This window comes from Senegalimassilia sp. (genome assembly GCF_977052095.1).
The window spans coordinates 41,358-82,127 of sequence record NZ_CDRSTZ010000005.1 but is presented as its reverse complement, the minus strand read 5'-3'; the positions used below and the strand labels follow the sequence as shown (position 1 = coordinate 82,127).

Sequence of the window (40,770 nt, the reverse complement as noted above, 5' to 3'; positions counted from 1 at the left end):
TCGACATCACCTACACCGATTTCGTGCGCACCACCCAGCCGCGCCACACCCGCACCGTGCAGAAGTTCTGGCAGGACCTGTTCGACAAGGGCTGGTGCTACAAGGGCAGCTACGAGGGCTGGTACTGCGTGCACGAGGAAACGTACTACGCCGAGTCTGACCTGGAGAAAAACGAAGACGGCGTGTTTGTGTGCCCCGACTGCAAGCGCCCGGTGCAAAAGGCTGGCGGCGAGGAAAACTGGTTCTTCAAGCTCTCCGAATTCCAAGAGCCGCTGCTGAAGTTCTACGAAGAGCATCCTGATTTCATCCGTCCCGAAACGCGCAAAAACGAAGTGGTCACGTTCGTGAAAAGCGGCCTGAAAGACCTGTCCATCAGCCGTTCCACGTTCGACTGGGGCGTGCCGCTGCCGTTTGACGAGGGCCACGTGGCCTACGTGTGGGCCGATGCACTGCTGGCCTACCTCACGGGCATCGGCTACGGCGACGAGGCGCGCGGCGACGAGTTCGAGCGTCGTTGGCCCATGCAGTACCACTTTGTGGGCAAGGACATCACGCGTTTCCACTGTGTCATTTGGCCGGCCATGCTTATGGCCGCCGGCTTGCCCATCCCGCACACGGTGTTCGGTCACGGCTTCCTGCTTACCAAGGGCGAGAAAATGTCGAAGTCGAAGGGCAACGGCATGAAGCCCGCCGACCTGGTGAAAATCTTCGGCGTGGACGCGTATCGCTACTACTTTATGTCCGACGTGCAGTTCGGCCACGACGGCAACATCTCCATGGAACGCATGGTGCAGGTGTACAACGCCGATTTGGCCAACACCTGGGGAAACCTGTGCAGTCGCGTGTTCAACATGACGAAGAAGTACTTCGACGGCAAGGTGCCTGCCGTGCCGGCCGACGCCGCAGAGCGTGTAGCGAACCCCATGCTGCCTATCGTGGAGCAGCTGTACGCGAAGTATGACCCGTGCATGGCGCAGGTGGACTTCACCGGTGCCGCCGCCGCGGTGCAGGAGCTGGCCAGCCGCGTGAACCTGTACGTGGAGGAAAGCACGCCGTGGAACCTGGCGAAGAACGAGGAAACGCAGGGCGACCTGGCGGCCGTTATCTACAACGCGCTTGAGGCCATCCGCATCATCGCGCTGTACATGGCGCCGTTCATGCCGAACACGTCCAACGAGGTGTTCGATCGCCTCAGCCTGGGCAAGGTTACCGACGTGGTGGACATCGAGGCCGCCACGAAGTGGGGCCAGTTGCCCGCCGGCAACGCCGTCACCGTCGGCGACCCGCTGTTCCCGCGCCTGAACATGGACGAGATCGACGTCAACGCCGAATAACTGGCACGTACGAAGCGGGGCAAAGGGAACTTCCTTTTGCCCCGCTTTTTTGGAACGAGACGCGGTTTGTCCGCGCCGTCTCGGCAAAATGGGACAAGGGGACAGTCCCTTTGTCCCATTTGAGCTTGAATCTGACAAGGGGACAGGTGCCTTGTCAGATTCGTTTTACCAAGGGAATGTGAATGACCGAAGAGCAAGAACAACCCGTATTTCTCGACGCGCTGTTTCGCCAGAAGCGCAAGCACGGCAAGTTTCGCCTGGTAGAGCCGCCGCGGCTTGAGGGCGCGGTGGCCGACACGCACGCGCACGTGCATCTGTTGGCCGATCCGGCGCTTGAGTTCGCGCGTTGCGCGGTGTGGGGCGTCGACTTCGTGTGCGACATCATCGACGTGCAGGAAGATGCGCCCGAGGTGTTCGATCGCTTCGATGGCTGGTATGTCGAAGCGGCCGAGCGTTTGCCGCAGGTAGTCGAATGCACGCGCGAGGTGCTGGCGGCTGGTGGCGATGCGGTAACGCATCTGCCCGATGGCGCGCTGCCGGCGGCGTTCGTGCTGCCCGAGGGGGCTGCCGCGCGTCCGCTGCCGCGGCTGCGCCTGGCGTGCGGCGTGCATCCGCACAACGCGAAGTTCTACGACGACGCCATGGAGGCGCGCCTTGTTACGCGCTTGGCCGATCCGCGCGTGTGCGCCGTGGGCGAGATCGGGCTGGACTACCATTACGATTTGTCGCCGCGCGAAGATCAGCGGCAGGCGTTTCGCCGTCAGATTCGCCTGGCACACGAAACGGGCTTGCCGGTGGCGTTGCATGTGCGCGAGGCGCACGACGAGGCGTTCGCCATATTGCGCGAAGAGGGCTTTCCGGCGGCCGGCACGCTGCTGCACTGCTTCGATTTGGATTGGGGAACGCTGGAACCCTGGGTTGAACAGGGGTGCTACGTTGCGCTGGGCGGCGCGCTCACGTTCAAGCGCTGCCAGGATACGCGCGATGCGGTGGCGCGCACGTCGCGCAACCTGCTGCTTACCGAAACCGATTCCCCGTACATGACGCCTGAGCCCATGCGCGGCGTGCCGTGCGGGCCGGCGCACACGGTGTTCACCGCTGCGTGCATGGCTGAAGTGCTAGGGTGTGAGAGCGCCGCCGCCCGGGCCGAATTGCTGGCGCAGCTGCGCGAAAACGCCCGCACGTTGCTTGACCGTCCGCTCACCGCTTGGCAGCAAGCCCATGCGCCCGCTGCCGTAAACGAAAGGAATTGCGAATGAAACGCCTGATTATTGTCGGGTCGCCTCGCGTCGAGGGCCGCAGCGGCGCGCTGGCGGACCTGCTGTTCGAAAGCTGCATCGAAGAATGTCCGGAAGACGAGGTGTTCCTGGCGCCGGTGTCCACGCTGGAAGTGGCCGGGTGCAATGCTTGCGATTGGTGCAAACGTGGTTCCGCCGTTCTGCCGAACGGCGGAGATGCCGACGTTGCGGCCACCTGTGGCAGCGCATCCCGCGGCGAAGCCGGAGACTTGCGTACCGAAGTACGCGGCGCCTCCGTCTTCCCTACGGGCTGCACCACCACAGGCGCCCTCACTGACTCTCCCAATTCCCTGAGCGATGGGAATCCCAACGACGCCAATCGTCGGTGCGTTATCCGCGACGACATGGATGACATCTATCCGCTGCTTGAGGACGCCGACGAGCTTATTGTGGTGGCGCCCGTGTACTTTGCGGGCCCGTCGTCGCAGCTCAAGGCTGTGCTCGACCGGTTCCAGCCGTATTTCTGGACGCGCCAGCGCGCGCGGCGGCGCCCCTGTACGCTGCACGTGGTGGGCGAGGGCGGCGATCCGCACGGCTTCGACCCGCTAGTGGGCACAGTTCGCTCGGCAGCTGCTGTGGCGGGCTTCCGTCTGGAGCGCGTGCTTGACTGGGTAGGCAAGATCGACGAGTCGGGCGAAATCGTAGCCGAAGCGGACGAATATCCCATCAGCGGCCCTGTTGTGCGCGCGTTCGCCGGCGGCGCATCTGCGGCGGCGGTCGAGCCTGCGGAAGCGTCGGCCGAGCAGCCGGCTGCGCCCGCCGAAAGCGTGCCTGAAGCGTTCGCGGAAAACGACTTCGCCGCCCAACTTGCTTCCCAGGCTGCGCGCAGACAGCAACGTGCACGTCTTGACCTGGGAGAAAACGGTTCCGAGCGCCAGGTTATCAAGCTTGACGAAGAAGGCCGTCGCGTTGATGCGGCTCAGCACGGGCGCAAGCGCTTCGCGCAAAAGAAGCACGCGAACGCTAAGCGCGGCACAAACGGCGTGCAGCAGGCCAAACACGACAACCCGCACGCGCAAAAGGGCAAAGGCGGCGGCAAGGCTGGCGGCGCGAAAGGCGGCAATGCTAACCGCGGCGGAAAGCAGGGGAAGCGCCGTGGGTAACCTGTCGACGCTTGCGAGTCTTGCCGCCACGCGCGAGGTGCTGGCCGACCACGGCCTGACGGCAAAGTATTCGCTGGGGCAAAACTTCCTGGTCAACGATGCCATTGTGCAGAAAATCGTCGCGCTTGCCGAGCTTGACGGCGCCGATCGCGTGTTGGAAATCGGTCCGGGCATCGGCACGCTTACCATGGCGCTGCTGAAAGGCGCCGCGCATGTCACGTCCATCGAGCGCGATGCCGATTTGCCGGCCGTGCTCGAAGAAACGCTGGCGCCGTGGTGGGACAAGTTCACGCTTATCCAGAAAGACGCACTTGACCTGCAGCTTTCCGACCTGAATGCGCAGGCTATGCCAACGAAGCTTGTGGCGAACCTGCCGTATGCCGTGGCAGCCACAGTGGTGCTCGACTACTTCCAACGCATTGATTCGCTTCAATCTGCAACGGTGATGGTGCAAAAAGAGGTGGCGGACCGCATGGCGGCCGATCCCGGCACGAAGAACTACGGGGCGTACACGGTGAAGCTGCGCCTGTACGCGCAGCCCGCTGGCCGTTTTCCCGTCAGTCCGAACAACTTCTTTCCGCCGCCGCGCGTGGACAGCGCCGTTATCCGCCTGAATCGTCGTCCCGTGACGGATGCTTCCGGAGCGCCGCTTGATGCAAATGTGGTGCGCGCGGCATGCACCATGGCCGATGCGGCATTCGCCAGCCGCCGCAAAACGCTTTCGAACTCTTGCAAAACGTACTTTGCCGGCCGCGGCGCGCAAGGCGGGGCGGTGGCGCAGCATTTGCCGGTGCTGTTCGAGCGCGCGTCAATCGACCCGAAGCGGCGCGGCGAAACGCTGTCGCTTGCGGAGTTCGTGCAGCTGGGGCAGGAGTTGCTTGCGGTGCAGGCACAGCTTGGCCAATAACGTTTTCATGCACCGATAAGGCCGGCGCTTGTTGGCCAAATATCACAGAACGGCCCAGCGGATGTGGCCGTTCTGTGATAACTGCTATAAAAATGGGTGCAAAAGATGGAGAAGTAAGCTTGCATTGACCCGCATGATACAATTGTGAACTGTTATCTGTGTGTTATGCGGGAAAGAGCTACTATGGATTTAGCGAAGCAAGCAAAAATCGTCGACTCCATTCATGATACGTTACATGACTTCGTCGGTCAACGCCTGAAGGTTCGCGCGAACATGGGTCGTTCTAAGATCGTCGAAAGCGAAGGCATTTTGATGCAGGTGCATCCGCAGCTGTTCATCATGGAAGTCGACCGCAAGCGCGGCCGCACGGCGCGTCAGTCCTACCAGTACGTCGACGTTTTGACGGGTATGGTGGAGCTGTCGCAGAACGGCGAGCCGCTGTTCGAGCCGTTCATCCCCGAGGGGGACGAGCCAGGCGTGGACATGTCCATGCTTGAGGAAAAGGTGCTTTCCTAGGCGCTTTCGAAATTGCAAGAAACGGGGGCCGGTGCGGCCCCTGTTTTGCGTATGGGCGCGCTGTGGCATGAAACATGGACATTTTGCGAATGCTGCGCAAGAACTGTTTGACAAAGCAAAGGTGAACGAGGAAAATGCTTTCTCGCGCAAAGCGCAATACCCATGGGGATGTAGCTCAGCTGGGAGAGCATCACGTTCGCAACGTGGGGGTCGTGGGTTCGAATCCCATCATCTCCACCATGGAAACTTCGGAGCCGTCAGTTTTCTGGCGGCTCTTTTTTATGTCGGAGGCCAAAAGGGTTCACGCCGGAAGGCGGGAGCTCGTCGGAAGCGCGGGGACCGTCGATTTGCCGGGCTTTTCGCAAAGGCCGCTCATTATCGAAGGAGAAACATGGCAGGCCTGAAAGCAGTGCTGTTCGACAACGATGGAACGTTGGTCGATTCGCATGATCTTATCCTTGCGAGTTTTCGCTATGCGGGGCCGGCGGTGCTTGGTCGGCAGCTCAGCGATGAAGAGTACCTGCAAAAGGTTGGGCAGCCGCTTTCGGTACAGGTGCGTGATTTCACCGATGACCCGCAGCTGCGGGAGCGGTTCTGCGAGGCGTACCGCGCGCATAACAAAACGGTGCACGACCAGATGATCAAGGCGTTTCCCGGCACCGTCGAAGCGCTGGCGAAGCTGGCGTCGGCGGGCTTGAATCTGGGCGTGGTCACGTCGAAGCGCCATGAGGTAGCGTGGCACGGGCTTGAGGTGGTCGGCGCGGCGCAGTACCTGGATTGCTGCGTGGGGTGGGACGACGTCGAGCGTCCCAAGCCCGATCCGCAGCCGGTGCAGCGCGGCTGCGAAATACTCGGCTTCGCGCCAGCTGAGTGTCTGTACGTGGGCGATGCTCCGTTCGATTTGCAGGCCGGGAATGCGGCCGGCACGAAAGCAGCGGCCGTGACCTGGGGCATGTTCGACGAAGCGCGGCTTGCGGCCGAAAATCCCACGTTCGTGGCGCATACGTGGGACGAACTTGTGAAGGGCGTTTTGGGGCTTCGCTAACGGAATCGATGCGCCGTACGGCCTTTTCGCGAGGCATTTCGGCGGCGGTAAAGACGCTACGGTGGCTCGGGTGAGTCTTGTTTGCAAGCGTTGATGGACCATCGGCGCGCCATGCTGCAGACAGAGCGGTGGTAACGTTTCGCGCTTGCGGTAATCGTGCGAAGGGCGCGCGGCGCCTTTCGCGGCGCGGTATACTTGCTGCACAACGAAATGGACAGTTCGAAAACCTCCTGTCGGTAAACAAAACTAGGTACCTTTGCTTGCTTTCGCAGCGGGAGCTGCCGGTGCTGCGTCTTGTGCGGCTGGGCATGGCTCGCGCGGGCGGACGCGGTTTTGCGGCGCGTCGAATGCGGTGTTGACGCGCATCGTGGTAGGCAACGCGTGTTATAAGGGCCTTTTCCGACGGCGGTTTTCGCTTTACGGGAAAGGCTTTTGCTATGTATGGCTTGAAAACGGAGAGCAGCTTCGATGCAGCTCATTTTCTGACGGATTATCACGGCAAGTGCGAGAACCTGCACGGCCACCGTTGGCGCGTGGTGGCGTATCTGGAGCAGGCGGAGCTGCAAACCGAGGGTACGCACAAGGACATGGTCATCGATTTCGCCGAGTTCAAGCATGCGCTGCGCGATTTGACCGAGGAGCTTGACCATTCGTTTGTGGTGGAAGAGGGCTCGCTTATGCCCGAAACGCTTGAATGCCTGCATAAAGAGGGCTTCACGCTTTCCATGATGCCGTTCCGCACCACGGCGGAGAATCTGGCGCGCTATTTCTTCGACAAGCTGGCCGAAAAGGGTTTCCCGGTGTCGCAGGTTGATGTGTACGAAACCCCGAACAACTGCGCGATTTACCGTGCCTAGCAGGGAAAACAACGTGCAACCTGCGGTTTGCGAGCCGCGCGGCGGCGCGCGTCAATCTGAACAGGCGGCAGCGCACGCAGGTGCTTCTTCGCCCGATGCGTGCGAAGCGTCTGCACTGCTTGGCGGCAACGGCGCCGAGGCAGGCTGCGCCGCCATGCCGGTGGTGGAGAAGTTCATCAGCATCAACGGCGAAGGGCGCTGCGCGGGCAAGCTGGCGGCGTTCATCCGCTTTGCGGGTTGCAACTTACGCTGCTCGTATTGCGACACGATGTGGGCGAACGAGCCGGGTGTTGCCGTGCAATCGGAAACGGTTGCGGCGCTGGTGGCGTGGGTACGCGAAACGGGCGTGGAGTGCGTGACGCTGACCGGTGGCGAGCCGGTGCTGCAACCGCATCTTGCGCAGCTGGTGCGCGTGCTGTGCGGCGAAGCAGGCCCGATTGGGCGCGGCTTGCGCGTGGAAGTTGAAACGAACGGGGCCGCTGACCTGGCAGAACTTGCCAATTTGCGGCAGCAGCTTCGCGGCGTGGCGCCCGGTGCGCTCACGTTTACCGTGGACTGGAAGTTGCCTTCAAGCGGTATGGAGGCGCACATGCTGCCCACCAATTTCGCGCTGCTTGATGCGCGCGATGCCGTGAAATTCGTGTGCGCCGAAAGCGATCTGCCGCGCGCGCTTGAAGTTGCACGGCAGCTTGACCTCCCCGGGCGCGTTCCGGTGTACCTCAGCCCGTGCTTCGGGCGCATCGAGCCGGCGCGCATCGTCGAGTTCATGCAGGAAAACGGCATGATATGGGCAACGGCTCAGCTGCAGTTGCACAAGATTATCTGGCCTAACGTTGAGAGGGGCGTGTAGCAGGCATGAAAGAATCCAACAAAGTGTTCCCGTCGTTGGCGCAAGCCGCGGCTGCGGTTCGCGAAGGCGCCTTTGGAACGGCAGCTGTCGGCGAAAAGTCGCACAACGCTACGGCCGCGTCCGGCACTGCGGCTAATGAGAGCTCCCGTTCGTTCGGGTCGTTCGCTGCTGCGGCAGCGGCGTACAAGGCGGCCGGCCCGCAGCTGGGAGCGTCGCAAGAGGGGCAAAAGGCGCTGGTGCTATGCAGCGGCGGCGTGGATTCCACCACGCTTCTGGCCATGGCGGTTGAGCGTTATGGCGCCGAAAACGTGTTCGCGCTGAGCATCTCGTATGGCCAACGCCACGAGAAAGAGATTGAAAGCGCGAAGGCTGTTGCGACGTATTACGGCGTTGAGCAGCGGTTTTTGGATCTGTCGGCCATTTTTGCCGACAGCAACTGCAGCCTGCTTGCGCACTCCACCGACCAGGTTCCCGAGGAAAGCTACGCCGAGCAGCTTGACGAAAGCAACGGCGCGCCGGTCAGCACGTACGTGCCGTTCCGCAACGGACTGTTCTTGTCGTCGGCAGCATCCATGGCGCTGTCGCTGGGCGCAAGCGTGCTGTATTACGGCGCGCACCACGACGACTGGGCGGGCAACGCGTACCCCGACTGCTCGCTGGAGTTCGTGTACGCCATGAACCTTGCCATCATGGAGGGCACGGGCGGCGAGCTGCGCATGGAGGCGCCGTTTGTGGAATGGTCGAAGGCCGATATCGTGAAACGCGGCCTTGAGCTGGGCGTTCCCTATGAGCTGACATGGAGCTGCTACGAGGGCGGCAACTACCCGTGCGGCGCATGCGGCACATGCATCGATCGCAATCGCGCGTTCGAGCTGAACGGCGTGCGCGACCCGCTGCTTGATGTGCTTGACGCACAGCGCGCGCAAGCGGGCAAATAGGGCTTGGCGCTGCGGCCTTGCCGAGCAATTAGGCCGCAGTACCTTTGGGTAAATGTAGCTGCAGCAACTGCGGGGCCTCTTGGCGATAGAGGATATCGAAGCTGCCTGTTTCTTCTCAAGGTCATCTCATTTGCAGATAACACGATATGCGCGTAACGTGTCCGCGCTTGAAAGGAATCTTATGACGAACGAAAAACCTACGCGCGAAGGCGCTGACGACCTGTCGCTTTTGGGCAATCAGGGCGTGCAATATCCGCAAACGTACGACCCCAGCGTGCTTGAGACGTTCGAGAACAAGCACCCGGGCAACGATTACTTCGTGAAGTTCAACTGTCCGGAATTCACGGCGTTGTGCCCGATCACCGGCCAGCCCGACTTCGCCACCATCTACATCTCGTACGTGCCGAACATCCGCATGGTGGAAAGCAAAAGCCTGAAGCTGTACCTGTTCAGCTTCCGCAACCATGGGGACTTCCATGAGGATTGCGTCAACGTCATCATGAAGGACCTCATTGCGCTGATGGACCCGAAGTACATCGAGGTGTGGGGCAAGTTCCTGCCGCGTGGCGGCATTTCCATCGACCCGTACTGCAACTACGGCAAGCCCGGCACGCGCTGGGAGCAGGTTGCGTGGGACCGTCTGGCGAACCACGATTTGCACCCGGAAGCGGTGAACAATCGCTAGGGAAGGGCATGAGGAAATCGACGTACATACGTATGACGAATGCGCTGCGGGCGCGGCCGGCTGCGACACGTGCGGTTGTGCTGGCGAACAAGGCCATCACGAATGCCGTGTATGTGGCGTATCCGTGCTTGCTCGCATGGCTTGCTGTGCGGCAGATTGCGTTTGGCTGGCCGGCAAAGCCGCTGCTGTGCGCGCTGCTGGTGCCAGGCGTATCGTTCGTGCTGGTCACCGCCTTGCGTAAAGCTATCAACGCGCCGCGTCCCTACGAAGTGTTCGATGCGGCGCCCGTCATCGCGAAAGATACGCAGGGCAATTCGTTTCCCAGCAGGCACACGTTCAGCATCTTCGTGATAGCCATGACGTTTTGCGTGTGGTGTCCGCTTGCGTGGGCAGGGCCGGCCATGTTGGCGGCGGGCGTTGCGCTTGCCGTCATTCGCGTGGTGTCGGGCGTGCATTTTCCGCGCGATGTGGTTGCCGGCGCCGTGCTGGGCATTGCGCTGGGTGCGGTTGGATTCTTGCTGTAGCAACAATCGCTTTCGCGCTGGTTTTGGAAACGCGACTGCCCGGGTATTGGCTGCGTCTGATTGCCCGCGGCGCCGCGGCTGCTGGCTGCTCCGGTCTTGCTGGATTGCCTGCGGTGTCGCGGGCTCGTTAAGCGGCGTCTCCGGCCTTCGCTATTTTCCTTTTGCAGCCCTGGTCAAACGGCTCGCAAATACAAGAAAGCCCGCTCAATGGGGAGTTGAGCGGGCTTTTGCTTGGCTGCCAAAGGCCAAGCTTGCGCAGCCAAGGAAACATGCAGAGCACGCCAGCGCGGCGATTCGCCTTCGCGCTTGCTGAGGGATAGGCTACTTGATGGCTTCGAAGCCGGCGGCCAGATCGGCGATGATGTCGTCGATGTTCTCGGTGCCGATGGACAGGCGCACGGTGGTGGGCTTGATGCCGGCGGCCAGCAGCTCTTCTTCGGTTAGCTGGGAGTGCGTGGTGGAAGCCGGGTGGATGACCAGGGACTTCACGTCGGCAACGTTGGCCAGCAGGCTGAATAGGCTCAGGCTTTCAGTGAACTTGCGGGCATCGTCGGCCGTGCCCTTCACATCGAACGTGAAGATGGAGCCGGCGCCATTGGGATAGTACTGGTCGTACAGCTCCTTGGCGCGGCCGGTGGCCAGCGACGGGTGGTTCACGGAAGCAACCTGCGGGTGGTTGTTCAGGAACTCGACAACCTTCAGCGCGTTCTCCACGTGGCGATCGACGCGCAGGGACAGCGTCTCAAGGCCGAGCAGCAGCAGCCAGGCGTTGAACGGCGAAAGCGTTGCGCCCTGGTCGCGCAGCAGCGTGGCGCGGGCCTTCGTGATGTAGGCAGCCTCACCGGCGGCCTCGGTGAACACCACGCCGTGATAGCTGGGGTTGGGCTTGGCAACGCCTGGGAATTTATCGGCGTTGGCGGCCCAGTCGAACTTGCCGGCGTCGGTGATCACGCCGCCCATGGCCGTGCCGTGGCCGCCGATGAACTTCGTAGCGGAATGCACGACGACGTCGGCGCCGTGCTCGATGGGGCGCAGCAGGTAGGGCGTGGAGAAGGTGGCGTCAACGATAAGCGGCACGTTGTGACGATGCGCGATGTCGGCCCAAGCCTCAAGGTCAAGCACGTCGGAGTTGGGGTTGCCCAGCGTTTCGGCGTACAACAGCTTCGTGTTGTCCTGGATGGCGGCCTCAACGGCGTTCAGGTCGGCGGGGTTGACGAACGTGGTGGAAAGGCCCTGATCAGCCAGTGTGTGCTCGAACAGGTTCAGCGTGCCGCCGTACAGGTTCGTGGAGGACACGATGTGGTCGCCGGCCGTGGCGATGTTCTGCACGGCGATGGTGATGGCAGCAGAACCGGTGGCAACGCCCAGGGACCCAACGCCGCCTTCAAGCGCGGCAACGCGCTCTTCGAAGATGCTGACGGTGGGGTTGGTCAGGCGGCTGTAGATGTTGCCGGGCTCGGTCAGGCCGAAGCGGCCGGCAGCGGTGGCGGCGTCCTTGAACACGTAGGACGACGTCAGGTAGATCGGCACGGCGCGGGAATCAGTGGCTGGATCGGGCTGCTCCTGGCCGGCGTGGACCTGCAGGGTTTCAAAGGCGTACTTCGCTTTCTCAGACATTTCGTTATCTCCTTAACCGATGACTATTGCTTTCTTGTTTTTGTATAACGTGATGACGGTTGTTAGTTATACCGAAGCAAAGGAAGTGGGTCAATAGGAATATAGGAGATTCCGTGCGCCGAGTATTTCGAATTATCGATACCCGGCGCGCGTGATGAACGATAAGCCTAGCAAAATTGTAGGTGTTACGGGTGAAAAGAGATCTTGAACAGGGAAAACGGTAAATGTCACAATGCGCTCTTTGCGATAGCGTTGTGCTGCGTCCGCACGAAGGAGTTGCTGTGAGGCAATGCGAATGATGCCAAGCGTGGCTGCGTTCTCGGCAGCTAATTTCGGGAAACGCTGCCAAACGTGCGGCGGTGTTGCCGTACTTACGAGAATTTCACCACGCACAGCACCACAAAGCCCACAACAACGATTGCAGCAACCGGGCGCATGACGCGGATGGGCACTTTTGCCAGCGCCTTTTGGCACAGCGGGTAGATGATTCACGTGTACAGCATGGCCAAGACGCCCAGGCCGATGTCGTTCACGATCTACGCCTGGCCCGAAAATGTTGCCAGGCAGTTGCGAGTTGTCCCACAGCGGGTAGTTGCCCGCGGCATCGGGCTGGTTGAGTAGAAAGCCCATGGCAAGCTCCATAGCCATGCACACCAGCACGGTGATGACGAAGTATTCCAGTGCGGCGCCCCACATGGTTTTGCGGCGTTTTACCAGCTGGATGAGCAGCGGCACCAGGGCGATGGCGCACACCAGCACGCCGATGCCGTATACCATGAACGGATACAGGGGGTCGTCCCACACCAGCGAATCGGCGTCCACGATGCCGAAGATGTTCATGAAGCTGCAGTAAAGGATTTCCATCCAATGGCCCGCCACGCTGAAGAAGCAGAAGTAAATGGCCTGGTTGCGCCGAAGTGTTACAATCGGTTAAGTTTCAGAAGTTATAAGGAGGAAACTATGGTCGCAACCGTGATTATCTGCATAGCAATCGTTGTCGCTGGCTTTTTTGCTGGACGGCAGGCTATCCGCACGTTTTCCGGCGATGGGTCGTGCTGCGGCAAGAAAAGCGCGAAGAAGGCCCGCCGCGTGCGCGTGACCGACACCGACGAGGCGAACTATCCGTACACCACCGATGTGCCTGTTGGCGGCATGACCTGCGAAAAGTGCGTGGCTGCTGTGGAAAATGCGCTGAACAGTATCGATGGCGTGTGGGCGCGCGTCAACCTTGCGGAAAAGAACGCCCACGTGCTGTCCAAACAGCCGCTTGACATGGAGCGCGTGAAAGACGTTTTGCGCGATGCCGGCTACTACGTGATGCAGCGATAAGAGACGCGGCGAGAAATCGAAATAGCGGCTAGACCAGCGCTTTGCAAGTGGTCTAGCCGCCGCTGCGTTATGCTAATTGCGCCCCGATGCGCATGCAGTCGGTTGCGGCATCGTCGTCAGGATAGTCTTTCGCGATGACGCTATCCACCACGTTCAAGCCGGCTTCCTCGGCGCGCTGCTCCCACAGCTCCATCCATTCGCCGTCGTTCCAGTCGTAAGAACCGAACAACGCCACCTTCTGGCCGGAAAGCGCCGGCTCAACTTCGTCGTACATAGGCAGGAATTCGCCGTCCTCAAGCTCTTCGTCGCCCATGGCGGGGCAGCCGAACGCGAAGGCGTCGTAGTCGGCAATGCGGTCAGCGCTGAAGTCGCCGCACTGGATGATGTCTGCGGTTGCTCCTGCGGCGCGTGCGCCCTGTGCCACCAGATCGGCCATGGCCTCGGTGTTGCCCGTGCCGCTCCAGAAAACCACTGCTACTTTGCTCATGGGAAAATCCTTTCGTTTGCGTGTGAAATGTCGGTCTGTGCCGAACGACCGGGGCGCTGCTCAAGCGCGCCGGGCGCAAGGCGCAGGGCCTTTGGCCTTCAGCCTGCTGCGGCGAATGCCTCGGCTGCGGGGAAGTTGTCGTCGAGCGTGGCAAGGCAGTCAATGGGCACGCCCTCGTCGTACAGGTCTTCGTAGGCCGAGGTGCACGTTTTGTAGCAGCAGAAGCACGCTTGCGCGTCGCGTTGCCGGCTGTACACCTTCCAGCAGCCGGTGCACAGGCAGTTTTCGCCCTTGTTCTCGATAAAACCGATGACGTCGTCGAAGGGGTAGCCCAAGAAGAAACCGATTTCGTGGGGGAATGCGCAACTTTCCGAAAGCGTGGCGGCAAGGTCGGTGCCGCAGATGCGGCGGTGCAGTTTCAGGATGCAGGCAGAAAGGTCGGCAGGGTTGTAGCCTTCGCTTTGCAGGTACTGGGCAATGTTGGGCTGCGAAAGGCTTGCTTTCAGCATAGTTGGACGGTAGACGTACAACAGCAGCCCAGTTTTGCGGCGCGCCAGCACTTCGATGCGAACGCCGCAAGGCTCAAGCTTTGCGCGGCATGCGGCAAGTTCGCGGGCGAACCGGCACGGCTCGGGTGCGAGCGCGCTGGATCCCGAGTTCAAGCGGCTATTTTGCGTGCGCATTCCGGGATTGTCGTCGTGTTCGATTCCTTCACGGCACACAAAAAGATTCGCCGGCTTCAGCCCTGCAAGCGTGGGGGAGCAGTGGTGGACGAGTTTTCGCTCAAGCAAATTGCTAGCTGCGGTTGTTCTCATGCTGCCTCCTAAAGTACGAAATGGCTAACATAGTAACAATAAGTAATCCGTAGTCAACTTACATTTTGAAAAACATTGCAAATCGACCGCGAAGCAACGTGAGCGGGTGTGATCGGTCGTCCGGTCTGTGGGGAATTGCTTGTTGCGCTGCGCTTGTGAGCGCAAACTCCCATTAGTTTGCGTTTTGCGGCGTTTCCGCTTGGTAGCGCAAGTGCTGGCTTGGCTGTGACATGGGGAAACGTGTAACCGAGATGCTTCGATAATCAACGCAATGATGTTAAAACGCAAACTAGCGGGAGTTCGCGCTCAATGCGACAGCAAAGAGGCTTCAGGGGGCGTTTCGGCACTTGATGGTCGCAAGAATGGCGCGCATGGATGGCTGACGTGCCGGACTTACGCTCCCACAAACACAAGCGTTATGGTTGTTGCCGCGAGTATGCCAAGGGTTCGAGCTTTGCGGCGTTGCTAGTTTCGGATGATCTTTGCCTGCTGACGCCTTTGCCCGTTGCGTTGCCGTAGGTCCAGCGGCGCTGCTCACCCGGCGTGCGCGGGGCTTTTCGGAACCTTGGCGGGCAACAAACAAGCCCCCGACCTGCAGCGTTTTAGAAACGCGAGGTCAGGGGCCTTTGCGGCGTTATGCTGCGCGCGGGTAGACCCGCGGGTGCTTACAGGTGCGCCTGGATAAGCTTCGGGCGGAAGCCTTCGTCCTCAAGTGCCTCGACGATCTGCTTCTTGTGATCGGGACCGAACGCCTCGATGGTGACGCGCAGCTCCACGGCGGCCTGGCGGTTCGTGCTGACGAATTGGTTGTGGTCGAGGCGGATGACGTTGCCTTTGTTGTCAGCGACGACCGACGCCACGCGCACCAGTTCGCCGGGGCGGTCGGGCAGAAGCACGCTGACGGTGAAGATGCGGTCGCGCTGGATGAGGCCGTGCTGCACCACCGACGACATGGTGATGACGTCCATGTTGCCGCCGGACAGGATGGACACAACCTTTTTGCCTTCGAAATCAAGGTGACGCAGGGCGGCCACGGTCAGCAGGCCGGAGTTCTCCACGATCATCTTGTGGTTCTCCACCATGTCCAGGAAGGCCACGATGATCTCTTCGTCGTCAACGGTGATGATGCCGTCGAGGTTTTGCTGGATGTAGGGGAAGATCTTGTCGCCCGGCTCAAGCACGGCGGTGCCGTCGGCGATGGTGTTCGCGCTGGGCAGCTTCACCACGTGGCCGGCTTCAAGCGAGGCTTTCATGCAAGCGGCGCCGGCGGGCTCCACGCCGATGACCTTGATGTGCGGGTTCAGCAGCTTGGCCAGTGTGGACACGCCCGTGGCCAGTCCGCCGCCGCCGATGGGCACCAGGATGTAGTCGACCAGCGGCAGCTCCTGCACGATTTCCATGGCGATGGTGCCCTGGCCCGTGGCAACGCCCAGGTCGTTGAACGGGTGGATGAACGTGTAGCCGTTTTCTTCGGCCAGCTTCAGCGCGTGCTCGTAGGCCTCGTCGTAGACGTTGCCGGCCAACACCACGTCGGCGCCGAGCGCTTTCGTGCGCTCAACCTTGATGAGCGGCGTGGTGGTGGGCATGACGATAGTGGCCTTCACGCCGTAATGGCGTGCGGCGTAGGCGACGCCCTGCGCGTGGTTGCCGGCCGATGCGGTGATGAGGCCGCGATCGCGCTCCTCGTCGGTTAGCGTGCTGATTTTGTAGTAGGCGCCGCGCACCTTGTATGCGCCGGTGCGCTGCATGTTCTCGGGCTTGAAAAATACGCGATTGTGGGAAATCTCGCTGAAGTAGGGGCTTTCAATAAGCTTCGTCTCCTGTGTAACTTCCTTGACTTTGGCGGCTGCTTCTTCGAATGCATCCAGCGTCAGCATAGTTCACCCCTTTGGCTTTGTTCGCGACGGTTTTGTGTTGGGAACCATCATAGCCGTGCACGCGGTAAAATAGGGGATGTTCCATATCAGCGCGACAAAATAGCTGCCGCGGCGCAGTAATTTTTTGCCCGTGGCGCCCGCGCTGGGCAAGACGCGCTTTGCGCAGAGGGGCCATTGCGCCCGGAAGGAAGGTCATCATGAAGGTTATCGCCACCCCGAGCGCTCCGGCGGCAATCGGTCCGTACGTGCAGGGCCGCGTGTCCGGCAACTTGCTGTTCGCCAGCGGTCAGATCGCGCTCGACCCGGCAACCGGCGAGCTGGTGGGCACCACCATCGAGGAGCAGACGGCGCAGGTCATGAAGAATGTGGCGGCAATTCTGGCCGAGGCGGGCACCGATTTCGACCACGTGCTGAAGGCCACGTGCTTCCTTGACGATATCAACGACTTCGCGGCGTTCAACGCCGAGTACGCCAAGTCGTTCGGCGATGCGCGCCCCGCACGTTCGGCTGTGGGCGTGGCGAAGCTGCCGAAGGGCGCCCTGGTGGAGGTCGAGGTTATCGCCGAGGTGTAGCGCGAAGGGCTTGCGGGTTTTGCTTGCGAGCGGTGAGAGGCATGCAAGCCGCGAGGGCCTGCATGGTTTGTTTGCGGACGGGGCGTCGCTTGTGCGGCGCCCCGCTTTTTGCGCGCTTACTACTTTGGTCGCGTCGCTTGCGTCGAAGCTTGCGAGCTGAGCATGGTTTCGCACGCCGCAAACGGCGGCTTGCGCGGGGTAAGCGGCGCTTGCGCTAGAGATTGTGCGCAGGTGCGCGGGCGTGGGTTTTCGCTTGTGTACCATAGGCGGGTACGACAAGCCCGACCATGCGGCCGGCTCGCGTTTGCGCAGGCCGCACGCCATGTTCGGGATGCAATCCTTAACGGCAAAGGAGCGATGCGCATGTGCGGAATCGTTGGTTTCACGGGCACGCGAGCGGCCCAAGGCGTCTTGATCGAGGGCCTGTCGCGGCTTGAATATCGCGGCTACGACAGCGCCGGCGTGGCCATCTATCAGGACGGCAAGCTTGAGGTCGTCCACCGCAAGGGCAAGGTTTCCAGCTTGGCGCACACGTTGGGGCATTTCAACTTTGCGGGCACGTGCGGCATTGGCCACACTCGCTGGGCCACGCACGGCCGTCCGAGCGAGGCGAATGCCCATCCGCACACCAGCTGCGACGGCCGCATCGCGGTGGTGCACAACGGCATCATCGAGAACTTCGCCGATTTACGCGAGGAATTGCAGGCAGCTGGCCATACGTTCACGAGCGACACCGACACCGAGGTGGTTCCGCACCTGGTTGAGCAGGCGCTTTCCGAAGGCGCGCCCGACCTGATGGCGGCCGTGGCCCGAGCGTGCGAGCGCCTGGTGGGCGCCTACGCGCTGGCCGTGACGTCGGCTGACGAGCCGGGCACCATCGTGGCCACGCGCAAGGACTCGCCGCTGGTTGTGGGCCAGGGCGAAGACGGTGCCTACGTTGCCAGCGACATCATCGCCATGATCGACGCCACGCGCGACGTGGTGGTTATGAACGACGGCGAAATGGCGCGCCTGACGCCTGAAGGCGTGACGTACTACACCGCATCTGGCCAGGTCATCGAGCAGCCGAAGGTCACGCACGTGGATTGGGACCTCGACGTGGCCGAAAAGGGCGGCTACCCCGACTTCATGCTGAAGGAGATTCACGAGCAGCCGCGCGTCATCCGCGACACGCTGGCTGGGCGCCTGGTGGGCGGCGCGCTGTCCATCGACGAGCTGGACCTGTCCGTTGAGGAGCTCAACCTCATCGATCGCGTGTACATTATCGCGTGCGGCACCAGCTACCACGCCGGCCTCATCGCGAAGAACCTCATTGAAGGCTGGGCGCGCATCCCTTGTGAATGCGAAGTGGCCAGCGAATTCCGCTATCGCAACCCCATCATCACGCCAACCACGCTGGTGGTGGCGGTGTCGCAGTCCGGCGAGACGGCCGACACGCTGGCTGCCATTCGCGACGCGCGCGTGAAGGGCGCCCGCGTGTTCGGCATCACCAACGTGGTGGGAAGCCCCGTGGCGCGCGAGTCCGACGGCGTCATCTACACGAAGGCCAACAAGGAGATTGCCGTTGCCTCCACGAAGTCCTTCCTGGGCCAGGTGGTGTCGCTGACATTGCTTGCCATGCTGTTGGCGCAGGTCAAGGGCAAGTTGAAGATGAATCAGATCCGTCTGCTGTTCCGCGAGCTGGCCGATACCGCCGATCAGGTCGAGCGCATCTTGGCCGAGTGCAAGCCGGCCATCGAGGAGGCGGCGCTGGCGTGCAAAGACGCCCGCAGCGCGCTGTTCGTGGGCCGCGGCATGGGCGCGGCGGTCAGCCGCGAGGGCGCGCTCAAGCTCAAGGAAATCAGCTACCTGCACGCCGAATCCTATCCGGCCGGCGAGATGAAGCACGGCCCCATCGCGCTGATCGACGAAGGGTTCCCTGTCATTGCCGTTGCCACGAAAAGCCCGGTGTACGACAAGCTGGTGTCGAACCTGCAGGAAAGCAAGGCGCGCGGTGCCATGGTGGTGGCCATTGCCACGGAAGGCGACGAGGAGATTCGCAAGCACGCCGACCACGTCATCTACATCCCGAAGGTGCGCGATGCGTTTTCTGCCATCACGGCCAGCGTGCCGCTGCAGCTGCTGGCGCGCGCCATCGCCGTGGCCCGTGGCTGCGACGTCGACCAGCCGCGCAACCTGGCAAAAAGCGTAACGGTGGAGTAACGCGCAGTTTGACCTGCGAAAATTTGCCGCAAGACAAGGCGACCCAGGTTTACAGCTTGGGTCGCCTTGCGTTTGCGATCGCGGAAGTGCGTTGACCGTTGGAGCCAAGATGGGCAGGCGTTGGCCCCCCCTTCCGCTGCTCGCGCAGCACCTTTCGCATCGTGCTTTCGTGATTGCCGGGCTGAGGCGGTCAAACGCCGCTAAAGCGGACGGGCAGTATCCGTCCCACCCCCCCCTTGCCGTCTCCGGCAACCGGGTTCTGCCGTTCGCATACCGATTTTGGCCTGGCGGAGCTTTCTGGAATGCTGCGTGGTTTTGGTGCGCTGCCGCTTGGGCTGGTCGGCTTTCGGCCTTCGCCTTTGCGTACAATAGCGGTCAAGAAGATAGATGGTGCGCTCACCGTGTTGAACTATGGCGCTGGTGCGCGGCTTCGAAGCGATGTGGGAAAGGCTGTCTGTGGCAGACAAGAGGCAAACTATGGCGAATAGTGAAAACGTTGCTGCACCTTCGCAGGTGGAAGGCTTGTTCGGCGCTGTTGATGGCGCGGTTGGCCTGGGCGTGGACATTGTGGAGATCGAGCGTATGCGCAAGATTCTGAAACGTTCCCCCGCGTTCGCCCGCAAGGTGTTCAGTTGCGAGGAATGCTGCTACTGCGATGCCACCTCGCAGCCCGAGGTGCACTACGCCACGCGCTTTGCCGCGAAGGAAGCCGTGCTCAAGGCGTTGGGCACGGGCTTTTCCGAGGGCATCGGCGTGCGCGACGTCGAGGTTCGCCGCACGTCGAAGGGTCGCCCGTACGCAGTGCTTTCGGGCCGCGCGAAGCAGGTGGCGCAGTCGCTTGGCGTGCGCGAGCTGCCGCTTTCGCTTTCCTTCACGCATACCGATGCCGTGGCCTGTGCCATGGCCATCACAGAGGGCTCGGTGCGCGCGCAACAGCAGCGCCGCGACCCGATGGAAGAGCTTGCGCGCCAGTTCAAGGAAGCGCGCACGCTGCTCGACGACCTTGACGCAGCCGAGCCGGCAACCGTAAAACCCCAGGTCCCCGATGCCCACGCCGCCATGAACATGGTGCGCGACGCACAAAACGCCAAGGAAGCGTAAAGCCCCGCAAGCGCAGTACGGCTTCGCTGCGTTTAGGAACTCGCAATAGTGGCCACTGTTGGCCAATTCTTCGACTTCCTGAATGTTTGGCGGAACGGATGCCCTTCGCTTTGGCGAGTTTGTTGCGGCTTAGCGAAACTGCAACGTTGTGACCAGGGGTTTTACTGGCGGCGAATTTACTGCATGACAACACGGATGCGTGCAGATTCGCAGTCGTTCAGCTTTGTCGTTATATGTCCCCAATTCGTTCAGCTTCTCAAAATAATGGCAAACAATGGCCAATTATTCGGGAAGCTGAACGTGAGTGGGCCCCGGCAAGTTACAACTTGGGTTCAAGCGCGCTTCGCTTTGTTCGCATCACTTTTGGCCGCTGGGGCTTAATGCGAAAGAAGATGATCTCGAAGCGGCTGTGCGTGCCTGCGGTTTTCCCAGGTAGGTTGCGCTGCCAGCGCTTTCCTCAGGTGAATCTGGCGTTGTTCGAAGCGCACGTCCCGTATGCGAATTCGCTTATGAAGGTGCTTTGCGATGATGCGTGCGACGCGGTTGAAATCATCTCGGTTTTGGTACTCGGCGCGCGTGACCGTTATCACGCTGATGTCGAGGTACGACAACGCGTTGCGGCGTGCCGAATCTGCGGCGATGCGCTGTGCGCCGGTGTGTACGGCATCGCTGTCGTATTCGACGGCGACGTTGCAGTCTGGCCAAAACAGGTCGCAGACAAAATAATGCCGGCCAGTCGCTCGCCGTGCGTAGGTGCCCAGCGGCAAACTGTGGTTCAACTGGGCCTTTGGCAGACCAAGCCCTCCTTCCGCCAAGGGAAGCGTAAGCGACATGGCAATCCTCGTCTCGGCCGGTGACGCCGCGTTCTCGGCGATGTAACGCAACGCGCGCCGCGCTTTCGCTGAGCCGCGCAATGACGCGTTGCCGCATGCGAATTGCACGATTCGTTGCGGCGTTGTGAGCGGTTTGCGCTGGAAAAACCCGCCGCTTGCCGTGCGGTCCACGGAATACGCACCGCAAAGCTCGAAGCCCAGGCGCACCTGTTCGGGGAATGGCAGGTGGGTGGCAACTTGAACGAAGGCGAGCTCAACGGGGCACACCAAGACGCCTTCGCATGCGACGGCAAGAGGAAGGCCTTTGGCAAAAAGGCTGCAAGAATGATGGTGAAAGGGGCCATTGCTTGGCCAAGGTGTTTTCGTGAGCGTGTGCACGGGCGTGCCAAGCTGGTTTGCGAAACGTTGCAAAAAACGATTGCGCTCGTGTGAGGAAGGGCCCTTCTCGGGAATGTCTGCGCGCACGATTTTTGGCTGCACCTTGCGCGGGGATAGCCAAAACTCTAGTGCTGATATGTGGGATAGAATGATTGTCATGCGGGTAGCATAGCATTGCAAAATGCCAGGTCACACGACAATTTTTCGCAATCAGATTTCGGCAAGGTTTACTGATGATGCGCGAATGCGCGCGTGTAAGCTTTTGCGTGTTGCCGGCGTGCATTTGTGCAAGGTTGCTCAATAAGCGCGCAAAATCAGGGGACGGGCACCCCGAAAATGCTCATTCGGGGTGAACTGCGCTCCAGGTTTTCCGGCAGGCTTGTTGGAAGAAACCGCAAGGGGCAGGGAATAAAAGCTTGGGAATTGAGTCAAGTTTGGAAAGGCAAGCGGGCGCGGATGGCCTGCGCTTGATTGTGGGACCATGGGCTCGGCCTTATCGGCTAGCATTTGACTTCGTTGTGTTCGTGCTTGATTTTTCCGGACCCTATGTTGGACTTGTCGGGCTGGCTTGTCGGGGCGTTTTCACCCCGGTTGGTTACTTTGGGCCATTGCGGTTATTCAGGAAAGCGGGTATTTGGCCACTGTTGGCCAGCAATTCGAGAATCTGAACACCGGCAGTAGTAAAGTCGGTTGTGCGAGATGGTTATGAGAAAGCTTGTGGTTGTGTGACCAGGTATTTTGTATCGAGTTAGCAATTTTGGAAGCCTGCGGTTCTGCTCGCTCGGAGGGGGGGCGACATTCAGATTCGCTGATCTTTGTCCAAAAAACGTTCAGCTTCTCAAAATATTGGCGAAGAGTGGCCGTTTTCGCGAGAAGCTGAACGCTAGGGGATGGGAATAGGCTAGCTGCTGTCTCGGGTTGCCAGAGAGGGGGATCGTGGCCGCTCTGGTTTGCTGGGGGGGTAAGGAAAGGCCTGCTGTCGTCCTGCGTTGCTGGGGGGTAGGGTGAGGGAAGGCTTGCTCTCTTCCTGGGTTGATGGGGGTAGGGAAAGTTGCTGGGATGGGGATGAGTCTCCCTGGGCTGCTGGAGCAGGGAAAGACCAACTGTTATTCTGGGCTGTCAGGATGGGAAGAGGCCTTCTTTCGCTTTAGGTTCTGGTGCGGGGCGAATGCGCCGTGAACTTAGGTTGCTGGGGCGGGGCGAATGCGTTGTGGGCTTTGGCCGCCGGGGCGGACGGAGCCTGCCGGCCGGATTGCGAGGGTGGGCGAACCTGGCGATTGGGTTGCTGGGTGCGCAGCGGCGGTTGCCGCGGGCTTCTTGAGGGCAAACAAGGCCTGTGCGACTATTATTTACTGAGGGTTTACATGCTTGGGGTACACTTGCGGAAAATGTGGGCGGCCGGTTAGGAGCGAGTGGAAGATGCGGCGGACGAAAAAGTACACGTTGGAGCAGGTGGCGGCGTTGCTTCCTTGGCCCGACGATGCGGCGAACAAATACTCGCGCGGCAAGGTGACGCTTGTTGCAGGTTGCGCGGACTATCCGGGCGCCGCGTGCTTGGCGGCTACGGCCTCGCAGCGCATGGGTGCGGGGTATACCGAGGTTGTTTGCGCGCCGCAGTCCGTGTCGGCGGTTCGCGTGGCAAGCCCGTCGCTGGTGGTGCGCGCGTGGGACGAGCTGGCGGCCTACGCGCAGCTTGATCCCGACGAGCGCGGCGCCGCTATGGCGCCGCTTGTTGCGCCCGCGGCGCCCGGCTTGGCCGCGCCGCATCATCCTGCCAGGTCAGCGCGCCCCTTGTACGCGGTCCCTCGCCCGAAAGCGCTGGGGCCTGCGCGCCCGAAGCACCCGCTGGCGTTTCTTGTGGGCAGCGGCTTTAACGCCGACGACGCGCTTTCGGCGCAGCTGACATGCGCCGTCCTTGACGGCGCGGCGGCTCCGGTGCTCGTTGACGGCGGCGCGCTTGACGCGCTGACCTCTCCCGAGGGCCGCCTGTTGCTGCGCCGTCGCTTCGTGGACGGCCTGCCCACCGTCATCACGCCGCATGCGGGCGAGGCCGCTCGGCTTGCCGCGCCGCTTGAGCTTCCCACCGACGACCCGGCGCAGCTGGCGTTGCTGTTGTCGCAAGCCTACGGCGTCACCGCCATGGTGAAAGGCCCCACTACCTATATATCGGATGGCGAAACCGTTGTGCGCATGTCGGACGGAACGCCCGCGCTTGCGAAGGCGGGCACGGGCGACGTGCTGGCCGGCATGACCGCGGCGTTGCTTGCCCAAAAGCTTGCTCCTGTTGACGCCTGCGTGCTTGCCGCCACGTTGCATGCGCGCGCCGCGCAGGCAGCGGCCAAGCGCCTGACCAGCATCTGCGTGGTTGCCGAAGACGTGGTGGCGGCTATTCCCGAAGCAATTGCCTCGCTGTCGTAGCATTCGCGCGTCGCTTGCCGATCTGTCTCCTCCTAGACCAGGCTTTTGGCAGCAAAGGGAACGCGGGGCTTCTTGGCATGAGCCCTAATGCGAGGCTTGCCCTCGCGTCAAGCGTAAGCTTACGCGGCTTCCCGCTTCGTGTCGCAAACGCCCGTTTTCGTACACCGTTGGCGTTTGCCTTCGCTTATGCTGAGGGTATTCGGTATAGTAAGGGTGAAAAACGCGATGGACGTTTTCGGCGAGCAGATGCGGGGGAAGGCAATGGGTTCGGTTCAACCGAAAGACTATGCAACGCCTGGGCCTGCCTCTTCCGACGAGGCGGAAGGTGCAAGCCCCTGTGCGCCCGAAAATGCTCCGGCGGCGCACGCTCGGCGAACCTGGAAGCACTCGTTGGGCATCGGCGTTGCTTGCTTTATCGTGTATCTGGTAATCCTCGAAGCCTTTCTTGCCGTCCCTCAGTTCAACGACATCGTGCAGGTGCGCCCGGCATCGGCGTTTGGCCCGGTGCTCGGCCTATTCTTCGGCCTGCCGGGCATTCTTGGCTGCGCGGCGGCGAACCTGGTGTCCGACATTCTGCACGAAGGCGCCACGCCCTTCATGCTTGCGGGTTACTTCGTTATACAGATTATGTACAACGGCTTGCCGCGTTGGGTGTGGTACGCCGTCAATCGCAAGAGCGCGCGCCCGTATCCGCGGTTCGATTCGGCGTCGAAAACGGCGCTGTACATGGCACTTGCCCTGGTGGACAGCGCATGCGTCAACATGGCGGTGTATCTGTTCGTGGGCGCCTCGCCCGAGTCGGGCCCTGCGTTCGCCATGCGCGGGCTTAACAACGTGTGGATGCTGCTGTACGTTGGCTTGCCGCTGCTGTACGTGCTTGAGCGCAGTCCACTGACGCCAACCGCGCCGCATTGGATTCATGTCCCGTATCGCAACACCACGGAAGCGAACCTCACGCAGCGTTTCGTTATCACGTTTGTGGTGGCTTCGGCGCTGTTGCTGCTTGGCATCTCGCTGGTCATCATCTTCTTCGCGTCGGACGACGAGGAGAGTTTCCAGACGGTCGTGTACACCATGTACTTCGAGGTTGCGCTGCTGACGCTGCCCATTTTCCTGCCCATGTTCGCGTTCCTGCATTTCCTGGAGCGCCGCTTCACGCGTCCGATCGAGGTGCTTGCCCACGACCAGCAAACATTCATCGAACGCATGGAAACCGACGTTGAGCAGGGGCGTCGCGACACGCTCATCGCGGTGGACGAACGCGGCACGATGCCGCGCTACGAAATCGCGGACCTGTTCGAGTCCACGAACAAGATGCGCCGCGACATGGTGGGGTTTATCGAGCGCCTGTACAACGTCACGGCCGAGCGCCAACGTGCGGCCACCGAGCTTGACGTGGCGAAGCAGATTCAGATGAGCGCCGTGCCGCATGATTTCGATTCGTTCACGGAACGCTTCGCGCTTGATATCGCCGGCTTCATGCGCCCGGCGCGCGAGGTGGGCGGCGACTTCTACGACGTGTTCGAAGTGGGCGAGCACGGTGTGGCGTTCGTCATTGGCGACGTGTCGGGCAAAGGCGTGCCCGCCGCGCTGTTCATGATGCGCGCGCAAAGCCTGCTGCGCCAATACCTGCTGGAAACCGAGGACCTGGGCACGGCATTTACCCTGGCCAACCGCCAGTTGTGCGAGCGCAACGACGCCATGCTGTTCGTGACGGCGTTCGCGTGCGTTGTTGACACGACCACTGGCGAAGTGCGCTATGCGAACGCGGGCCACAATCCGCCCGTGCTCAAGCAAAACGGCCGTCTGAGTTATCTGACGTGCCGCCCGGGGCTGGTGCTTGGCGCCATGGACGTGGTGAAGTATAGCGAGGGAAGCTTCACGTGCAGCCCCGGCGACGGGTTGCTGCTGTACACCGATGGCGTGTCGGAAGCCGCCGATGAGCACGAGCAGCTGTACGGCGAAGAGCGCTTGCTGCAAACGCTTGCCGCCTTGGACGCCGCTGCGCAAACCGGCGCTGCGGCGGCGGGCGGCGCCCCGCGCGGATCGTCTGCCCAGGCGGCAGTGGATGCCCTGGCCGCAAGCGTGGACGCATTTGCAGGCAACGCGCCGCAAGCCGACGACATCACCATGCTGGCGTTCCGCTGGAATCTGCCCATCGCAAGCCTGACGCTGCCGGCGCAAGACGAGCAGCTGGACAACCTGTTCGCATTCCTGGAGCCTTTGTGCGAAGGCGAAGGTCGCACGCCGAAGCTGCTGGCGCAGATGATGCTGGTGTGCGAGGAGATATTCGTCAACATCTGCCATTACGGCTTCCCCGACGGCCAGCCGCGCTTGCCGGTGGACATCGAGGTTGCCGTCGACGAGCGCGCCGGCTGCCTGCACTTGGTGTTCAGCGACCAGGGCATAGCCTACGACCCTCTGTCGCACGATCCGAAGAAGGTAGACCCCACCGATGAGCAGCGCAAAGGCGGCCTGGGCATCTTACTTATGCGCAAATACATGGACGACTTGCGCTACACGCGCGCCGATGGCCGCAACATCTTACGTATGACGAAGCGATTCGTGTAACCATCTACCGTCGAGAAAGGACCCCTATGGAAATCAAGGCAACGAAAAACGGCGAGGCGCTTGAGGTGGCCCTGTCCGGCCGCCTGGATACGAACACGTCCCCCGAGCTTGAGGCGTACCTGAAGGAAAACCTCGCAGGCGTCACCAACTTGGCCATCGACCTGATCGATGTGCAGTACGTCTCGAGCGCCGGTCTGCGCGTGTTCCTGTTCGCGCACAAGGAGCTGGCGAAGGTGGGCAGCGGCCTTACGCTGCGCCATCCCAACGAGTACATCGCCGATGTGCTCGACGCCACCGGCTTCACCGAGATCTTGACGGTCGAACAGTAAGGGGCGGCTATGGCGCATGACGAGAAGATCGCGGAACTGACCAGCAACGATGCGCGTAGCGAGCAGCCTGCGGCGGCAGCGCCCGCGCAGATGCCCGATGTGGCGACGCTGCGCGCCATGATGCACGAGCGCCAATATACGGCGGGCAAGGCCCTTGAGCAGCAGCTTGAGGCCGACGTGCTGCATGCGCGCGAGGTGCAGGAAGAGCTGCTGTTCGAGATGATCGAGGCGAACAAGGACACGCCGTTCGGTCGCGAGCACGACTTCGCGAACATAAAGACGGTCGAAGAATTCAAGGCCCGCGTCCCGTTCACCACGTACGACGACTATGCCGGCTATATCTACGAGGTGATGGAGCACGGAACGCGCGGCGTGGTGACCACCGAGGAGATCGTGCATTTCAACGAGACCTCGGGCACCATGGGCAACCCCAAGGGCATTCCCTATACCAAGCGCATGGCGGAAATCCTCATGGGCTACTCGGGCGCGTACACCTATTACCGCAGCTACGTGGGCGCGGGCGAGGGCCTGGCCGGCGGTCGTATGCTCACGCTCATCGAAAGCCACTACGACACGCTGAAAAGCGGCATCTCGTTCGGGTCTCTGTCGTGCAAGGCCATTGCCGAAGGCCGTCCGTACTTGGCGGCAACCACCACCAGCCCCGACGAGGCCGTGTTCACCAAGCCTGGCACCGACACGCGCTATCTGCACGCGCGTTTCGCCATCGAGGAGCGCGACATCCGCGATATCTCTTCGGTGTTCATCACCGGCGTGCTCGATCTGATGCGCTACATCGAGGACAGCTGGGAGCTGCTCGTGTGCGACATCGAGTGCGGCACCATCGACCCCTCGATTCAGATGCCGGCCGACGTGCGCGCCGCGCTGGAAGCGCGCATCAAGCCGAACCCCGAGCGCGCCGCCGAGCTTCGCGCCATCTTCGAGCGCGGCTTCGACGAACCCATTACGCCCGCCATGTGGCCGAATCTGCTGGTCATCCGCAGTGTCGCTGGCGGCGGCTTCGCGCCCTACACCCAGCGTTTGCGCCGCTTCATCGGCAACGACGTGCACATCCTCTACACCGGTTACAGCGCATCGGAAGGTGCCTTCTCGGTGCCGTTTGAGCTGGATAATCCCGCCAGCGTGCTGCTGCCTCGCAGCGTGTACTTCGAGTTCGTGCCGGTCGACGATCCCGATTACAGCCATACGCTCGGCGTCGAGGACCTGGAAGAAGGCCACGACTACGAGGTCATCATCACGAGCCGTTCGGGCTTCTACCGCTATAAGATGCGCGACGCCATCCGCTGCGTAGGCCACAAGGGCACCATGCCCACGATGGAGTTCCTCTTCCGCCTGGACCAGACGGTGAACATGCATGGCGAGAAGACCACGGAGATGGTGCTGCGCAAGGTGGCCGACAAGGTTGCCGAGCGTGCGGGCCTTGACCTGGTCGATTTCAGCGTGTATCCCAACGTCGATCACCATCCGGCGCGCTACGAGTACCTGTTCGAGTTCTATCACGCTGACCACGCGGCCATCGACCTGGCCGAACTGTCGCGCATCACCGACGAGGAGCTGCGCGCGGGCAACTACGACGTGGACTACATGACCGAAGACGGCACGTTTGCGCCCGCCGTTGCGCGTGTGCTGCAGGACGAGACGAATCAGCTGTGGCGCGACATGCGCGTCATGCACGGCAAGGCCCCGAACCAGATCAAGCCGGTGCACATCATCGACACCGAGCAGAAGCGGCGCTTCTTCTTCGCGCTCATAGACGGGGAAATCGAAGGGTAGGAAACCATGGGGGCGCAAACCGAGAACAGCGAGCTTATCAAGCGGACGTTCGGCAAATACCTTGCCATGTCCATCCTCATCACGTTGTCGGCAACGCTCGGCATGATGATCGACAACGTCATCGCCGGCAACTTGTTGGGGTCGGGCGCGGTGGCCGCCATCGGCATGTCGCTGTCCGTGTTCATGCTGTTCTCGGGGTGCGCCGGCATCCTTGAGACGGGCGCGGTGGCCCTGTGCGCCCGGGCGCTTGGCAACCGCGACGCCGAGCGCGTGAACGTGCTGTTCAGCGTGTCGCTGTTCGCGGCGGTGGTCGTGGGCGTGGCGCTGTCGGTAGGCGGCGTGACCGGTGCCGATGCGCTGGCCACGTTGCTGGGCGCCGCGTCGGGGCAGCTGCGCGCTGACACGGCGGCGTACTTGAGCGGCATCTGCTCCGGCGCGTTCGCCATCGTGCTGCTGCAGCTGCTCATGGGCTTCACGCGCCTGGACAACGCGCCGCAGCTGGGCATCGTGGCCATCGTCGGCATGAGCGTATGCGATGTGGTGTTCAACCTGATAGCGGTTTGCGTGCTTGACCTGGGCCTGCGCGGCATGGGGCTGGCTACGGCGCTGGCGTACTGCGTGGCGGTTGGCGTGTGCTGCACGCATTTCGCCAGCAAGGGCAATACGCTGCGGTGGGTGAACCCCTTGCCGCATGTGCGTCAGCTCGGCGGCGTGCTGAAAACGGGCCTGCCCGATTCGCTCACGCGCGCCACCGTCATGCTGCGCACGTTCGTGTTCAACTGGCTGCTGCTCGTGGTCGCCTCGTCCGCCGCAGTGGCGGCGCTGTCCATGCTGTCGTCGGTGAACTCGTTCGCCTCGTCGGTGACCATCGGCGTGGGTCAGACGGCCACGCTTTTATGCGGCATCTTCTTCGGCGAAGAAGACCGTGCGGCGCTGAAGGGCACGCTGCGCACCGGCATGCGCATGGGGCTGGTGCTCTCGTGCGCGTTGTGCGCGGCGGTATTCGCATTCGCGCCGGAAGTAGTGGGGCTGTTCGGGCTGGAAGGCGACGCCGAGGCGTTCGGCGTGGTGGCCGTCCGCGCGTTCATCCTGTGCGTGCCTATCGACTTGATCAATCAGCTGTTCGTCAACTACTACCAGGGCACGGGCAACGTGCGCGCCGCAAGCGCCATCGCGGTAGGGCAATCGGGCCTGTTCGCGGTGCTGTTCGCGCTCGGCACCGTGTGGTTCTGGGGTGCCACGGCGGTGTGGGCGTCGTTTTTGGTGGGCGAGGCCATCACGCTGGCGTTGCAGCTGATCGTGGCCTGCGTGCTGTGGAGGCGCAGAGGTGGCGCCGCGGGCGCGCCTGGCGAGGCAAGCGAAGACGCGGTGGCGAACGCTTCTGGTAGGGTGACCCTGCTAGACAAGATGATGTACCTGCCGGCGGGGTTTCAGGCGGATTGGCGTGCATCTGCGTCGTTTACGTGCAAACCCACCAACGAAGGCGTGGTTGCCTGCTCGCAGCAGGTGGCGCAATGGTGCGAGCAGCACGAGGTGGACGGGCGACGGTGCTATCTGGTGCCGCTGGCGGTTGAGGAGATGGCCGGCAACGCAGTTGCGCACGGCTTCGCCAAAACGAAGCACCCGGCCATTGACGTGAAGCTTATCCTGAAGCGCGATGGCACGCTTGTGCTGCGCCTGCGCGACAACGGCACGGCGTTCAACCCTATGGACCTGGACCTTTCGGCGGTCGACGAGTGCTCGGCTGTGGGCATTCGCATGCTGCGCCAAGGCGTGCGCGGTGTGGAGTACCAGAATACGGTGGGCCTGAACAACGTGGTGATCACGCTGCCGGGCGCATAGCTGCCTTTTCCGCAACTGTTGAGTGCGGGCGAAAGCAACGCGAAAGGCCGGTGACCTGCTGTGCAGGCGCCGGCCTTTTCGTTTGTTTACCTGCAAGCTTGTATTCATACTAAAATAATTCTCAAAAGGGTATTATTCCCAATTGACGAGCATACCGGTTTGCGAATACTATAGTCATCAACGCATAAAGCGCATCGCCGCTGCGTGCGCATTTAGGGAGCAATCCAACAACAGGTAAGAAAGGGAAGCAATGAAGAAGCAACTTCGCGTTGTGATCGCGTCCGTGTGCGCGTTCGCGATGGTCGGTGCTTTCGCTCTGACCGGCTGCTCGTCTAACAACAGCAGCTCTACGGAGCAGAAGCCCGACACCACGCAGACCGAGCAGGCTGCCGACAACAACAAGGAGCAGGTCGAGCTGCAGGTGTTCGCCGCTAACTCGCTGTCGAAGGCTATGGAAGAGGTTGAGGCCGCCTACATCGCCGACGGTCACACCAACGTGTCTTTCGCCGACACGCAGTACAAGGCTTCCGGCGAGCTCAACGAGATGCTGGGCGCCGGTTCCTACGCTGACCTGCTGATCAGCGCTTCGAAGGGTTCTATGGACACCGCTGCGGAGAAGGGCTACGTTGACAGCTCCACGCGCGTCGACATGTTCAAGAACGACCTCGTGATGGTTTCCAAGGAGGGCACCGACCTCAAGGACGTCACGCTGCAGGACATCGCTGACGGCAAGTACACGTTCTGCGTGGGCGACGAGTCCGTGCCGGCCGGCAACTACGCCTGCCAGTCCCTGTCCACCGTGGGTGTGTACCTGCCGCCGGCGTCCGACGAGGGCAAGACGGGCAAGGACATCTCCGGCAAGGGCGGCACCTTCGCTGACGGCTACGCTCCGGTTCTCGACACCTCCGTGGGCAACGTGTGCAAGCATGCGCAATCCGGCGACGTTGACGTTGCGTTCGTGTACACCTCCGACGTGTACCGCTTCGGCGGTGTGCAGATCGTGGGCACCGTGCCGGCTGACACGCACAAGAACATCGTGTACCCCGGCGCCGTCACCTCGAACTGCAAGAACACCGAGGCCACCCAGGAATTCCTGGATTGGTGCCTGAGCAGCGACAAGGCGCAGGAGATTTGGCAGAAGTGGGGCTTCGAGCTGGCCTAAGCTTTTAAGCTTTGCGGCTTGAGCACGCTGTCTCAACAACAAACGCATGGGAGGGGATGGGCTGATTGCGGCCCATCCTCTTATCGCCTAAGGATGGTTTTATGACCAAAAGGGGAAAACGCGCGAAGCGGTTTATCGCAAGCCTTGCTGTGGCTTGCGCGCTTGCTTTCGCTGCGGCGTTGCCCGCCCTCGCCGACGATGCGCTCGGCGATGTGGATACGCCGGCGGCAGGTGCGAAGGCGCAAACGTCCGCTGCATCCGGCGCGCAGTCGTCGGGCGAGGTGGACACGTCGGCGGTGCAGGTGTCGAAAGACGGGGATGCCGCCGCGCTTGACGGCAGCAGTTTTGCGATAAGCGATTTCTCGCGAGCGCAGAAGGGGTCCAACCGCAGCATAGACGGGGAATATCGCGGCTATGCGTATCTGATCGGCCAGGGCTCGGGTCAGGTGGCGCAGCTTGTTGCCGTTGATGATTACGTGGTGGCCTACATTCCGCAGAAGATGGCGCAGGAGCGCAGCATCGATTTTTCCGATTCGCAAACCGTCGATACGTTGAAAAAGCTGTTCTGCGCGCTTGATGCGGGGCGGTCGTCGGGTTCGGTGCCGCTGACCAGCATTTCCACGTGGTATTTCACCACGCAGCAAACTTACGCGGTGCGTGCGGTTCGCTTCCAGTTCGACCAGGACATATCCGGCAAAACATATGCGCTGGTCATCGGCACCGATGGCAGCGACGTCACCGACAGCGAGAATGCGAACTACGCCAAGCCGTCGTTTGCCGACTTCGGCGCCATCGCGCCTGCCGACTCGGTTACCATCACGGCTGCTCCCACGGGTCTGGCCGCTATGAGCGAGTTTTTGCAGAACCTTGATTGGAGCCCGCTGTGGGTAAGTTTGCGCACCACGGGCATCGCCATCGTGTTCATCGTCATCCTGGGGCTGTTGGCGGCGTACTTCTGCCTGAACCTCAGCTCGCGTGCGAAAAGCATCTTCGACGCTATCTTCACCATCCCCATGGTGCTGCCGCCTACCGTGTGCGGCTTCATCCTGCTGTTCGCGTGCGGCTCGAACACGGCGTTCGGCCGGTTCTGGATAGAGACAGGCTTCCCGCTCATCTTCAGCCCTGCGGCGTGCGTCATCGCCGCGGTGGTGGTGGCGTTCCCCCTTATGTACCGCAACGCGCTCGGCGCGTTCGAAAGCCTTGACCGCAACATGCTCGATGCCGCCCGCACGCTGGGCTGGTCGAACGCGAAGATCTTCGTGCGCCTGATGCTGCCGCTTTCGTGGTCGAGCATTGCTGCCGGCATGGTGCTGGCGTTCGCGCGCGCCCTGGGCGAGTTCGGCGCCACGCTGTTCATGGCGGGCAATTACGTGGGCATCACGCGCACCATCCCCATTGCCATCTACTTCGAGTGGATGAACGGCAACAGCGACGTCGCCTGGTTCTGGACGGCCGTTATCATCGTGTTCTCCCTGGTGGTCATCGTGTTCATCAACCTGTGGAGCGGGCACACCACCAAGTACCGCAAACGTTCGGAGTAAATCATGAGCCTTGAAGTAGACATCGAGAAGAAGTTCAAAGGGTTCCATCTGCAGTCGCAGTTCACCGCGGGCGACGAGACGATGGGGCTTCTGGGCGCATCGGGCTGCGGCAAAAGTCTGACGATGCGCTCTATCGCCGGCATTGAGCGTCCGGACGCGGGCAAGATCGTGGTCAACGGCACGGTGTTCTTCGACCGCGCGCCGGGCAAAAAAGCGCGCGTGGACCTGACACCGCAGCAGCGCAAAACCGCCCTGCTGTTCCAGAATTACATGCTGTTCCCCAACCTGACGGTGGCGCAGAACGTGGCAGCCGGCATTTCGAAGGACGTGTCGCCGGCCGACCGCGACGCCATGGTGCAGGCCGAGCTCAAGCGCTTCGGCCTGTCGGGCTTCGAGAAGCGCTATCCCGTGCAGCTTTCGGGCGGCCAACAGCAGCGCGTGGCGCTTGCCCGCATGCTGGCGGCGCGTCCGGGCATTTTGATGCTTGACGAGCCGTTTTCCGCGCTCGACGCGCACCTGAAAAGCGTGCTCGAGCAGAACCTGGTCAGCCTGTTCGACGCGTTCCGCGGCACTATCTTGTACGTGTCGCACGACATCGACGAGGCGTTGCGCTTCTGCGACCGCATCGCCGTGGTGGAGGCCGGCCACATCATGGAGATGGGCACGGGCGAGGACTTGGTGAACCGCCCGCAAAGTCAGGCGGGCATCAAGCTTTCGGGCTGCAAAAACGCCACGCCGGTCGAGCGCGTGGACGCCCGCCGCGTATGGCTGCCGAAGTGGGGCGTTGAGGTGGAAACGGCCGCTGACGTGCCCGAAGGCGTGAAGTGCCTTGGCGTGCGCGCGTTTTTCCTCGAGCGCGCCGACGGGCCGGGGCGCAACTGCTTCCGCATGCGCGTCGACCGCGTCAGCGACTCGCGTTTCGAGCGCACGGTGCTTTTGGGCTTCTGCGACCGCAGCGAGAAGGCGGCTCCTGCCGTCGAGCGCACGGAAGATGAGATGAAGTACCTGCACCAGCACCTGTTCTGGCGCGTGGACAAGCTGAAGGTGGATGCCGCGCACTTGCCGCACGAGGGCGAGGAAGTGTGGATTCGCATTCCCGACGACAAGCTGTACCTGGTTGAGAAATAGGCAGCGAAGGCTTTGCGTGTAAGCGACGGCCTCCCGTTTCTTGGACACGATTGCGGCGGCCCGAGGCGGGAGGCTTTCGCTTTTCGTGGGCTGCGGGCGTGGATGTGGCTGGCGTTGTCTGGGCGGTGGTTGGCGGTTGAGGGCCTGTTTGCGAGGCGATTCGTGCGCTTCGCCGTTCGCTTCGGTGGGCGGTTGCGTTGATTCGGCGAGCAGCGTGTGGCAACTGTTACCCTCAAGGGCGCATTCGGCGCGCTCGTGGTACACTGAGGGCTCGAAATGAGAGGGGCTTTCATGAAGGACGGACACGGTCGCACCATCGATTACCTGCGCATATCGCTGACGGACCGCTGCAATTACCGCTGCATCTACTGCATGCCCGAGCAGGGCGTGGAATCCATGTGCCATACCGACATCTTGCGCATCGAGGAGATTGCGCAGGTGGTGCGCGCGTTCGCGAAGCTGGGCATCCGCAGCGTGCGCCTGACCGGCGGCGAGCCGCTGGTGCGCAAAGGCGTGGTTGACCTGGTGCGCGACATCAACGAAACGCCGGGCATCAAGAATATCTCGCTGACCACGAACGGCGTGCTGCTGCCGCGCATGGCCGATCAGCTGCGTGAGGCGGGGCTTTCGCGCGTGAACATCTCGCTGGACACGCTTGACGCCGAGCAGTTCCACTTCATCACGCGGCGCGGGCAGCTGCAAGAGGCGCTTGACGGCATCGACGCGGCGCTTGCGGCGGGCTTCAACCCTGTGAAAATCAACGCCGTGGCCGTGCGCCAGCTGAATCAGGACTACTTGGCATTCGCAAAGCTGTCCATCGATCGCCCGCTGCATGTGCGCTTCATCGAGTATATGCCCGTGGGCGAAAGCTCGGGTTCGGACGGTTGCGGTTGGGGCCCCGACGACGTTATCTCGTGCGAAGAGCTGCACGAGCGCATCAACAAGGCCGCCCGTGCCGAAGGGCTGCCCGAGCTGGTGCCGGCCGGGCAGCATCAGCCGCTAGGTTGGGGCCCGGCGCGCTATTTCGAGTTCCCCGGTGCAAAGGGAACGGTTGGGTTTATCAGCCCCATGAGCAGGCATTTCTGCGGGGAATGCAATCGTATGCGCTTAACGGCCGACGGCAAGCTGCGCCCGTGTTTGTTCAGCGATCGCGAATACGACGTGCGCAGCGTGCTGCGCAGCGGAAAGTCGGAAGCGGAAATCGAGCAGGACCTGGCCGACGTGTTCCGCCTGGCGCTAGGCGCAAAGCCCGACGACCACGACGACATCACGGGCACGGAACGCCGCATGAGCCAAATCGGCGGCTAAGCGGTTCCGTTTGCCTGCCGGCAAACGGATTGGCTCGACGCTGCGGCCGCCCGTGGCACGCCGTCTTCGCGCGAACCTGAAGGCTCGCGTGCCAAAGTACGCTTCGCCTTCACGTTCCCACGAATACGACGCACCACAGGCGCCCTCGCTGACTTTGGTGGCGTCCCTGAGGTTTTGATTAGTGGGACAAAGGGACAGTCCCTTTGTCCCACTAGTAGGAGTAAGCTGCGAAGCGATAAGACTTCGATCGGTTTTCGTTTTTAGGAGAACAGCTATGACTGAGCAGCAGCATTTGACGCATATCGACGAGAAGGGCGACGTGCGCATGGTGGACGTGTCCGATAAGGACATCACGAAGCGCGTGGCCGTGGCCGAGGGCTTCATCAGCATGCATCCCGACACGTTGGCGCTGATCGTCGAGGGCAAAGCGGCGAAGGGCGACGTGCTGGCGTGCGCGCGCGTGGCGGGCGTGATGGCCGCAAAGCAAACGAGCACGCTGATTCCCATGTGCCATCCGCTGAACATCACGAAGGCGAAGGTGGAGTGCGAGCCGGTGCACGAAGGCCAGCGCGAGGACGGCCGCGTGGGCATCCATGTGACCACCACCACGGGCGTCACGGGCAAAACGGGCATCGAGATGGAGGCGCTGACCGCGGCAAGCGTGGCGTGCCTGACCATTTACGATATGTGCAAAGCGGTTGACCGCGGCATGGAGATCATGGACGTGCGCCTGCTGCTGAAAGACGGCGGCAAGACGGGCCTGTGGAAGAGGTAGGAGCCTTGTCTTTGCTGGGGCGGGTGTTGTTGATTGCGAATCCGGCTGCGCAAAGCGGGGCGGGGGATGCGGCGGCTGATCGGGCGGCCGAGTTGCTGCGCGCTGCGCTGGGCGCCGATGCGGTAACGGTTGCGCGCACGGCGGGGCCGCGTCATGCGTGCGCGCTTGCGAAGGCGGCTGACGGGGCCGACACCGTGGTGGCGCTTGGCGGCGACGGCGCTATCCACGAGGTGGTGAACGGCCTGATGGCGCTGCCTGTTGCTGCGCGTCCGCGGCTTGGCGTGATTCCCGTGGGCTCCGGCAACGACTATGCGCGTGCTCTGGGCATTCCGGCGCAGGTTGACAAAGCTTGCGCGCGTCTGCTGCACGCGAAGGCGCGCCCTGTTGATATCGGCTGCGTCAACGGTGAGTTCTTCGCCGAAACGCTGTCGTTTGGGCTTGACGCCGCTATTGCGCTTGACACCATGGAGCGTCGCAAGCGCACGGGCAAAAGCGGCACGGCGCTGTATATGGCAAGCGGGTTTGACCAGCTGTTCCATCACCTTGATGAGCGCGCTTACCGCTTGCAGCTTGACGATGGCCCGGTTATGCAGGGCGCGTCCATCACGTTCGCCGTGCAGATGGGGCCGTACTACGGCGGAGGCTTCCGCATTTGCCCCGATGCACGTTTGGACGACGGGCTGTTCGACTTGTGCATCAGCAATCCGCCTATCGGGCCAGTGGGTGCTGCGGCTATTTTCCTTCGCGCGAAAAACGGCAACCACGTTTCGTCGCCGCGTATGGAGTTTCACCAGGCGCGCAAGATGCGCGTCGAGTTCGACGAAACGCCGCCCGCGCAGGTGGACGGCGAACGCATCGAGGCAAGCGTGTTCGAGGCCGAAGTGATGCCCGCCGCGCTGCGTGTGCTGCAATAAGCTGCGGTGCGCTAGGCGGGGGCGGGGCAAGCGCCATCAACGATGGAGCTAACGAATCGCCAGCGTTCCATTTTGGTTGCTTCCGCTTCGTTGCTCTGCTCTCGCTTCTGAGAGAAAAAGAGAAGGACCCCGTGGGGTCCTTCGTTTATTTTCGGAGCTTTTTCAGCACGAAGTAGCAGATGAGGGCACCGATAGTAGCGGCTATGGTGTCGACAAGCCAGTCCATGGGGTCGCAGCTGCGTCCGGGGGTGAATATCTGATGGAACTCGTCGGTGACGCCGTACACGCTTGAAAGCGCTGCGGCAATGGCGGGAGCCCATTTCGACAGCGCATCGATGGGCCGGGCCACCAGCAGCGCGCCGGCCGCACCTTCGGGTTTCAGATGGAACCGCAGCGCGTTGGCAAGCGCGGTGCCTAGGGCCAGGTATTCGCAGAAGTGCCCGACGGGGCTCACGTCAACTTCGCGGCCGAAAAGCGCAAGCGCTTGGACGGACAGCCATTCCTTGATTGCCGAGAAAATGCCCGTGTTGTGATCGATGTCGTTGCCGCTGCGGCTGGACATGTAGAAGATGAACGCTAGCATGAAGGCCACGACAATCCAGGAGATGATCGCGGCGGTTTTGCAGGAGAGGTGCCCGGTTTGGGACGACTGCTGGGCCGAGGAGGCAGGTGATGCGTCTTCGGGGTTTTGGGGTTTGATTTTGTCTTTCATCATGCCGATGAGTCTAGCAAAGCGCTTCGGTTGCGGCGGCGCTAACCGAAGCGCTTCACGAAAGGCGCGAATTGCGAAAGTCCCCTTGCCCACAACGAGGCCGGGTGGTGCGGACGGCTGCTGCTTGCCGGACAATCAGTGGCCGCTAGGCTGCGACGTGATTGACGAGCCGCCGAATCGTAAGCTGCGCCGCCCACAACCCTGCGCGCCGCTTGAGCCGCAAGCCCGCTTACAGCTGGCGCAGCACGTTGACCATCTCGATGGCGCCCACGCCGCATTCGAAGCCCTTGTTGCCGGCTTTCGTGCCCGCGCGTTCGATAGCCTGCTCGATGGTGTCGACGGTCAGCACGCCCATCATCACGGGCACGCCCGTTTCCAGCTGCACCTGCGCGATGCCTTTCGACACCTCGTTGCACACCACGTCGTAGTGCGACGTTGCGCCGCGGATGACCGCGCCCAGGCAGATGACCGCGTCGTACTTGCCGCTTGCGGCCATGCGCTTTGCCGTGACGGGAATCTCGAATGCGCCGGGAACCCACGCCGCCGTGACGTCTTCCTCGGGCACGTTGTGACGACGCAGCGCATCCACCGCGCCGCCAAGCAGCTTGGCCGTGATGAACTCGTTGAAGCGGGCGCACACGATGCCCACCTTCATGCCCTCGTTGACAACGTTTCCTTCGATGATGTTGATGGCCATGATGAAATCCTTTCGTTTCGGTATAGGCGTGGCTTATGCGAAGTTGATATGATGTTGCACGAAACACGTACAACATCGGCGTGTAAGCTAGTCTTCCAGATGCTCCAGCAGGTGCCCCATGCGGTGCGCCTTCGTCTGCAGATAGCGGCGGTCGTGCTCCTGCGGGGCAATCTCGATGGGCACGCGCTCGGAAATTTCCAGGTTGAAGCCCGAAAGCCCGTACACCTTGTCGGGGTTGTTCGTAAGCAGGCGTAGCGACTTGCAGCCCAAATTGCGCAGAATCTGCGCGCCGCTCCAGTATTCGCGCAGGTCAGGAGCGAACCCCAGCGCCTCGTTCGCCTCGACGGTGTCAAGCCCCTGCTCCTGCAGCTCATAGGCGCGCAGCTTGTTCATCAGCCCGATGCCGCGGCCTTCCTGGCGCATGTACAGAAGCACGCCGCGCCCTTCGGCCTCGATAGCCGCCAGCGCCGCATGCAGTTGCTCGCCGCAGTCGCAGCGCATCGAGCCGAACACGTCGCCGGTCAGGCACTCGGAATGCACGCGGCACAGCACGTCGCGCCCGTCTCCCAGGTCGCCCTTCACCAGCGCCACGTGCTCTTCGCCGGTGATGTCGTTTACGAACCCGTGCGCGGTGAACGTGCCGAACGCCGTGGGCAGCTGCACGCACGCCTGCTCGTGCATGTGGTTGTCGTGCGTGCGGCACCAGTCTTGCAGTTGCTTGATGGAAACGATAACCAGGTTGCGCTGCCGCGCCAGCTCTATCAGCTCGCTCGTGCGCATCATGGTGCCATCTTCGCGCATGATCTCGCAGCACAGCCCGCACTGCTTCATGCCCGCGTGGCGCATCAAATCGACGGTGGCCTCGGTGTGCCCGTTGCGCTCAAGCACGCCGCCTGCTTTCGCCACCAGGGGAAACATGTGCCCGGGGCGACGGAAATCGCTGGGCTTGGCGTCGGGGTCAACGCACTTCATGGCCGTGATGGAGCGCTCGGCGGCCGAAATGCCCGTGGTGGTGGACACGTGGTCGATGCTGACGGTGAACGCCGTCTCGTGGTTGTCGGTGTTCTCGGAAACCATCTGCTCCAGGTTGAGCTTGTGCGCGATCTCGCTGCTCATCGGCATGCAGATAAGGCCCTTCGCCACGCTGGCCATCAGATTGACGTTTGCCTGGGTGGCGAATTCGGCAGCGCAGATGAGGTCGCCCTCGTTCTCGCGGTCGGGGTCGTCCACCACGATGATGACGTGGCCGGCGCGCAGCTCGTCAAGCGCTTCGGGAATGGTATTCATGCTCATGAGTGAGTCCTTTCAGGTGGGGAAGGCTAGAAGCCGTGTGCGGAAAGATAGGAGAGGGAAAGCGGCGAAGGGGAAGCGGACGCATTCGCTGCTTCGCGTTCTGTTGGCGTTGTACAAGCTCCGTGCAACAATCGTTGAACGTATTTGCCGACCACGTCGTTTTCCAGGTTCACTGCATCGCCGGGTTTGCGGTGCGAAAGCGTTGTCTGCTCGATGGTGTGGGGGATGATGGACACCTCGAACGCGTCGGCGGCAAGCTCGGCCACCGTCAGGCTGATGCCGTCGATGGCCACCGAGCCGCGCTGCACAATCAGCGCCATGATGCTCGCCGGCGCCTCGATGGCGAATCGCACGGCGTTTTGGTCGCGACGGATGCGCCGGATGGTACCCGTGCCGTCGATGTGCCCCGACACGATGTGCCCGCCGAAGCGTCCATCGGCCGCCATGGCGCGCTCAAGGTTCACGGGGCTGCCGGCGCGCAGCGCGCCAAGGTTGGAGTGCGCAAGCGTTTGCGGCATGACGTCGGCGGTGAATCCGGCGGCGGAAACGGTGGTGGCGGTAAGGCACACGCCGTTCACGGCGATGCTGTCGCCGACGTTCGTGCCGGCAAGCACGCGGGTGGCGGCGATTTCCAGCTGGCCCGCGCGGCCGGGTGAGGGCATGCGCACGATGCGCCCGAGCTCCTCTACGATGCCGGTGAACATGGTGCCCCTCCTTCCGCGGCAGACGCGTGCCAATCGTCGGCGGCTTTGCGCGCGATGCGCGTTTGGCTTGCCACGCGCGCGGCGCCCGCAGGTGCGAACATGAGCTTCACGTCGTCGCCGAGCACATCGCTGGTTGCGCGGCCAAGAGCCACGGCGTCGGCCATGCAAGGCGCGCCTTTTCCGGCAACGGGGCTGGGCGCTTCGGCGCCGCCGATGACCTTCGGCGCCACGTACGCTACGGCCTCGTTGACGGCGCCGGCTTCGAAGAACGCCGCCAACACGCCGGCGCCGCCTTCCACCAGCAGCGAGTCGATGCT

General features: G+C 62.1%; 37 protein-coding genes and 1 tRNA gene. 27 read left to right on the top strand and 11 right to left on the bottom strand.

The features are described from left to right. From metG to ACWI6D_RS02035, 12 genes are all read left to right on the top strand, one after another. Positions 1-1,334: methionine--tRNA ligase (metG, locus tag ACWI6D_RS02090; protein WP_449133487.1), on the top strand; the 1,334-nt coding region annotated here is incomplete at its 5' end. 182 nt (positions 1,335-1,516) lie between these two features. Further along, a complete protein-coding gene (locus tag ACWI6D_RS02085; RefSeq protein WP_449133486.1) occupies positions 1,517-2,593 on the top strand; it encodes a TatD family hydrolase in 1,077 nt (358 codons plus the stop codon). Next, positions 2,590-3,735 (top strand): flavodoxin family protein, encoded by a 1,146-nt coding sequence (locus ACWI6D_RS02080; protein WP_449133485.1) that lies wholly within the window; start codon positions 2,590-2,592, stop codon positions 3,733-3,735. The genes ACWI6D_RS02085 and ACWI6D_RS02080 overlap by 4 nt, the downstream gene beginning before the upstream one ends. Continuing rightward, positions 3,728-4,642 (top strand): 16S rRNA (adenine(1518)-N(6)/adenine(1519)-N(6))-dimethyltransferase RsmA, encoded by a 915-nt coding sequence (gene rsmA / locus ACWI6D_RS02075; RefSeq protein ID WP_449133484.1) that lies wholly within the window; start codon positions 3,728-3,730, stop codon positions 4,640-4,642. The genes ACWI6D_RS02080 and rsmA overlap by 8 nt, the downstream gene beginning before the upstream one ends. A gap of 183 nt (positions 4,643-4,825) precedes the next feature. After that, on the top strand, positions 4,826-5,158 hold the full coding sequence (locus ACWI6D_RS02070) for a Veg family protein (RefSeq protein ID WP_129423261.1): 333 nt from the start codon (positions 4,826-4,828) through the stop codon (positions 5,156-5,158). Between the two features lie 164 nt (positions 5,159-5,322). Next, positions 5,323-5,398 (top strand) — tRNA-Ala (locus ACWI6D_RS02065). Between the two features lie 151 nt (positions 5,399-5,549). Then, the gene (locus ACWI6D_RS02060) at positions 5,550-6,203 is read left to right on the top strand and encodes an HAD family hydrolase (RefSeq protein ID WP_302936085.1); all 654 of its coding nucleotides are present in this window, start codon (positions 5,550-5,552) and stop codon (positions 6,201-6,203) included. Between the two features lie 437 nt (positions 6,204-6,640). Continuing rightward, the gene (locus ACWI6D_RS02055; RefSeq protein ID WP_449133483.1) at positions 6,641-7,060 is read left to right on the top strand and encodes a 6-pyruvoyl trahydropterin synthase family protein; all 420 of its coding nucleotides are present in this window, start codon (positions 6,641-6,643) and stop codon (positions 7,058-7,060) included. Between the two features lie 13 nt (positions 7,061-7,073). Further along, complete coding sequence (locus ACWI6D_RS02050; protein ID WP_449133482.1) at positions 7,074-7,910, top strand: radical SAM protein; 837 nt, start codon at positions 7,074-7,076, stop codon at positions 7,908-7,910. A 5-nt stretch (positions 7,911-7,915) separates the two neighbouring features. Continuing rightward, on the top strand, positions 7,916-8,848 hold the full coding sequence (gene queC / locus ACWI6D_RS02045) for a 7-cyano-7-deazaguanine synthase QueC (RefSeq protein ID WP_302936088.1): 933 nt from the start codon (positions 7,916-7,918) through the stop codon (positions 8,846-8,848). A 181-nt stretch (positions 8,849-9,029) separates the two neighbouring features. Continuing rightward, on the top strand, positions 9,030-9,533 hold the full coding sequence (queF, locus tag ACWI6D_RS02040) for a preQ(1) synthase (RefSeq protein ID WP_288284354.1): 504 nt from the start codon (positions 9,030-9,032) through the stop codon (positions 9,531-9,533). Between the two features lie 8 nt (positions 9,534-9,541). After that, positions 9,542-10,057 (top strand): phosphatase PAP2 family protein, encoded by a 516-nt coding sequence (locus ACWI6D_RS02035; RefSeq protein WP_449133481.1) that lies wholly within the window; start codon positions 9,542-9,544, stop codon positions 10,055-10,057. A 321-nt stretch (positions 10,058-10,378) separates the two neighbouring features. On the opposite strand, the gene ACWI6D_RS02030 is transcribed toward ACWI6D_RS02035, so the two are convergent. Together ACWI6D_RS02030 and ACWI6D_RS02025 are read right to left on the bottom strand one after the other, a co-directional pair. Next, positions 10,379-11,674: an O-acetylhomoserine aminocarboxypropyltransferase/cysteine synthase family protein gene (locus ACWI6D_RS02030; RefSeq protein ID WP_288284352.1), complete on the bottom strand. Its 1,296-nt coding sequence runs from the start codon at positions 11,672-11,674 to the stop codon at positions 10,379-10,381. A 132-nt stretch (positions 11,675-11,806) separates the two neighbouring features. Next, complete coding sequence (locus tag ACWI6D_RS02025) at positions 11,807-12,574, bottom strand: putative ABC transporter permease (protein ID WP_449133488.1); 768 nt, start codon at positions 12,572-12,574, stop codon at positions 11,807-11,809. A gap of 60 nt (positions 12,575-12,634) precedes the next feature. Here ACWI6D_RS02025 and ACWI6D_RS02020 point away from each other — a divergent pair, with 60 nt between their 5' ends. After that, the gene (locus ACWI6D_RS02020; protein ID WP_449133480.1) at positions 12,635-13,003 is read left to right on the top strand and encodes a heavy-metal-associated domain-containing protein; all 369 of its coding nucleotides are present in this window, start codon (positions 12,635-12,637) and stop codon (positions 13,001-13,003) included. A gap of 67 nt (positions 13,004-13,070) precedes the next feature. Here ACWI6D_RS02020 and ACWI6D_RS02015 read toward each other — a convergent pair whose 3' ends face one another. The 3 genes from ACWI6D_RS02015 to ilvA form a co-directional block, all read right to left on the bottom strand. Further along, positions 13,071-13,490 carry a flavodoxin gene (locus tag ACWI6D_RS02015; protein ID WP_449133479.1) on the bottom strand — a complete coding sequence of 140 codons (420 nt, stop codon included), beginning with the start codon at positions 13,488-13,490 and terminating at the stop codon, positions 13,071-13,073. A 98-nt stretch (positions 13,491-13,588) separates the two neighbouring features. After that, on the bottom strand, positions 13,589-14,305 hold the full coding sequence (locus ACWI6D_RS02010; protein WP_288284349.1) for a DUF3793 family protein: 717 nt from the start codon (positions 14,303-14,305) through the stop codon (positions 13,589-13,591). Between the two features lie 665 nt (positions 14,306-14,970). Next, the gene (ilvA, locus tag ACWI6D_RS02005) at positions 14,971-16,182 is read right to left on the bottom strand and encodes a threonine ammonia-lyase (protein WP_449133478.1); all 1,212 of its coding nucleotides are present in this window, start codon (positions 16,180-16,182) and stop codon (positions 14,971-14,973) included. 197 nt (positions 16,183-16,379) lie between these two features. Between ilvA and ACWI6D_RS02000 the strand changes: the two genes are divergently transcribed. The 3 genes from ACWI6D_RS02000 (at position 16,380) to acpS (ending at position 20,057) form a co-directional block, all read left to right on the top strand. Further along, positions 16,380-16,754, top strand: a complete 375-nt coding sequence (locus ACWI6D_RS02000; RefSeq protein WP_449133477.1) for a RidA family protein — start codon at positions 16,380-16,382, stop codon at positions 16,752-16,754. Positions 16,755-17,117: 363 nt separating this feature from the next. Further along, positions 17,118-18,956: a glutamine--fructose-6-phosphate transaminase (isomerizing) gene (gene glmS, locus ACWI6D_RS01995; RefSeq protein ID WP_288284346.1), complete on the top strand. Its 1,839-nt coding sequence runs from the start codon at positions 17,118-17,120 to the stop codon at positions 18,954-18,956. Positions 18,957-19,433: 477 nt separating this feature from the next. Beyond that, complete coding sequence (gene acpS / locus ACWI6D_RS01990) at positions 19,434-20,057, top strand: holo-ACP synthase (RefSeq protein WP_288284345.1); 624 nt, start codon at positions 19,434-19,436, stop codon at positions 20,055-20,057. Positions 20,058-20,434: 377 nt separating this feature from the next. Here the strand turns inward: acpS and ACWI6D_RS01985 are convergent, their stop codons facing one another. Next, positions 20,435-21,427: a hypothetical protein gene (locus ACWI6D_RS01985; protein WP_449133476.1), complete on the bottom strand. Its 993-nt coding sequence runs from the start codon at positions 21,425-21,427 to the stop codon at positions 20,435-20,437. A gap of 1,260 nt (positions 21,428-22,687) precedes the next feature. Between ACWI6D_RS01985 and ACWI6D_RS01980 the strand changes: the two genes are divergently transcribed. The 11 genes from ACWI6D_RS01980 (at position 22,688) to ACWI6D_RS01930 (ending at position 37,047) form a co-directional block, all read left to right on the top strand. Continuing rightward, entirely contained in the window at positions 22,688-23,686 is a 999-nt protein-coding gene (locus ACWI6D_RS01980; RefSeq protein ID WP_302936101.1) for an NAD(P)H-hydrate dehydratase, read from the top strand. Between the two features lie 261 nt (positions 23,687-23,947). Continuing rightward, a complete protein-coding gene (locus tag ACWI6D_RS01975) occupies positions 23,948-26,257 on the top strand; it encodes an ATP-binding SpoIIE family protein phosphatase (RefSeq protein WP_449133475.1) in 2,310 nt (769 codons plus the stop codon). A gap of 26 nt (positions 26,258-26,283) precedes the next feature. Then, on the top strand, positions 26,284-26,586 hold the full coding sequence (locus ACWI6D_RS01970; protein WP_129423244.1) for an STAS domain-containing protein: 303 nt from the start codon (positions 26,284-26,286) through the stop codon (positions 26,584-26,586). A 9-nt stretch (positions 26,587-26,595) separates the two neighbouring features. Continuing rightward, positions 26,596-28,377, top strand: a complete 1,782-nt coding sequence (locus ACWI6D_RS01965) for a GH3 auxin-responsive promoter family protein (protein ID WP_449133474.1) — start codon at positions 26,596-26,598, stop codon at positions 28,375-28,377. Positions 28,378-28,383: 6 nt separating this feature from the next. Further along, positions 28,384-30,219: an MATE family efflux transporter gene (locus ACWI6D_RS01960; protein ID WP_449133473.1), complete on the top strand. Its 1,836-nt coding sequence runs from the start codon at positions 28,384-28,386 to the stop codon at positions 30,217-30,219. A 250-nt stretch (positions 30,220-30,469) separates the two neighbouring features. Then, the gene (locus tag ACWI6D_RS01955; RefSeq protein WP_449133472.1) at positions 30,470-31,381 is read left to right on the top strand and encodes a molybdate ABC transporter substrate-binding protein; all 912 of its coding nucleotides are present in this window, start codon (positions 30,470-30,472) and stop codon (positions 31,379-31,381) included. Between the two features lie 101 nt (positions 31,382-31,482). Continuing rightward, positions 31,483-32,922, top strand: a complete 1,440-nt coding sequence (gene modB / locus ACWI6D_RS01950; RefSeq protein WP_449133471.1) for a molybdate ABC transporter permease subunit — start codon at positions 31,483-31,485, stop codon at positions 32,920-32,922. Positions 32,923-32,925: 3 nt separating this feature from the next. Continuing rightward, positions 32,926-34,050 carry a sulfate/molybdate ABC transporter ATP-binding protein gene (locus ACWI6D_RS01945; RefSeq protein WP_449133470.1) on the top strand — a complete coding sequence of 375 codons (1,125 nt, stop codon included), beginning with the start codon at positions 32,926-32,928 and terminating at the stop codon, positions 34,048-34,050. Between the two features lie 291 nt (positions 34,051-34,341). After that, positions 34,342-35,358: a GTP 3',8-cyclase MoaA gene (moaA, locus tag ACWI6D_RS01940; protein ID WP_288284336.1), complete on the top strand. Its 1,017-nt coding sequence runs from the start codon at positions 34,342-34,344 to the stop codon at positions 35,356-35,358. A 274-nt stretch (positions 35,359-35,632) separates the two neighbouring features. Beyond that, positions 35,633-36,133, top strand: a complete 501-nt coding sequence (moaC, locus tag ACWI6D_RS01935; protein WP_129423237.1) for a cyclic pyranopterin monophosphate synthase MoaC — start codon at positions 35,633-35,635, stop codon at positions 36,131-36,133. Next, complete coding sequence (locus ACWI6D_RS01930) at positions 36,121-37,047, top strand: diacylglycerol/lipid kinase family protein (RefSeq protein WP_449133469.1); 927 nt, start codon at positions 36,121-36,123, stop codon at positions 37,045-37,047. The genes moaC and ACWI6D_RS01930 overlap by 13 nt, the downstream gene beginning before the upstream one ends. 145 nt (positions 37,048-37,192) lie before the next feature. On the opposite strand, the gene ACWI6D_RS01925 is transcribed toward ACWI6D_RS01930, so the two are convergent. The 5 genes from ACWI6D_RS01925 to ACWI6D_RS01905 form a co-directional block, all read right to left on the bottom strand. Further along, entirely contained in the window at positions 37,193-37,762 is a 570-nt protein-coding gene (locus tag ACWI6D_RS01925; RefSeq protein ID WP_449133468.1) for a VanZ family protein, read from the bottom strand. Positions 37,763-37,988: 226 nt separating this feature from the next. Further along, positions 37,989-38,456 (bottom strand): 6,7-dimethyl-8-ribityllumazine synthase, encoded by a 468-nt coding sequence (ribH, locus tag ACWI6D_RS01920; protein ID WP_288284332.1) that lies wholly within the window; start codon positions 38,454-38,456, stop codon positions 37,989-37,991. A gap of 87 nt (positions 38,457-38,543) precedes the next feature. Then, positions 38,544-39,749, bottom strand: coding sequence for a bifunctional 3,4-dihydroxy-2-butanone-4-phosphate synthase/GTP cyclohydrolase II (locus ACWI6D_RS01915; protein WP_449133467.1), 1,206 nt, complete (start codon positions 39,747-39,749; stop codon positions 38,544-38,546). Positions 39,750-39,775: 26 nt separating this feature from the next. After that, entirely contained in the window at positions 39,776-40,453 is a 678-nt protein-coding gene (locus ACWI6D_RS01910; protein WP_449133466.1) for a riboflavin synthase, read from the bottom strand. Then, positions 40,435-40,770 (bottom strand): RibD family protein (locus ACWI6D_RS01905; protein WP_449133465.1); only part of this gene is annotated, 336 nt, incomplete at its 5' end. The genes ACWI6D_RS01910 and ACWI6D_RS01905, both read right to left, overlap by 19 nt.

Bases quoted from the DNA above. Each gene is read 5' to 3' on its own strand.
- ACWI6D_RS02085 (WP_449133486.1), top strand. From the start codon at position 1,517: ATGACCGAAGAGCAAGAACAACCCGTATTTCTCGACGCGCTGTTTCGC.
- acpS (WP_288284345.1), top strand. From the start codon at position 19,434: ATGGCGAATAGTGAAAACGTTGCTGCACCTTCGCAGGTGGAAGGCTTG.
- ACWI6D_RS01925 (WP_449133468.1), bottom strand. From the start codon at position 37,762: ATGATGAAAGACAAAATCAAACCCCAAAACCCCGAAGACGCATCACCT.
- ACWI6D_RS01980 (WP_302936101.1), top strand. From the start codon at position 22,688: ATGCGGCGGACGAAAAAGTACACGTTGGAGCAGGTGGCGGCGTTGCTT.
- ACWI6D_RS01965 (WP_449133474.1), top strand. From the start codon at position 26,596: ATGGCGCATGACGAGAAGATCGCGGAACTGACCAGCAACGATGCGCGT.
- ACWI6D_RS02000 (WP_449133477.1), top strand. From the start codon at position 16,380: ATGAAGGTTATCGCCACCCCGAGCGCTCCGGCGGCAATCGGTCCGTAC.
- ACWI6D_RS02015 (WP_449133479.1), bottom strand. From the start codon at position 13,490: ATGAGCAAAGTAGCAGTGGTTTTCTGGAGCGGCACGGGCAACACCGAG.
- ACWI6D_RS01985 (WP_449133476.1), bottom strand. From the start codon at position 21,427: ATGACAATCATTCTATCCCACATATCAGCACTAGAGTTTTGGCTATCC.
- queC (WP_302936088.1), top strand. From the start codon at position 7,916: ATGAAAGAATCCAACAAAGTGTTCCCGTCGTTGGCGCAAGCCGCGGCT.
- ACWI6D_RS02035 (WP_449133481.1), top strand. From the start codon at position 9,542: ATGAGGAAATCGACGTACATACGTATGACGAATGCGCTGCGGGCGCGG.
- ACWI6D_RS01955 (WP_449133472.1), top strand. From the start codon at position 30,470: ATGAAGAAGCAACTTCGCGTTGTGATCGCGTCCGTGTGCGCGTTCGCG.
- ilvA (WP_449133478.1), bottom strand. From the start codon at position 16,182: ATGCTGACGCTGGATGCATTCGAAGAAGCAGCCGCCAAAGTCAAGGAA.
- ACWI6D_RS01910 (WP_449133466.1), bottom strand. From the start codon at position 40,453: ATGTTCACCGGCATCGTAGAGGAGCTCGGGCGCATCGTGCGCATGCCC.
- glmS (WP_288284346.1), top strand. From the start codon at position 17,118: ATGTGCGGAATCGTTGGTTTCACGGGCACGCGAGCGGCCCAAGGCGTC.
- ACWI6D_RS02020 (WP_449133480.1), top strand. From the start codon at position 12,635: ATGGTCGCAACCGTGATTATCTGCATAGCAATCGTTGTCGCTGGCTTT.
- ACWI6D_RS02080 (WP_449133485.1), top strand. From the start codon at position 2,590: ATGAAACGCCTGATTATTGTCGGGTCGCCTCGCGTCGAGGGCCGCAGC.
- ACWI6D_RS02010 (WP_288284349.1), bottom strand. From the start codon at position 14,305: ATGAGAACAACCGCAGCTAGCAATTTGCTTGAGCGAAAACTCGTCCAC.
- ACWI6D_RS01945 (WP_449133470.1), top strand. From the start codon at position 32,926: ATGAGCCTTGAAGTAGACATCGAGAAGAAGTTCAAAGGGTTCCATCTG.
- ACWI6D_RS01970 (WP_129423244.1), top strand. From the start codon at position 26,284: ATGGAAATCAAGGCAACGAAAAACGGCGAGGCGCTTGAGGTGGCCCTG.
- ACWI6D_RS02070 (WP_129423261.1), top strand. From the start codon at position 4,826: ATGGATTTAGCGAAGCAAGCAAAAATCGTCGACTCCATTCATGATACG.
- ACWI6D_RS01975 (WP_449133475.1), top strand. From the start codon at position 23,948: ATGGGTTCGGTTCAACCGAAAGACTATGCAACGCCTGGGCCTGCCTCT.
- moaA (WP_288284336.1), top strand. From the start codon at position 34,342: ATGAAGGACGGACACGGTCGCACCATCGATTACCTGCGCATATCGCTG.
- queF (WP_288284354.1), top strand. From the start codon at position 9,030: ATGACGAACGAAAAACCTACGCGCGAAGGCGCTGACGACCTGTCGCTT.
- modB (WP_449133471.1), top strand. From the start codon at position 31,483: ATGACCAAAAGGGGAAAACGCGCGAAGCGGTTTATCGCAAGCCTTGCT.
- ACWI6D_RS02030 (WP_288284352.1), bottom strand. From the start codon at position 11,674: ATGTCTGAGAAAGCGAAGTACGCCTTTGAAACCCTGCAGGTCCACGCC.
- ribH (WP_288284332.1), bottom strand. From the start codon at position 38,456: ATGGCCATCAACATCATCGAAGGAAACGTTGTCAACGAGGGCATGAAG.
- moaC (WP_129423237.1), top strand. From the start codon at position 35,633: ATGACTGAGCAGCAGCATTTGACGCATATCGACGAGAAGGGCGACGTG.
- ACWI6D_RS02055 (WP_449133483.1), top strand. From the start codon at position 6,641: ATGTATGGCTTGAAAACGGAGAGCAGCTTCGATGCAGCTCATTTTCTG.
- ACWI6D_RS01960 (WP_449133473.1), top strand. From the start codon at position 28,384: ATGGGGGCGCAAACCGAGAACAGCGAGCTTATCAAGCGGACGTTCGGC.
- ACWI6D_RS02060 (WP_302936085.1), top strand. From the start codon at position 5,550: ATGGCAGGCCTGAAAGCAGTGCTGTTCGACAACGATGGAACGTTGGTC.
- ACWI6D_RS01915 (WP_449133467.1), bottom strand. From the start codon at position 39,749: ATGAGCATGAATACCATTCCCGAAGCGCTTGACGAGCTGCGCGCCGGC.